The following is a 51,971-nucleotide window of genomic DNA, read 5'->3' on the forward strand; positions in this document are numbered from 1 at the left end:
CTTTTGATGGGTTACTCTCCAGTTCTTAGTAAATGCAGCTCCATATACTACGCCACCATTAGCAATAAACTTGTCAGCAATAGCAAAGAAAGCACCACCGCTCTGGCTCCTCTTAAGTTGTTCATCGTGTGATAATCGGAATTGATATGCCATTGGTGTTTCGTAGTTGTTATAACGTTTATACCCTTCATAAAATTGACATACCTTATCACACAATCCGCAGCCCACACATAATTCAGAATTTACTTGTGGGTATAAGAATCCAAGACTATCAGGATTCATCTTTATAGCCATATGTGAACAGATACTAGCACATGCAGTACATCCACAGCAGTTATATTTGTTATCTATTAAAATCATCTGAATAGCCGTCTTAATTATTTATTTGCGCAATATAAATCGGATTTTCTGAAACACAAATTGTCTTTCGTAAGATTTAAGCCCAAGCATTACTGTAAGAGCACATAGTATAAATTCTGTTGCACACAGATTAAGAAATAGTCGAACAAGTCCCATAGACATCATCTTTGTAACAAAATATGATACAGTGAAGCTAATTAACATGATTGCCAGACATCTAGAAACCGTACTAATGAAGAATTCACGTACAGGGAAATTGGTCATCGGACGAAGCATAAGTACTCTAAAAACTAACGCTACGAGGGCAAACAGAATAATTGTTAATTGAGACATTTCTGGAGTTCCCCCTAAAAGTAGAACTATCCAAGCTACAAAAAAATTAGCGATATAAGTAGAGCCTACAACTATTTGATACTTTTTAATATTTCCTGTAGCTAACATCAAATGTATCAAAGGATGCGAAAATGATTCTACTAATGAAAAAAATAGAATAATACGTACAAAAGATACTGTGTATTCAGGAACACTTTTTAACCATAGTCCGAGTATGTAATCAGCTTCAAAAATTATTGGGGTAACAAGAGCTAACATCAAAATAAACGCGAGTCTGCTACTTTGTAACACCAAAGAATGAGAATCATCAATACGTTTAGCAGCATAAGATTTTATTATTTGAGGCTGAACAGCCATGAAAAAATTCTGTGTAAACTTTCCAACTGCAGATTGTACTTGCGTTGCCAATCCACGAGCCGCATTTACGGTGGGACCGTAACAAACGTTAAAGAGGAGATTAATACCTTGATCACGTAATAAGCCTGATGTAGTGCCAACAAAGTTCCATCCTGCGAATCCAAAAATTTCAACAAACATTTTTTTATCAAAACTCCAGCAAATTTTGCATTCTTCAAAGTTCTTTTTGCAGTAAATTGTATAAACAATAACTATTATAAATGCAGCAACGCACATTAATGAAGAATAAAATATCAAATTATCGATAGGCGATACTTTGATTCCCAAAGCAATCAATAGGTATACAAGTCCCTCAAATATGCCTATATAAGCAAAAGCCGTCATTCTTTCATGCGCTATTATGCATGCGTTATATGGCGTGTTCCATAGATTCAAGATGAATGTAATTAGTGCAAATTGTAACACCCAATTAGATGCCAAAATTCTTCGAGTAGGTATTGTCATATGTGTATTTAAAAACCAGATACCCAAAGACTCAACAAGTATAACTACAATTATTCCTATAGCAAACTGAGTACTCAGTGCAGTACAAAAAACTCTGTTCATTTTTTGCTGATTACCTTCTCCCAGAACAAATGTAATGAATCGACTGATAGCTCCGGAAATCGATGCAGATATCATTGAAAACATAGTAATAAACCCAGCCACAGCATTATATATGCCATAATCTTCAACACCTAAGGCATCTAATATCACCCTCGATGTATATAAACTAACAATCATCAAAAATAGCATTCTACAATACAATAGCATTGTATTCTTTGCAATTCGATTCTTGTTTATTGAATAATCAGACATAAACCACTGCTTAGTAATGAAATAAAAAGGTATGCTTCTCTTCGAATAGAGATTATATTGTGCGGAATAATCAGTAAAAAACGGACTTGTTTTTTTAAGTTTGTAAGCACTCAATTGAGAGCGTCCCTCTTTGAAAGGGCACATAACTATACCCTACCCTAAACCGAGTTTTGTTAATCAATTAGTCTTGAATTTAACATTGGCTGGTAGCCAAAGCGATTTTGTCAGGAACCATGTTAACATAATCCCTGCATCTGTTAAAGATATTTTTGAAAAAAGTTCCGATGAAGTTCCAGATAGAACTGCCATGAAGCTTTACCGTTACAATCACACTATGATATGTTGCAGCCATCTCAGCACCGGCATCACTACCATAATGAAATGAATTGTTGCGCCAGGTAGTCAGCTTTCGAATGGTTCGCTCTGCCAGATTGTTGTCTATCGGTAATTCACCATCATCCAAGTAAACAAAAATCTCTTTCCAGAATCGATGCAGATAATTGAGAGCTTCTCTATAATACTGACTTCTAAATTCTGAATCCTTTGACAGTTCACTGTCCAACAAACTGCGCAATTCTATCAGGAGTTCCTTCGTTTCCAAGCTTTGCCTTTCCCGTAACCTCTCTTCCGGAGTAAGCCCGGCTTCATCATAAACATGTTCTTTCGAAAAGAATCTCTTAAGAAAGTTCGAAAAGCGTACGGCCACCGGTTCACCACCTTGATTACCTGCTTTAACGAACTTGTTGTTTGCATGAGACATACAAACTTGATGTATAGTATCTTTAAACCGGGCTGATTTCAACTCATTGCCGATAAATACATAAGCATTGTATCCGTCGGACATAATACTCTTCAATTCTGCATCACCCAAAAAGTCTGTAAGTACCTCACGGCCGCGAGAACCATTCTCATAGAAGAAAATGGCTGTTTTCTGAGCCTTGTTGACCAGAACCTAAATGTAGCACTTCTTATAGTGATCATATTTACGCACTTTACACCAGGTCTCATCGCAGTTCACAATCGAGTCTTTTTCCAAAGCTATGGACTTCAATACACAAACCAGCTCATCCAGGTATTTCTTGCCTTTCTTAAGCCAGTTGCGCAATGTGTTTTTAGAAACGGTCATGCCCATATCTGTCAGCCATTGGTGAAGAAGACCGAAAGTCACATTCTTCACATAAACTTCATAGGCGATAGCCTGCAGAAATTTAGGAGTAGCTTTAGTACCATCGAATCTAGTCACCACCTCCGGATGCCTTCAGAAGGGAAATAACCCCACCTGGGCTTTTTACCCGGCTCTGCATAATGAACCGTCTCAAAACATTCTTCCGTAAGGAAAGTACGGAAACTGAATACACGTACCATTCTCCTTTCAATGAGGCGACCGGGAACCTTTGTCAAATCAGAAGGATGCCCTATCGCTTCTCCGGCTACTCCCATCCTTTTATAACCGTCAAGACGATTGGACAAATCACGGTCTTTCCCGGAAGGCTCTTTAACCTCTGGCGATTGAACATAATCAACCGAATCCGTGCGAAGCGTATCATCGGTTCCATCATAATCATCTTTCTCCTCGTTCCGATTTGAATCACCCGTTTTAGCTTTAGACTTTATCCTTTGACGTCTATCACCAAAACGTTCCTAATTGGCATAATCAAGTTTTTCTTGAAGTGCCTTAATCTTACGTTCAGCTGATTTGCGAAGCTTATGCTCTTCTGATAACCAAATGATTGGAGAGATTCTCCATGAGGCAAAGCCTCGGTCTGGTATTGAAAGTAAAACTTTTCAAAATCTTCACTGCTATACATAAATCCTAAAATTTTTGTTCGCAGCGAAGATAGAGTTTTCAATCAATAGCCATTTTTTGACTGCTTACATAAAGAATATCAAAAAAGGACTTGAGTTTTAAGTATTATTAGTTTGGATTCCTATCGTTCATAGGAAAGGAAGTTTGCCGAGACATGAGTGCCAAAGAGTTATTCCACAATATACTTCTCCACATTCCGTGTCTCCTTGCTGAAGTTCACCCCCACTTTCACCAGCCGCCTGCCATCCAGCACATAAGGAATCAGATAACCTCTCTCATCAATTTGCTTCAAGGCATCTTCGGCACTGCCGTTCAGCTTGAACTCAAAGACGTAAACGGTATCTTTTGTCCGCACCACGGCATCGGCACGACCACGCGCACTGCGCACTTCCGCCTGTACGAATTGACCCAGCAAAGTGAAGACGACATAAAAGATGGCCTGATAGTGGCGTTCGGTATTGTTGCTCAGTTCGTAGGGAATGCCTGCAAAGAATACTTTCAGGCGTTCCATGAATGCATCTACATCACCGGAACGGAGTTCACGCATAAACTTGGCTATGTGAAAACCGGTTTCATCATCAGTCACTCCTGTATAATAAGGAACCAAGAAATTCAAGAAACCATAGCGTACCTCATCATTGGGAAAGCCCAAAGTGTACAATAAAACATCCCTATCGTAGTCTTTGATGGTCAGATAACCACTCTGATAAATCATGGGAAGCGGATTCTTTACTTCCGCACGATACTCAAAAAAGGCGGAAGCCGTCACTTCAACTCCCTCAATCAGAAGGCGCAAATCATAATCACTCTCTTTCAATAAATTTACCAAATAGGTAGGAGTACCGGTCTGAAACCAGAAATTATCCAAAATCTTCGACTTGCATGCATTCAATACACTGAAAGGATTAAAAACCCCTTCACAATGGGGGTAAAAATGATAACCGTCATACAGCTTGGTCATCTGCTCCAAAGTTGTATCGAAGTCCATCCCATTGGAAACACCCAAACGTTCTATCTCCGGAGTAAACGTTGTGAGCAGTTCTTCCTTAGTAATACCACATAAAGAAGAATAGTCGGGCCATGTACTGATGTCCTGCAACTGATTTAAATCACTGAACACGCTAATCTGCGCAAACTTCGTCACACCCGTCAAAAAAACAAAGCGGAGATAACGGTCGGCACTTTTCAGTACCCCATAAAAGGCTTTCAATATCCGACGATATTCTTCCGTTAGCTTTTCATCCGAAAGAGCTTGAAGCAAAGGCTTATCATATTCATCAATCAACACTACCACTTGCTTACCCGTCTGGGCATACGCCTGCTCTATCACATAGGCAAAGCGCTCTTCGGGACTACGCTCCTGCTTTTCCGCACCATATTTCAATTCCCACTTTTCCAGATATTGATTAAGCATGGCTATCAAATCTCCGGCTATTTCATATTTACGGGCATTCAAGTCCAGATGCAATACAGGATATTCCTCCCACCGGGTTTCCAGTTTTTCGATGGCAAGTCCGTGAAACAAATCTTTACGTCCTTGAAAGTAAGCTTCGAAGGTAGATATAAGCAAACTCTTACCGAAACGGCGAGGACGGCTCAAAAAATAGGGAGTGGAATTGGATGCTATCTTATAGACCATTGCTGTTTTGTCTACATAAAGATAATTTTCTTCACGCAGCTTTTCAAAAGTCTGTATACCAATCGGCAGTTTACGCATCTGTTCCATCTTATTTCTCTTTTTTAGAAGCTATATGCAAATATACGTTTTTTCTTCAAAGAGAAATCCTATTTATACATTTTTATTCCATTTCCTCCCATGGATAAGGATTATCCACCACATTCTGAAACTCATCAACTGCTTCCTGCTGCTCGGCAGTCAGTGATGCAACACTCCAAGAAGCAATGATGGAACGAGCTTCATCCACCAAAGCCTCATCAAACACCTCACCATAGCAAGCAGTAAGCAGACGAAGCTTTAGTAATGAAGCTGGAAGAATATCCAAAATATCCCAACAGCGCTTTAATACCTCCTGCACATGCTGCTGTTTTTCACCATGGTCAATGAACGAGGCACTATACCCTTTCAAGAGAGCGAGGCATACATTTGCCTGCTCCTCCACCGTGGCGCCCCAGGTGCCGGAATTATACAAAGTTGTGGTCAAGCGATAGACCTCGCTGTTACGACGGGACAAGTCATCGCTATAGATAGGACTACCGTCCGTACCCAAATACATCAGATCGTGCGCGACACGCTGAAGAGCAATAGCTTCTTCTAAAAAAGACATATTATTTCAGATTTATGATTTCAAATTCAACACTCAAATACTTCGAAATTCAATGCCATCCCACTATAAAAAGGGACAAGGGCTTCATCTGTTCCCAAACATAATGATATTGTGCAAACCATTATTCAATTACTTCGATGAGGTCCGGATGAATGGTAGCCAGGGCAACGGCGATGATACCTTGTATAGCAATAACTACACGACGGTCACGGACACCTTTTACCTTTAGAAAAACACCTTCTTGACCCTCGAAGTCGCCACCGGTGATACGGACTTTCGTACCTTTGGAGAGATTCAGTTCTTCGGGTTGGAAATAGAGAAGATGGTCATTGTAGGTACCGGCGACGGCTATGAAACGCTGCATATCATGATCGGGAATGATTATTTTCTGACCGCTGCGGGTATCGGTGATATATTGCAAATAAGTAATTTGAGACTTAAATCGCTGCACTTCGGAAGGACGTGCGTGGACAAAAACCAGGTTACGGATGACGGGAACCAAAGCACGGACTTTCCTCCCCCTACGGATACTTATCTTATATTGCATGGGGATGAAACAGCCAAAATTTGCCTTTTCGAGAAGATGCATAGCTTCAAGCTCCCTGCGGTATGTGGCACGCATGGCAAACCAAACTTCGCTCTCTTTATTCATTTCTATTCTTGCTAATTTTACTTAGAAAAAGGTATTCCTTGGGGGCTTTGAACTACCATTACATAACTGTAGTCCAATCACTTGCGGGCATTTTATGGGAAGTTTGACAAGCACTATGCCCCTCTTGTCAACAGATTCTCTGCGGTTGTTCATTACCTTTTGGCAAGAGACTATAAACGAACGCATTAGAAACAAAAAGCGTTTTTTAATCGTACGTTTAAAAAACACCTGTTTTGAACTTATACAAGACATACTCAAAGAGCTAAAAATAAGAAGATTTTAACTGATTACATATATTGCATATACTACTGAAATTCAATGCAATATACTTATCATTATTTATTATTAGGAACATTTTCCTATCAAACATTTTGCCATTACAAAAAACGTCTCTATCTTTGCGTTCATTAAACGTACGTTTTTTAAACAGCATATCATCCTATATATCAACCACTTAAAATTAGCCCCACACATTCTCCTCCAAGTCCTCCTGTTTCTCCCCTACTTTTTATACTTTCGCATTTTTTGACCAGAATAAAAAACAGCTAAACGAACGAAGAATTACACAAATGAAAGAACTCAAAAAAGGAAACATCTCAACAGTAACGAGCAGAGAAGCATGTCGTATCAATATGATACACAAAAACTAAGAACAAAAAAGTAAAAGAACACAGCTCCATAGTGGATGAACGGATATAGCCAAACTGCTCGTAGCTTCCGAAAACTTCACAAAGAGAACCAGAGGAGAGCAAAAGCCTTTGACTTACAGTGAGACAATTATCGAATTGGAGAAGGTATGGGCCATCATAAAACGGGAAGACACCACGCGGATTGCCCCATACGGATATGATGTAAGGATAAATCACTGATAGTTCAGTACCTGGAAAGACAGTAATTTTGCCGCCGTCAGCAACCCGACAGAAGGGCTACACCTTTCTCGTCGGATGGTGTAGCCTCAACAAGGCAAGGGCGTAGCCATCCGTACTGAAAGGAGTAGCCCTTTTTCATTGCTGATTATCATACATTTACTAACCCTAAAAACATGAAAAATGGGAAAAGAGAAAACTGAATTTGAGGAGCAATTTGTATCCAAAACAGAAAAAGCAAAAAAGCTATGGGAAAAACGGATTACGGAAAACACGACATTGAGCATGGAGTCTGTACAATGAAATGAAAGCCCGCATCGTGATGCCCGGAAAGTACATACTGAAATTACTCAGGGGTTAGATTTAATAAAAGAAATATAATACTTATCTTTGTGTCCATAACAAAACACCCTAATCATTATGAATCTGAAAAAACTATTTTTTGCTTCTGCCCTGCTCTTTGCTGCGTGCGGCACTATCCAGGCCCAGGAAGTCATTGCCCACCGTGGTTTCTGGACAATAAGCGGTTCGGCACAGAACTCCCTTGCCGCACTCGTAAAGGCCGATTCCATCCACTGCTACGGCTCCGAGTTCGACGTTTGGCTCACCACAGACAATCAGCTGGTTGTCAATCATGACGCCACCTTTAAAGGCGTGACTATGCAAGATGCCACAGCCAAGGTATGCACCGCCGTACAACTGGACAACGGCGAACAACTCCCTACCCTGCAACAGTATTTGGACAAGGCCAAAAGCCTGAAAACCCGCCTTATCCTCGAACTGAAAGCCCATAAAACTCCCGAACAAGAGACACGTGCCGTAGAGGGCATCGTTAAGATGATTAGGAATATGGGGCTGGAAAGCCGTACCGAATACATCACCTTCTCCAAACATGCCACCAAGGAGTTTATCCGTCTGGCACCCAAAGGCACCCCCGTCTACTACCTGACCGGTGACCTTACCCCCAAGGAATTGAAAGCATGGGGTTGTGCCGGTCCCGACTACCACTTCAGTGTCTTCCAAAAACATCCTGAATGGATAAAGGAATGCCACGAGCTCGGCATGAAAGTAAACGCCTGGACTGTAAACAAAGCCAAAGACATGGAATGGCTCATCAGCCAAGGAGTAGATTTCGCCACAACCAATGAGCCGGTAGCATTGAAAGCAATTTTAAAGAAAAAATAGCCGTTCCTTATACATTTAGAAATAAAAGCCAAGCAAACCGCTTCATCATGTCAACAATGAAGCGGTTTACTGTTTTCAAAAAGGTAGCATTTATTCATATAAGCAATCTTTTTTCTTATTCCGAATCATGCCACGCTTTTATATTGATTACAATTTATACAAAAAACAAAGTTATATGCTTTCAGATTGAAAGCTCCGCTACACATATTATCATTGAATGAAAGTTTAACCGCAAATAAATAGAAAATGGATATACTTTTCATTTAATCATAAAACAAAACGTCGTATATTTGCATCGAAATAAAACAAAAGGACGTATTAATCAACCAACAAAGGACAAAATGACAAGAACAATAAAATTCACCAAGATGCATGGTGCCGGAAACGACTACATTTATGTAGATACAACCCGATTTCCCATCGAACATCCGGAAGAACTTTCAAAGATATGGAGTGCACCACATACGGGAATTGGAAGTGACGGTCTGGTACTTATAGGCACTTCGGACAAAGCCGATTTCAGCATGCGGATATTCAATGCCGACGGCTCGGAAGCCCGGATGTGCGGCAATGCAAGCCGTTGCATCGGAAAATATCTTTTTGACTACGGACTGACCTCTAAAACGAAAATCATGCTCGACACACTGTCAGGTATAAAGGTGCTAAACCTGCACTTGGCAGACGGAAAGGTCAACTCTGTAACCGTAGACATGGGCATACCTGCCGACGAACCGGCAGATTACGACGGCAAAGGTGCCAAACCGATGAAAGAACAACCCATCGAAGTGGACGGAGAACGATATGCAGGTACCACCGTATCCATGGGAAACCCGCACCTGGTCATCTTCGTCAATGACATAGAGGACGTCGACCTTCCGGTAATCGGCCCCAAACTGGAAAACCATCCCCTTTTCCCCGAACGCATCAACGTAGAATTTGCCCAGATATTGGGAGAAGGAAAAATAAGGATGCGTGTCTGGGAACGAGGCTCGGGCATCACCCAAGCCTGCGGAACCGGAGCTTGTGCCACCGCCGTGGCAGCCTTCCTCACCGGACGCGCGGGAAGAGATTCTACCGTCATCATGGACGGAGGCTCACTCAACATCCGATGGGACATCGCTACCAGACATGTCCTGATGACGGGGGAAGCCACCAAAGTATTCGACGGAGAAATTGAATTAATTGACTAACCACCAACTATCAACCAAGAAAAGATTATGGCATTAGTTAACGAACATTTTTTAAAACTACCGGGCAGTTATTTGTTTTCAGACATAGCCAAGAAGGTAAATACTTTCAGGATAACACACCCAAAGCAGGAAGTCATCCGTCTGGGTATCGGAGACGTTACCCGGCCACTGCCGCCGGTCTGCATCGAAGCGATGCACAAGGCGGTGGAAGAGATGGCTGATGCGCAGACATTCCGTGGATACGGTCCCGAACAGGGATACGACTTCCTGATAGAAGCCATCATCAAGCACGATTACCTTCCGCGAGGCATCCATTTCAGTCCTACGGAAATCTTTGTGAACGACGGAGCAAAGAGCGACACGGGAAACATCGGTGACATTCTGCGCCACGACAACAGCGTGGGAGTGACCGACCCGATTTATCCGGTCTATATAGACAGCAACGTGATGTGCGGACGTGCCGGAGTATTGGAGGAAAACGGCCAGTGGAGCAACGTCACCTACATGCCTTGTACCGCCGAAAACAACTTCATCCCGGAGATTCCGGACAAGCGCATCGACATTGTCTACCTCTGCTATCCCAACAACCCGACGGGAACCACCCTGACCAAGTCCGAGCTGAAGAAATGGGTAGATTATGCGCTCGCCAACGACACGCTGATTCTGTTCGATGCCGCCTACGAAGCCTTCATCCGCGAAGACGACGTGCCCCACTCCATCTATGAGATAAAGGGAGCAAAGAAATGCGCCATCGAGTTCCGCAGCTTCTCGAAAACTGCCGGATTCACGGGAGTACGCTGCGGCTACACCGTTGTGCCGAAAGAACTCACTGCCGCCACGCTGGAAGGCGAACGCATCCCGCTGAACAAGCTCTGGAACCGCCGCCAATGCACCAAGTTCAACGGCACCAGCTACATCACCCAACGGGCAGCGGAAGCCATCTATACACCGGAAGGACAGCGGCAGATAAAGGAAACGACAGATTACTATATGAACAACGCCCGCACCATGAAGCAGGGCCTTGAAGCGGCCGGACTGAAGGTCTACGGTGGTGTGAACGCTCCTTACATCTGGCTGAAAACGCCTGACGGAACGGGCTCCTGGCGATTCTTTGAACAAATGCTGTATGAGGCCAATGTAGTGGGCACACCGGGCGTGGGCTTCGGTCCCAGCGGCGAGGGTTATATCCGGCTGACGGCCTTCGGAAAGCATGAAGATTGCGTGGAAGCCATGAAGCGCATCCGGAAGTGGCTGAAATAAGAAAACTAAACTTAAAAGTAAAAAAGGTATGAAAACAAGAAGTATAAAACGGGGGATAATGGCAATGATACTCTTATCAATGGCAATGCCTTTCACGGCAAAGGCTCAGGATAAAGTGGAAGCATCGGTAGGCGTCGACCTCGTAAGCGGCTACGTCTGGCGTGGCCAGGATTTGGGGGGTGTAAGCCTTCAGCCAAGTGCATCCATTGCCTACAAAGGTTTCTCTCTGGGGGCTTGGGGCTCCGTAGGCATCGAGAGTTCGGACACGAAAGAGTTCGACCTCATACTGGGATATTCGACAGGAGGCTTCAGCGTATCGGTGACGGACTACTGGTACAATGTGACCGGAGATGGAGCGACGGCCAAATACTTCCGGTATGGAGCACACAATGCAGCCAACTCACATCTGTTCGAGGCGCAAATCGGTTATGATTTCGGCCCCGTAGCCGTAAACTGGTACACCAACTTTGCAGGCGACGACGGCGTTGACAAAGACGGTGACCGTGCTTATTCATCCTACATCTCCGTAGCAGCCCCCTTCACACTGGGCGGTCTGGACTGGACAGCCGAGATAGGCGCTACCCCTTGGGCCACGGACTTCTATGAAGCCAACGGCTTTGCCGTATGCGACGTCAGCCTGGGAGTATCAAAAGACATCAAAATCACCGATTCCTTCTCCCTCCCGTTGTTTGCCAAAGCAACCTGGAACCCAAGGTCTGAAGGTGCTTATTTCGTAGTTGGACTAAGTTTCTAAGATGAAAAAGCAATGAAAAGAAGTTTTTTTCACTCTAACATAGTTTTATTAAACCAACAATTACAACTCTAAGGTATTATGTCAAAATTGAGATTCAGAGTAGTAGAGACGGCGTTCAAGAAGAAACCCGTTGCAGTGGCAGTCCCGGCGGAACGTCCGTCAGAGTATTTTGCCAAGTATGTATTCAACAAGGAGAAGATGTTCCGCTATCTGCCAAGCAAGGTGTATGCCAAACTGACGGATGTGATTGACAACGGAGCCCCGCTAGACCGCAGCATAGCCGACGAGGTTGCCGCAGGTATGAAGAAATGGGCGGTTGAAATGGGGGCGACCCACTATACTCACTGGTTTCATCCGCTGACCGAAGGTACTGCCGAAAAGCACGATGCCTTTGTGGAACACGACGGCAAAGGCGGCGTAATGGAGGAATTCTCCGGAAAGCTGCTCGTACAGCAGGAACCGGATGCATCCAGTTTCCCGAACGGCGGTATCCGCAATACGTTCGAGGCACGTGGCTACTCGGCATGGGACCCCTCCTCCCCGGCATTCATCGTAGACGACACGCTCTGCATCCCGACTATTTTCATCGCCTATACCGGTGAGTCTCTGGACTACAAGGCACCGTTGCTGAAAGCTCTGCGTGCCGTAGACAAGGCTGCCGTCGACGTATGCCACTATTTCAATCCGGAAGTAAAGAAAGTGGTTGCCTATCTGGGCTGGGAGCAGGAATATTTTCTGGTTGACGAAGGGTTGTACGCCGCCCGTCCCGACCTGCTGATGACCGGACGCACGCTGATGGGCCATGACAGCGCCAAGAACCAGCAGCTGGAAGACCATTACTTCGGGGCCATCCCCAGCCGTGTGGCCGCTTTCATGAAGGAACTGGAAATCGAAGCGCTGAAACTCGGCATCCCCGTCAAGACCCGTCACAACGAAGTGGCTCCCAACCAGTTTGAACTGGCTCCCGTCTTCGAGGAATGCAACCTGGCGGTAGACCACAACATGCTCATCATGGCTTTGATGCGTAAAGTGGCACGTAACCACGGCTTCCGCGTACTGCTGCACGAAAAGCCTTTCAAGGGTGTCAACGGTAGCGGCAAGCATAATAACTGGTCGCTGGGTACGGACACTGGTGTCCTGCTCCACGCACCCGGCAAACTGCCCGAAGAGAACCTGCGTTTCATCACCTTCGTAGTGAATACGCTGATGGCCGTATACCGCCACAACGGATTGCTGAAGGCCTCCATCTCCAGCGCCACGAACGCCCATCGTCTGGGTGCCAACGAAGCTCCTCCAGCCATCATCTCTTCCTTCCTGGGCAAGCAGTTGAGCCAGGTGCTGGAGCATATCGAAGAGAGTACAAAGGACGACCTCGTCAGCCTCAGCGGCAAGCAAGGCATGAAGCTGGACATCCCGCAGATTCCGGAACTGATGATAGACAATACCGACCGCAACCGTACCAGCCCGTTCGCTTTCACCGGCAACCGCTTCGAGTTCCGCGCCGTGGGTTCCGAAGCCAACTGTGCCAGTGCCATGATTGCACTGAACTCTGCCCTTGCCGAGCAGTTGGTGGAATTCAAGAAAGATGTGGACGAACTGATTGAAAAGGGTGAACCGAAAATTTCCGCCATCCTCGAAATCATCCGCCGGTACATCAAAGTCTGCAAGCCTATCCACTTTGACGGCAACGGCTACAGCGACGAATGGAAAGCCGAAGCAGCCCGCCGCGGTCTGGATTGCGAGACAAATGTTCCCATCATCTTCGACAACTACCTGAAACCGGAGAGCATCCGGATGTTCGAATCCATCGGAGTCATGACGAAGAAAGAACTGGAAGCCCGCAATGAAGTGAAATGGGAAATGTATACCAAGAAAATCCAAATCGAAGCCCGCGTGCTCGGAGACTTGGCCATGAACCACATCATCCCCGTAGCTACACAATACCAGACCGATTTGGTGGACAACGTCTACAAGATGAAAGACCTGTTCCCCGCAGAGAAGGCCGCAAAACTATCTGCCAAGAATCTGGAACTCATCGAAGAGATTGCCGACCGTACTGCCTTCATCAAGGAGCATGTGGATGCCATGATCGAGGCGCGCAAAGTGGCCAACAAAATTGACAGTGAACGTGAAAAAGCCATCGCCTACCACGACAACATCGTACCGATGATGGAAGAAATCCGTTACCACATCGACAAGCTGGAACTCATCGTCGACAATCAGATGTGGACGTTGCCCAAATATCGCGAGTTACTGTTTATAAGATAAAGGATAAGGGATGAAAGATTAAGAATTAATAGAATGGACTTACCCTTCATTATTTACCTCTTCATCCTTGGTTCCTTATCGCTTTCTTTTGTTGGTTGTTTTAAGTTTGCAGGGAGAGAGGTGCCGCGAGGCAGTTCTCTCTCTCTTTTTTCGTCTATGCCAACTGTTGGCAGTAAGCAGGAAATAACCTATCTTTGCCCGTCAGATAAAACAATCTTGTCATCATGAAGAATTTACGTAACTGCTATGCAGCGTTCCTGCTGTTTGCCTTGCTGTTTGTTTCGGCTACTGCCTGGGCACAAACCGATTTGCAGCAAAAACTGAGTCAGATTTCCGCCATTACGGAAACCCGTCCGTTGGAGTCCACCCGGTTCTCCGAGAAGTATGTAACCTATTTCAACCAGCCGTTGGACCACGACCATCCCGAAAAGGGCAGCTTCCGCCAGCGTGTGATTGTCTCCCACGTCGGTTTCGACCGTCCTACGGTGATTGTAACCGAAGGCTATGGAGCCGCCTATGCCCTCAATCCCAAGTATCGCGAGGAACTTTCAGAGCTGCTCGATGCCAACATGATTTTTGTGGAATACCGTTATTTTCTGGAATCCACCCCAGAACCAAAAGATTGGCAATACCTCACTGCCGAGAATTCTGCAGACGACCTGCATGCCGTCCGCAACGCCTTTAAAAGCATCTATCCCGGCAAATGGATTGCAACCGGCATCAGCAAGGGCGGGCAGACTACCCTGCTCTACCGCACGTTCTATCCGGACGATGTGGATATTTCCGTGCCATACGTAGCTCCGCTCTGTTATGCGGCGGAAGACGGACGCCACGAACCTTTTCTCAAGAAAGTGTCTACTCCGCAAGACCGCAAACGAATTGAAGACTTCCAGCTGGAAGTGTTGAAACGGAAAGCCACGCTGCTCCCCCGCTTTGAGAAATATTGCGATGAAAAAGGGCTCAAGTTCCGTGCGCCCGTTGAAGAAATATACGACTATTGTGTGCTGGAGTATTCTTTCGCCCTTTGGCAGTGGGGGTCTCCCGTCAACAGCATTCCCGCAACCACGGCTCCGGACGATGAGATATTTGCCCATCTGCTCGACATCAGCAACCCCGACTATTTCATTGCCGACAGCCCGACAGCCTCGTTCTTCGTGCAGGCTGCCCGCGAGCTGGGTTATTACGGCTACGATACGAAGCCTTTCAAGAAATATCTTTCCATCCAATCGAGCAAGGCTTACCTGCACCGCCTCATGCTTCCCGAAGAGCTGAAAGACATGCCCTTCGACAAGACCCTAAGCAAGAAAATCACGGAATTCTTGAAAAAGAATGACCCGAGAATGATATTCATCTACGGACAGAACGACCCATGGACGGCTGCTGGAGTGACCTGGCTGAAAGGGAAAAAGAACATCCATGTATTCGTCGAGCCCGGCGGAAGCCATCGGGCACGCATCAGCACTCTGCCTGAAGCAGAAAAGAAACAAGCGATGGAGCTGATTAATGAATGGTTGAAATAACAAAAAACGGATGGTCTGTGTGGCATGAACAGACCATCCGTTTACTCCTGACAGACCATCTGTTCCACCTCAACAGATGGTCTGTTTTTTTATTCTATAATTTGTGCATCCTCAATATGGTCCACCGCCTTTGCAGAAGCATCCGGTGTCTTTGGGCGGCAGCGCGTAAACTTAAACCAGTTCAGCAGTTCCGAAGCCGCATAGACCAGACTACTAATACCGATAATGATAAATGCCGTGGAACGTACCCCCATAGGATTGAACAACGCAACCAGACCGGCAATCAGAATCAATACAGGCACCGTGTAAAAGCCATACGGCACCGGCATCCAGCGACGGGCGGCGGAGAGCGAGGCAATCTGTTGCACTCCTCCCATCAGCAGAACAAATCCCAATACAAATGTTAGCAAATCGGCAAAGAAACCGGGCATGATAATCAGCCACAAGCCAAACAGCAGGCTGCCCACCCCCTCGACAGGGAAACGACTGCGCATCTCCGTGCTCTGTGCAAAGTAGCCTATGATACTGATAAGCGAAGGCACCAGGAAAACGACACCTATCGTAATCACCAGGTAATCACCGGCCTGGTCGGGAAACATCACCAGCACCAAACCGATAACCAGCGCACATATTGCGCGCAAAAATGAATCACTTAATCCTTTCATGAGTCTATGTTTTTTTGCGAAGATACATCTTTATCCGAATAACTCCGCACGAAAATTCCGAAAAATCAGTTTACATTCAACCAGGCATTCATATCTTCGGCCACAAAAAGCCAGTATACCAACAACAGTACAGCAATAACTACACCTATGGCAACTAAATGTTTTCGATTCATAGTTTGTTCCTTTCTTTTTTTGAATGAATACTCATTTTTACTATACCTATAAAAACAATATTCCAAGAGAAATGTTTTAATCCGAAAAAAAAGTCATATTTATTTTGGCGGTTAAAACAAAGTGCTTATATTTGTCGCGAAAACGAAGACAGGCTGCACCTCAGCATAAAAAATGAACAAGTTCATTTTATTATACATTCGGTTTGCACTATATTTGCCTTCGATAAAATCAAAAAAGTCAATGAAAACAATGTTCGTAAATACATATTGGTGGTGGCATCCGTTACAACTCCGACAGTCGTAAGGGAGCAGTGCTCGTATGTATATATGTAATATATAGTAAAAAACAAAAAGAGCCCTGTCGCACCAAGCGACGGGGCTCTTTTCGTTTAGGCAACAATGTGTTTTTGATAACACTGAAAGCCACGAAACCGATGCCTGAAATAGATTAAATAACAAAAAAGGGAATCAGTTTCAACTCCCGATTCCCCTAAATAGTAAATAGTCAAATAGTAAATAACATGATGGATTTCTTAGTTGACAAAGAAGGTTATTACGGAGAATTCGGTGGGGCATACGTCCCCGAAATCCTCCACAAGTGTGTAGAAGAGTTGCAGAATACTTACCTCAAGATGCTGCAAAGCGAGGACTTCAAGCGTGAATACGAGCAGTTGCTTCGCGACTACGTGGGACGCCCTTCCCCACTCTACCCGGCACACCGCCTGTCCGAGAAGTACGGTTGCCGGATTTACCTCAAGCGTGAAGACCTGAACCACACCGGCGCCCACAAAATCAACAACAGCATCGGGCAGGTCTTGCTGGCACGCCGCACGGGCAAGCGCCGCATCATCGCCGAAACCGGAGCCGGACAACATGGGGTAGCCACAGCCACCGTCTGCGCATTGATGAATATGGAATGTATCGTCTACATGGGCAAGACCGACGTGGAGCGCCAGCGCGTCAATGTGGAGAAGATGAAGATGCTCGGCGCCACCGTCGTACCCGTCACCAGCGGCAACATGACGTTGAAGGACGCCACCAACGAAGCCATCCGCGACTGGTGCTGCCATCCGTCGGACACCTACTACGTGATAGGTTCCACCGTCGGCCCGCACCCATATCCCGACATGGTGGCACGCCTGCAGTCCGTCATCAGCGAAGAAATCAGAAAACAGCTCCTTGAGCATGAAGGACGCAGCTGTCCCGACTACCTCATCGCCTGCGTAGGCGGAGGAAGCAACGCAGCCGGCACCATCTATCACTACGTCAACGACCCGCACGTGCAAATCGTCCTCGCCGAAGCCGGCGGAAAAGGCATTGAAACGGGAAGGACAGCCGCCACCATCGCCCTCGGCAAGATGGGCATCATCCACGGTTCCCGCACCTACGTCATCCAGAACGAGGACGGACAGATAGAAGAGCCCTATTCCATATCTGCCGGACTGGATTATCCGGGCATCGGCCCCATGCACGCCAACCTTGCCAAGCGGAAACGTGCCATCGTCCTCGCCGTCAACGACGATGAAGCCATCCGCGCCGCCTACGAACTGACCCGGCTCGAAGGTATCATCCCCGCATTGGAAAGTGCCCACGCACTGGGCGCGCTGGAGAAGATGAACTTCAAGCCGACGGACGTAGTGGTGCTGACTGTCTCGGGAAGAGGAGACAAGGATATGGATACCTATTTGAGTGATGAGCTATAAGTGATGAATTATTTAAAAATACAAGATACAATGAAACAATATGACTATAAAACAGTCAGCCGTACCATGCTTGGTGACTTGCATACGCCGGTGAGCACCTATCTGAAGGTACGCGACATCTTTCCGCAGAGCGCACTTATGGAGAGTTCCGACTATCATGGCAGCGAGAATAACCGTTCGTTCATCGCTCTGTGTCCGCTGGCAAGTGTCAGCATAGATCATGGTATGGCTATCTTCCGACTGCCGGACGACAGCCGCGAAGAACATCCCATAACCGAAGAGTATCGGGTAGAAAATGCGCTGAACGACTTCCTTGGCCGCTTCCGCGTAGAAGGCGAATACAGCAATTACTGCGGACTCTACGGATACACTTCCTTCAATGCAGTCCGCTACTTCGAGAATATATCCGTGAAGGACAGCCGTGAAGCCACCAACGACGCGCCGGACATGTTGTACATATTATATAAGTACCTCATCGTCTTCAACGATTTCAAGAATGAGATGCTGCTTCTCGAGATGCTGGCTCCCGGTGATACCAACGAGCTGGACAAGGTGCAGAAGGCCATCCATAACCGTAACTACACCGCCTACGACTTCCGCGCCATCGGCTCCACCACCTCCCCACTTACAGACGAGGAGCACAAAGCGAACATCCGCCAAGGCATTGCCCACTGCCTGCGCGGCGACGTCTTCCAGATTGTCCTCTCCCGCCGTTTCGAACAGCGCTTCATGGGCGATGACTTCAAGCTCTACCGTGCCTTGCGTAGTATCAACCCTTCGCCCTATCTGTTCTATTTCGACTTCGGGGGCTTCCGCATCTTCGGCTCCTCTCCCGAAACCCATTGCCGCATCGAAGGGCGCCATGCCTATATCGACCCCATTGCCGGAACCACGAAGCGCACCGGCGATGCGGAACAGGATGCCATCAATGCACGATACCTGCACGATGACCCAAAAGAGAATGCCGAACACGTGATGTTGGTGGACCTTGCACGCAATGACCTCTCCCGCAACTGCCGTGATGTAAAGGTAGACTTCTATAAGGAGACGCAGTATTACAGTCATGTTATCCATCTTGTCAGCCGCGTCAGCGGAACACTCTGCAAAGAGGCCGACCCTGTCAAGACCTTCATCGACACCTTCCCTGCCGGAACCCTGAGCGGCGCCCCCAAAGTACGCGCCATGCAGCTCATCAGCCAGCTGGAACCGCACAACCGCGGAGCCTACGGAGGCTGCATCGGTTTCATCGGGCTGAACGGCTCGCTGAACCAGGCGATTACGATTCGCACTTTTGTCAGCCGCAACGGTGTCCTCTGGTTCCAGGCAGGAGGCGGCATCGTGGCCAAGAGCAACGACAAGTACGAACTGCAAGAGGTGAACAACAAGCTCGGCGCACTAAAAAAGGCAATTGAGATGGCGGAAAAAATGTGAATTCATTTACCATTTGAGAATTCACTATTTACGATTTGCCATGCGGTGCGTACACTGTGCAGCCAAATCATAAATAGTAAATCGCAAAATAGTAAATTAAACGGTTTATAAATACAAAAAATGAAAACAGTTATCATAGACAATTACGACTCATTCACCTACAACCTTGCCCATCTGGTGAAAGAGCTTGGCGCAGAAACGAACGTGCTGCGCAACGATAGATTCCTGCTCGAAGAATTGGAGCGATACGATAAGATTATCCTTTCACCCGGTCCCGGCGTACCCGAGGAAGCCGGACTGCTGTTGGATGTCATCCGCACCTATGCCGGACGAAAACCCCTACTCGGTGTCTGCCTGGGCGAACAAGCCATCGGACAAGTATTCGGCGGAAAGCTGGTCAACCTAGAAGAGGTATTCCATGGAGTACAGACGGAAATAAGGATAAAGGAGAAAGAATCAGGGATTAGGAATGAAGAATTAGGGGGAAAGGATTATGAAGGTATTTCTCTCGAAGAAGACTATATCTTCTGCGGTTTACCCAATAGGGTTTCCGTCGGACGATATCACTCCTGGGTAGTGGATACGAAGGACTTTCCAGACGAACTTGCCATTACTGCCATCAGCCCCGAAGGACAAATCATGGCGCTGAAACATCGGAAATATGACATCCACGGCATCCAGTTTCATCCTGAATCGGTGTTGACACCCGACGGAAAAACAATCGTGAGAAACTGGCTTTCGCAATAAGACACTTCAGTGTCTGAAATGCCACACTTCACCATTGCTAACATGAGGCGTTTCGGACGAAAACATAAGATGTTTCGAGAACCCATAAATACAAAACTTCAAAAAGGAGTAAATTCAACCATCAAATCGTAAATATCAAGATGAAAGCAATACTCACCCGTCTCTTCAATCACGAAGAGCTCACATCGGAGGAAACCAAACAAATCCTCCTCAATATCACCAAGGAAATGTATCCTGAGGCGCAGATAGCGGCCCTGCTCACTGCCTTCCAGATGCGGAGCATCACTGTGGATGAGCTTATCGGCTTCCGCGAAGCACTGATGGAAACACGCCTCCCCATCGACTTCGCCCCCTATCGCCCCATCGACATTGTAGGTACGGGAGGCGATGGAAAAAACACTTTCAACATCTCCACCTGCGCTTGCTTCGTGGTGGCGGGAGCCGGCTACAAGGTTGCCAAACACGGCAACTACGGAGCCACTTCCGTGAGCGGAGCCAGCAATGTCATCGAGCAGCATGGCGTACGCTTCACCAACAACCCCGACACGCTGAAACGCAGCATGGAAGAGTGTAACATCGCTTACCTTCATGCCCAGCTTTTCAATCCGGCGATGAAGTTTGTCGGCCCTGTCCGCAAGACGCTGGGAGTGCGCACCTTGTTCAATCTGCTCGGCCCGTTGGTGAATCCATGCTGTCCGGCATACCAACTACTCGGTGTGGCAGACCTCTCGCAGATGCGCCTATATACCAATGTATTCTATAAGCTCGGCATTGACTTTGCCGTGGTCAACAGCCTTGACTGCTACGACGAAATCTCCCTGACAGACGAGTTCAAGGTGATGACCCGCGACTACGAGCGCATCTACCGTCCGCAAGCTCTCGGCTTCAAGGATGCCCGCCCCGAAGAACTGTTCGGCGGCGCATGCAAGGAAGATGCTGCCCGCATCTTCGACAATATCCTGACGGGGCATGCCACACCTGCGCAAACGCAATGCGTCATTGTCAACGCTGCCTTTGCCATCCAGGTGATGGAACCGCAGAAAGAGATTGAAGAATGCATCGCCATCGCACGCGAATCACTGGATAGCGGACGGGCGCTGGCGACACTGAAAAAAATTATCGAAATCAATAAATGAAGCAATGAAAGATATACTGTCTGAAATCATCGCCCATAAACAAACAGAGATTGAACTACAGAAACAAACCGTCTCTCTGGAACAGTTGCGGGAACAAGCCGGAATCATCATCCGGGAGAATGTGGCACATCGCCGCAGCATGAAGCAGGCCCTTGCCGCTTCTTCTACAGGAATCATCTCCGAATTCAAACGACGTTCACCCTCCAAAGGCTGGATAAACGAGGCTGCCCGGGCAGAGGAGATACCCGCCTCCTACGAAGCCGCCGGCGCCGCTGCCCTCTCCATCCTGACGGATGAGAAGTTCTTTGGCGGTACGCTGCGCGACATCCGCACAGTCCGTCCGCTCGTCCACATCCCCATTCTGCGCAAAGACTTCATCATCGACGAGTACCAGCTTCTGCAAGCCTGCATCGTAGGTGCCGACGCGGTATTGCTCATTGCCGCCTGCCTTAGTCCGGAGCAATGCAGCACTCTCACCACCCAAGCCCACGAACTCGGGCTGGAGGTATTGCTCGAAATCCACAGCCCTTCGGAACTCTCCTATATAAATAAGGAAGCCGACATGGTTGGTGTCAACAACCGCAACCTCGGCTCTTTCGTCACCGATGTGGAGAATTCCTTCCGGATAGCCCGGCAACTGCGCGAAGCCACCCACGGAGCGGTCTCCCCACTCCTTGTTTCCGAAAGCGGCATCTCCGACCCCGAAACCATCTGCCGCCTGCGTGCTGCCGGCTTCCGCGGTTTCCTCATCGGCGAAACCTTCATGAAAACAGGGCACCCCGGCGAAACCCTGAAAGAGTTCATCAGAGACAGTCTTTCAATTGATAATTGAAAGTTGATAATTGCAAATACAGAAGTCTCCCATACAGCGTTACGTTGCGCAGCTAAATTGTAAATTGTAAATAGTAAAATCGTAAATAAGATGTTTCCTCTCATCAAAGTATGCGGAATGACTGAAGCAGAAAACATCCGCAATGTAGAACTGCAAGGTGTAGATATGATCGGCTTCATCTTCTACCCAAAATCTCCCCGTTATCTGTACCAGATGCCCGGGTATCTGCCAGCCTGCGCCAAGCGCGTCGGCGTCTTTGTCAACGAAACCAAGGAAAACATCCTGATGTATACCGACCGTTTTGACCTGGACTACATCCAGCTGCATGGCAATGAAGCTCCCGAGTATTGCCGTTCCCTACGCAATGCAGGTCTGCACCTCATCAAGGCCTTCTCTATCTCGCGACCCAAAGACCTGCTTGCTGTCTCTGCCTACAATGGTCTATGCGACTACTACCTCTTCGACACCAAGACCCCGCAGTACGGCGGTTCCGGCAATCAGTTCGACTGGAACCTCCTGCACCGCTACAACGGTCCCACTCCGTTCCTGCTCAGCGGTGGCATCAACCCCTACAGCGTAAAAGCCCTCCGGGAGTTCTGCCATCCCTATTTTGCGGGTATCGACATCAACAGCCGTTTCGAGACGGCACCGGGAATAAAAGATGTGGAACGCATCTCAAACTTCCTGAAAGAACTCAATGGATTTACGATTTGACAAATATTACCATGTTCAATGTATAATCCGCCATGCGGTATACAATTGCGCGGCTAAATTGTAAACTCAAATCATAAATCGTAAATATAAAAATGTATCAGGCAGCGTATATTTGCGCAGCTAAATTGTAAAATTGTAAATAGTATGATGAACCGAATTAACCAACTTTTCCAGGACAGCCCCAAGAATCTGCTGTCCATTTACTTCTGCGCAGGCTGTCCCACTCTCGACGGTACTGCCGACGTTATCCGTACTCTCGAAAAGAACGGAGTCAGCATGATTGAAATCGGTATCCCGTTCAGTGATCCCATGGCCGACGGCATTGTTATCCAGAATGCCGCCACCCGCGCCCTGCACAACGGCATGTCTCTCCGCCTGCTTTTCGAACAATTGCAAGACATTCGCCGCGATGTCCACATTCCCCTCATCCTCATGGGATACCTTAACCCCATCATGCAGTTCGGCTTCGAGGCATTCTGCCGGAAGTGCGTGGAGTGCGGCATCGACGGCGTCATCATTCCTGACCTCCCCTTCCGCGATTACGAAGAGAGCTACAAAACCATCGCCTCGAAGTATGACATCCGTGTCATCATGCTCATTACCCCCGAAACCAGCGAAGCCCGCGTCCGCGAAATAGACGCCCACACCGACGGCTTCATTTACTTGGTGTCCAGCGCCGCCACTACCGGTGCCCAGAAAGACTTCGACACCCGGAAACAAGCCTACTTCAAGAGGATAGAGGATATGAACCTGCGCAATCCACGCATGGTAGGCTTCGGCATCAGCAACAAGCAGACATTCGATGCCGCCTGCGCCCACTCATCCGGCGCCATCATCGGCAGCCGCTTCGTCACTCTGCTTAACGAAAAGGAGGGAGATGCGGAAAAGGCCATCAGGCAGTTGAAGGAAGAGGTGGGATGAATGATGAGTTATCACTTTTTTTACTATCTTTGTGCCCGAAAAAGAACTCAAATACGAAATCTATGAAAGTCGATTACCCTTCTGTACTATTGATTTACACTGGTGGAACTATCGGAATGATAGAAAATCCCGAGACCGGTGCACTTGAGAACTTCAACTTCGACCAACTGCTGCAGCATGTTCCCGAACTGAAGCGCTTCAACTACCGCATCTCTTCCTATCAGTTCGATCCACCCATCGACTCTTCTGACATGGAACCTTCTTTCTGGGCAAAGATTGTAAAAATCATCAACTACAACTACGACAATTTCGACGGCTTCGTCATCCTGCACGGCACCGACACCATGGCCTATACAGCCTCCGCCCTCAGCTTCATGCTCGAGAACCTTTCCAAGCCGGTCATCCTCACAGGTTCCCAGCTTCCCATCGGCACCCTGCGCACCGATGGGAAAGAGAACCTAATCACCGCTATTGAAATAGCCGCCGCCAAGCATCCGGACGGCACTCCTATCGTCCCTGAAGTGTGCATTTTTTTCGAAAACGAGCTGATGCGGGGCAACCGTACCACCAAAATCAATGCCGAGAATTTCAACGCTTTCCGTTCCTTCAACTATCCCGCACTGGCAAAAGCGGGCATCCATATCCGCTATAACGAGCATCTCATCCGCCGCCCCGACCCGTCGCGCCCCATGAAGCCGCACTACCTTTTCGACACCAATGTCGTAGTTCTCACGCTCTTTCCCGGCATTCAGGAAAGCATTATCAATTCCGTGCTTCATGTTCCCGGTCTGAAAGCCGTAGTCCTCAAGACCTTCGGTTCCGGCAATGCCCCCCAGAAAGAATGGTTCATCCGCCAGCTGAAAGAAGCCAGCGAACGTGGCATTGTCATCGTCAACATCACCCAATGCCAGAGCGGTGCCGTCGAAATGGGACGCTACGAAACCGGACTTCATCTTCTTCAGGCAGGTATCATCAGCGGCTATGACAGTACCCCCGAATGTGCTGTCACTAAGCTCATGTTCCTTCTGGGACACGGACTGAACCAAGCCGAAATCTGCCACCGCATGAATTCCGACCTGGCAGGAGAAATCACCAAACAATAAGTGGTGGTTCGACAGCAAACGTCAAACCACCACTTTATGGTTGTTTTCAATCAGATATATGAAATAACATTAATTTTAACGATGAATAAAGTTACTAAATCGCGTCAACCCGTCTATCAGCGTTGTACGTGGGCAAGCGATGTTCCACCTCATAAAGCCTTCTCCTTCCATTCCATACATAATGCCGGCGTTCAGCCATAAGTCTCCTTGTTCCATCAATTGCCGTTCCAACTCCTCAGACGGAAGGCCCAGTTTGCGGCAATCCATCCAAACAAGATAGGTACCTTCCAATACCGTAACAGGAAATTCCGGCAGATGCTCACGGCAAAACTCCCGCATATAGAGATAATTGGCGTGCAGATATTCGATAAGTTGGTCCAACCATTTTTCTCCTTCATTATAAGCTGCCTGAGTAGCGATTACGCCAAACGGATTGACATCGCATACCTCATTGTCGTTGATAGCCCGGTCTATTTTCGCCCGACGGTTGGCATCGGCGCAGACAATGTTCGCAATCTGCAATCCGGCAATATTGAACGCCTTACTGGGCGACAGGCAAGTAACGGAATGCCGCAGGAAATCTTCCGAAATGGAAGCGAACGGCGTATAACAGTGTCCCGGAAAAACCAACTCGCAGTGAATCTCATCCGAAACAACCGTTACACCGTGACGGATACAGATTGCACCGATGCGCACCAGTTCTTCACGCTTCCACACCCTTCCAGCCGGATTGTGGGGATTGCACAGCAGCATTATCTTCACCTTAGGGTCGGCGGCTTTACACTCCAAATCCGCATAATCAATCGTGTAAGTATTGTCGGCATAGCACAATGGAGACGACACCATTTCGCACCCATTGTTGCGGATGGACGAAAAGAAGCAGTTATAGACGGGAGTCTGCACCAGTACTTTATCACTGGGTACGGTCAATGCCTTGATGATGGCCGATACGGCAGGCACTACCCCCGATGTATAGATTATCCATTCGCGATTGACTGTCCAGTTATGGCGGCGGGAAAACCAATCCGTGACAACCTTGTAATAGCTCTCGGGTACACGAGTGTACCCGAAAATGCCATGCTCTATTCGTTTTTTCAACGCATCAACGATAGCGGGGGCTGTCGGAAAATCCATATCTGCCACCCACATCGGCAATACATGTTCGCTTTCGGCACTGTCCCATTTGTAGGAATCGGTTCCCCGCCGCGAAATCTGTTTATCAAAGTCGTATTTCATATCTTCGCCTTAATCGGTAAAACAGGTACGTTCGTCTCGGAGCCGAATTTCACAATCGGCGGGAGCCTTGATGTTCTCGTCTATGGTGATGGAACCAAACTCGTTGGCCACAATGTGTCCCGACATCGGATTCTTGATATTCGTGATGGCTCCGCGAATATCAGCCTGCAAGGTGCTATACTCGAATGCCCGGTCACAATCCGGTCCGAAAGTACAGTTTTCAAGTATCAGGTCGTGTGCATAGCAGAGCGGTTGTTCGCCAGTAATATGGCAGTTCACCAAACGCAGGTTCTTCGAGTGCCAGCCGAGATACTCGCCGTTGAGTTCCGAATCATAGATGGTCACATTCTCCACCTCCCAGAACGCATCCTTTGTCGTAATTTTGGCGTTATGAATTTCCACATTCTTCACGTACTGGAATACATACTTGCTGTCACTTTCCAGTCCGTCAACATAAATGTTGTTGCTGAACATGAAAGGATAAGTGCCGCCATGCAGTTTGAGGTTCTTAATGCGGATACCGTTGCAACGCCAGAACACCTCATCGGCATCGTTCATCGTCACATTCTCGATGTCTATTTCGTTCATCTCGCGGAACATCTTCGGCGCATCAATAATCGTGTCGGTCATTTTCAGGTGGTCGCAATACCACAGTGCCGAGCGACCTCCGACATCGAAATAACAACGGTCGATTTTGAAGCCGTGCACATGCCAAAAAGGATAATTACCCTCGAAACGGCATTCGAACGCTTCGATGTTACTGCACTCTTTAATGGCCGATTCTCCGGCACGGATAATCACATTCTCCAGACGGAGGTCATGAGATTCGAACAAGGGACGTTCGCCCCCGAACTCAGTATCTTTAATAAGTTTCATTTGAGATATTGTTTTAGTTATTACTGGTTTCAAAAGTTACGGTCACATTGCCTCGCCCGAGAGCCGAAGCCAGCCCTGACGGATTATCGAGCCGCCCTATACGGGTGTAGCTGTAAGACGAAGAGAACGTTTCATAGAAAAGGACGAGACAATTGGAACCGTAGAGCATCAAATCCCCGTTCCGGATTGTTCCCGGCCGGTTACTGTCTGTGGGCAAATTCTCTGACAGGTAATGGTATTTCTCGTTGCCGTTCATCTCGTTCATCGTTACCGTCATCGGCAGCAGAGCGGCAAAGGCACGTGCCGTGGCATTGTCTTCAAGGGTGGCAGCGAAGCTGCGGCCGCCTGCCCGGACTGTAATGTTTCTGTTCATTTCGTTTTCTCCTCCATTATTTTCATTGCCATTCCCGCTATCGTCATTTCCGTTTCCGGAATTGTCGTTGTTTCCCGGTTCTTCGGGATTAGGAACAGGAATCACCGGATTTTCTGTTATAGGTTCATCGTCAGGACTGCAAGCTGTCAGTGCAGATGTGGCTGTCACAAGCAGCAAGACCATGACAATAATACATCTGTTCATATCTTGTTCTATTTTAAGGTTTATAATTCCAATCCCATTTTATAGACTTTTTCAAGATGCTCAGGTGCTATTTGACGGGCTATATTCTCACATCCCGTACAACCGCCCGCCAGATAAGTTCCGACCTCTTTTCCTCCCAACACGCCGCTGATGATATGAAAATAACCCAAAGCCTGGTCGAAAGTATGCTCGTTATTGTCTCCCGCAGTCATAAGCAGCACGGTCTCTTTCTCAGGATACTTATCCTCGACGGAAATGGCATATAGACGTTCGATATAGGCATCGGTCAGATGGTCCGTATCGCCTTGTCGCGTACCGGCACTCATCAGTACAAGGACATTTTTCCCGTTACCTTGGCATATTGTCTCGACTGTCGTGGGACGAAAATCTTCTTCCGGTTTACTCTCTTTCAGAAAACGGAAGATAGCCGACCCTCCAAGCAATACGCCGCCAGCAGTCAGCAAACTATTTCTTAAAAATGTTCTTCTTTCCATCCATATCTGACGATTCTTGTTTCAAGTAATTATTCTTCTGATTTTCATATTGCAAAATTAGGTTGAAACTATGAACTGAACAGTAGATGAATTACAGAGAAGATAACCCCTATTACAGATTATATAAAAAAGAGGCAGTGTCAAGTGTGAAGTGACATTGCCTCTTTATCCGAATTTTGCTTGCTATTGAAATTTTCCCTATTCCTTATTCTTCATGGGTTTGAACCACTTATTTGATGAATAGTGCCGTTCATGTATTTATTACAGGCTTTCATGTAGAACGGAAAGCACATCTTCCCGCACAAGTGTTTTGAACCCTCCGTTCATAATAAATGTAGCATCGGCGATACCTTCCAGCATATCCTCGGTAACACCGAGCGATGTGATTTCTGTTGCTACTCCGATTGTATTCATCCACTCAAGCAAAGCCTCCAATCCTTCATTTGCAAGCTATTCTTCCGTTTTTCCCACTTCTGGTATACAACTCGAAAGTAAAAATCTTCCGCTTGGTCAAACTCTACGCCTGAATATTTAACAAATGCACCGGGATTTCGGATTGGGCCGGGATTCTCCATTTGCTAAAGTTTTCCACTTGTAGCACACTACGTTGATTGCTGCACTCATAAAATTTTCGGTTGACTTCTTAGTTGACTTCAATCGCATAGTTTCATGCAAAACCAGCACCGCCTAAAAACAAAAATCAGATAGGAATCTTTCGATAACTATCTGATTTCCAAAAGAGCGGCAAACGGGGCTCGAACCCGCGACCCTCAGCTTGGGAAGCTGATGCTCTACCAACTGAGCTACTGCCGCATAAACATTCCCAAAATCATGCCTTAAAAACGGTGGCAAAGTTAATAAATTACTTCCTAAAAAACAATAGTTCGGTAAAAATTCGTCAAGCCTAAGCGGCTCTGGCAGTAAATAAGATGAGTTCTTTGAAAAGTTTGTCAATAACTTGCGGGGCTGGGTTAATTCCAAACACGCCAATAAATCGTTCAAGCATATAAGCATTGTGCATGAATGACTTGCAAGAGAATATGAAATAGGTTATTCCGAGCCTCTTACATGCCGCTTTGGCCAAGTTGACAGCTGCGAGCGACGCATTGAAGTGAAAATCCAACTTTCTGAGGTCTGTTGACTGACAGTTGGTGATTCCGGCATGCTGCTTGCCATCTCTAAAACAAGATTTCAGTTGGAACCTGGTTCTGTAATAATCCAGGATTTCGCATCCATCCATCGAATCGTCTGTAGAGAAATAAAATTAGTATTGTATAAGGAGTGTTTCGTAAGCCATAATCAGAAGAGTTGAAGGACTTATAATTTACTAAAGAACAATGAATCATGTAATAACTTTCACCCTTATTGTCAGCAGGTTAGCATCTTTTGGGTACATTTATTCATGCTTAACCATTCGTTCTTGACAACATTTCAATGACCTCTTTCGTGTTTTCGAACCAGCTTTTGCCGATTCTATTGTTTAACTTTTAAATTTTCGGTAAAAATTTACCGAAGTATTGTAAAAAAACAAACGTTTCGTCAAATATTTCTTATTTTTGCTCGGGAAAACAAAGATATTCTTTCAAAATACAGACCAAATACCAATGAAACGAATCATACTCATCACCGGAGGAGCACGTTCCGGCAAAAGCACTTATGCGGAAAAGCTGGCACTCGAGCTCTCTCCCACGCCCGTTTATCTTGCCACGGCACGCATCTGGGACGAAGAATTCCGCCAGAGGGTAATCCGGCACCAAGAATGCCGGGGACCGGAATGGACAAACATCGAAGAGGAAAAAGAACTCAGCCGCCACCGGCTGGAGGGACGGGTTGTCCTGATAGACTGCATCACCCTATGGTGTACCAACTTTTTCTTCGACCTGAATTCAGATACCGACCGGGCACTTGCCGCAGCAAAGGCGGAGTTCGACCGCTTCACGGCACAAGACGCAACCTTCATCTTCGTGACCAATGAAATAGGCATGGGAGGAACTTCCGAGAACGAACTGCAACGAAAGTTCACGGACATGCAAGGCTGGATGAACCAATATGTAGCCGCCCATGCCGACGAAGTGACACTGATGGTAGCCGGCATCCCACTTACCGTAAAAAATACTCATCCATAAAACTACAAACAATCAAAAATCAACAGACTGATGAAAACTTTTCATATCACACGTCCGGACAAGGCAATCCGTCCTGCATTGATTGACAAAATCAACAACCTGACCAAACCCAAAGGTTCGTTGGGCACTTTAGAAGAACTGGCACTCCAAATCGGACTCATGCAACAGACATTATCCCCCGCCTTGAAACATCCGCAAAACATTATCTTCGCCGCCGACCACGGCATTGTAGAAGAAGGTGTCAGCCTCTCTCCAAAGGAAATCACTTGGCAGCAAATCAGTAACTTCCTCCATGGAGGGGCAGGTGTCAATTTCCTCTGCCGGCAGCACGGCTTTACCCTGAAGATAGTAGATGCAGGAGTAGACTACGACCTCCCCTACGAGAAAGGCATCATCAATATGAAAGTGCGCAAAAGCACCAGAAATTATCTGCACGAGGCCGCCATGACGGAAGAGGAAATGGAGATGTGCCTAGAGCGGGGCGCCGAGGTGGTGAGACAATGCCATGAAGAAGGCAGCAATGTCCTCAGCTTCGGTGAAATGGGTATCGGAAACACTTCTTCATCCTCCCTATGGATGGCCTGCTTCACCGGCATTCCTCTGGAACAATGTGTAGGCGCGGGCAGCGGACTCGACAGCACAGGCATCCGCCACAAGTACGAAGTGTTGAAGCACTCCTTGGAGAACTACAAAGGTGACGGCTCTACCCGGGACATCATCCGCTACTTTGGCGGACTGGAGATGGTGATGGCCATAGGCGCCATGCTGCAAGCTGCTGAGCTGAGGATGATTATCCTTGTTGACGGATTCATCATGACCAACTGCTTGCTTGCCGCCGCCAGGCTCTATCCGGAAGTGACGGATTATGCCATCTTCGGGCACTGCGGAGACGAGCATGGCCACCGGCTAGTGCTCGACGCTCTGCATGCCCGCCCACTGCTGAACCTGGGACTGCGTTTGGGAGAAGGAACAGGGGCCATCTGTGCATATCCCATTATCGACTCGGCCGTGCGGATGCTCAACGAAATGGATAACTTTGCACATGCCTCCATCACCAAATACTTCTAACATGAACAATGTATTAGCTGCATTCATAATGCTCACCCGACTGCCCTTCTGGAAAATCAAGGAAGTACCGGCAGAGTGTTTCAAGCATGTGGTTCCCTATTGGCCGCTCGTAGGCTGGCTGACGGGAGGCGTGATGGCGGCAGTACTGTGGCTTGCCGGACAGATTATGCCGATGTCATTGGCATGGATTCTTGCCCTCATCGCACGCCTGCTTGTCACCGGTTGCCTGCACGAAGACGGACTGGCGGACTTCCTCGACGGTTTCGGCGGCGGCACCACCCGCGAACGGACTCTTGCCATCATGAAGGATTCCCACATCGGAAGCTACGGTGTCATCGGATTGACATGTTATTTCCTGCTGTTGCTCCAACTTCATCACCTGCCATTGGAACTTCTCTGCATCCTCGTGCTCTGCGGTGACTGCTGGTCCAAGTTCTGTGCCTCCCAGATAGTCAACTACCTACCCTATGCCCGGAAAGAGGAAGAGAGCAAAAACAAGGCCGTCTACAACCGCATGAACCGGCACGAGTTGCTGGCCGGATTTATCTGCGGTCTGCTTCCCTTCGTACTGCTGCTGCCTATAAAACTGTGGATTGCCACCCTCTTTCCCCTGCTCACCTTCTTCCTGCTGTACCGGCTGATGAAACGGCGCCTGCAAGGATATACGGGTGACTGCTGTGGGGCCACTTTCCTGCTCTGCGAGCTATCCTTCTACTTGGGAAGCCTTATTCTGATTATAAATTAACAACTGAAAATCAAAGATGGAAGTAATACTCATCCGACACACTTCGGTAGATGTTCCTCCGGGCGTATGCTATGGGCAGACCGATGTTCCCCTGAAGCCCACGTTTGAAGCGGAAGCCGCCGTGACGGCAGAAAACCTGAAAACATACCTCCCGTTCGACCACGTCTACACCAGCCCCCTTACCCGTTGCGTACGTCTCGCCGCCTATTGCGGCTATCCCGATGCGGAACGGGAAGAACGAATTATGGAAATCAATTTTGGCGACTGGGAGATGAAGCCGTTCGAGCAGAATGAAGACCCGCGCCTGCAGGAATGGTATGCCGACTACATGAACGTGGCAGCTACCGGCGGAGAATCTTTTACCATGCAATACCGGCGTGTCGGCCAGTTTCTGGACGAGTTGAGAAAGAAGCCCTATGCACGCGTTGCCATCTTCGCACACGGAGGCGTATTAATCTGCGCGCAACTCTATGTCGGCATCCTCAAAGCCGAAGAAGCCTTCGACGCATTGACGCCCTATGGTGGCATCGTCCACATCCATCTCGACAAGGAATAATGAACGAAATAGTAGGGCCTTCCTCCGCTTCGGTTTGTACTTTGTAGATACCTCCCAAATAATGAATAAAATGGGCATTGATTTCATGGCGAATCAAGTTCGTTTTATTCTCAGATAGAAAAGCAGCATCAGCAGCAGACAGACGCCCAGGAGTATAAATCCTATGCGGCAATTCATGTCCTGAATCTTCTGCTTCTCCAACAGCAGCTCGTCAATGTGATAAATCTCCTTCACCTGCTTCAACTGGCTGGCCGAGAAGGCATTGTTCAGCGAATCCTGCTCGCGCATCAGGTAGCACCGGGTCTCGATGGCCCCATGTCAATGTCCCCCTTGTCATATTGCGTACTCGCCTTGTAGTTTATCAAAGTGGCAAAGGTGAAGACGTAATTGTTCAGTACCGTAGGGGGCACCTCGTCTATCAATGCGATGCTTTTGTCATACTCATCGGGCTTGGCACATTGTAGGCGGTCAAGGCTGCCTCATGCTCTCCGGTGGCCATCAGATAACGGGCATCTATAACCAGAAGGTATTGCTGTATCTCCAGAATCAGCTGCATTTCAAGCTGGTCTATCTGTGCCAGACTATGGCTGGCAACTTTTAAGGTCGCTCTGGGCAATGGCCATACGGATTTCTCCACGGAAAAGGTTTTCTTTAGTCCAAGAATCCGCTTTATCTGTTGCCGATGCAATTATTGTGCTCCCAAACCAAATAAAGAAAAGGAATATACAGTTGCTTTATCCTCATTTATAACACTTTACCTGCTTTAAAAGTTACATTTTTAATGCAATGCGGTCTTGTAAAGATATTATATCTTTTTGGAACGGACAAAGAATCAGTTAAAATAACAACATTTTAAAAACAAAAGGAAGCCAAGGTCGATGTCACGATTACGGCAACCACCATCCACCACTCCACACGCCGGTTGATGTGGACAGCCACACGCATATCTTCCGTCTTCAGAGGCCGTTCATTAGAACCGATATAAGGTTTCCATACCTCCTCGCCGAAATAGTTGTGCGGACCTCCGAAACGGCAGTCCAGAATACCGGCAAGAGCGGCTTCTGGATAACCGGAATTGGGACTGGCATGCTGGCTGCCATATCTGCCCACAAAAGCAAACAAGGAAAGACGACCGGAAACCAGCACCATCAGAAAGGCTGTCAGACGGGCGGGAATGTAATTGGCAGCGTCGTCCAGGCGGGCGGCGAAACAGCCGAACCGACAATAGCGCTCGTTCTTGTAGCCGACCATGGAATCCAGCGTGTTCACCATCTTATAGGCAAGCATGCCCGGAACTCCCAACAGCAGATACCAGAACAAGGGAGCAACCACCCCATCACTCAGATTCTCCGCCAATGTCTCCAATGCAGCAGTGCGTACCTCCTGCGCCGAGAGCGCAGATGTATCACGGCCCACGATGCGCGCCACTTGTTTTCGGCCTTCCTCCAAAGAACGGTCTACCGCCTTGAATACCATGCGCACTTCACGGACCAGTGTAGTACCTGCCAGGCAATAGAACATCAGCAGTATCTGCACCGTCAGCAGCATGCCCGGAGAAAAGAGTGCCGCCAAACGGAGCAGCAGAAGCGTGACGAAATACACACCAGCCACGAGGAGCACCGTCATAAGCGCTCCTTTCAGAAAACGCGAATCGCCCCGGTTCAACCGGTGCTCACAGAAAGAGATGGCCTTGCCGAAAGCCACAACCGGATGGGGTAGCCATGACGGGTCGCCCAGCCAGTAATCGAGCAGCCAGGCTGTGAGAAGCGGCAGGTTCAAGTTGAAGGCGACACCCAAAAGTATAAGCACATCTTCTTCCATCGGTTATTCCTCCTCAAGCCATTGTCCTACTGCTTTTACAAGCCTGTCATTCTCCTCCCGGCTCTGGGCGGCTATGCGGAAAAAGTGCTCATTCAGCCCGTCGAAGTTGGAGGCGTCCCGAATCAGGATGCCATGCTCCCCGGCCAGATAGTCTTTCAAGGCGGAAGCCTTGCCCATACGGAGGCACACCAGCATGAAATGGGTTTCGGTAGTCCACACTTCCAGTCCTCCCAATGCCTCGAGCGCACTGCGCAGGCGGGCAGCCTCTTGCAAATAAGACGCCACATCCAGCGGATTGGGAACATCGTGTTCCAGCAGATGGAGCCCTGCCTCAATGGCAAGCTGGTTGACCGACCAGGGCATACGGTTGGTACGCAGGCGATGCAGCAGGTGGGGAGCGCCGGTGACATATCCCAGTCGCAGACCGGGAACGGCATAGCGCTTGGTCATGGAGTGCAGCAGCAAGACGTTGGGAAACTCCGCCGCCTCGGCAGCAGAGAAAAGTGGACGCAAGGTGAAAAACTCGTAGGACTGGTCAATGACGAAACATACCTGCGGATTATGACCGATAAGTGTTGCCAGATATTCCTTCTCCACGACCGTTCCGGTAGGGTTATTGGGATTGCACAGCCACAGCATGCGCACCTCTTCCGGCAAGCGATACCCCTCGCTCTCCATGGGAAGTCGGTAGAGGGAAGTGACCCGATGGCCGTGCATGCGGCAGGCATCGGCATATTCACTGAAAGTGGGTTGCACAATGACGGTGTTTGTCCCGCGGAAAGTCTGTGCTGTGAGATAGATGGCTTCGGTAGCTCCGTTCGTCACGCACACTGCCTCGGCAGGAAGGTGGTGGTGGCGGGCAAGGCAGGCCTCAAGCGTGTAAGGCTCCGGTTCGGGATAGTTGCCGATGCTGTCAATCCGGGCACACAGATGCGCCTTCAAGGCAGAGAGATTCACCCTGCTGTAAACGTTCGAGCTGAAATTGGCCGTAATCGGACGGCTGTATTTATAGGAATCGTCTCCGTGTCCTTCAATCATGGTTCTTTGTCAATATTTGGTAGATAAGCGGCAGGTTGACGTAGCGGCGCACGTGCTCGGCAAGCCTATCGTATTGTTCTTCTTTGAATGTATGATAATCGAAAGTGCCGGCATTCCCGGACAATTTGTCTGCAAAAGGCACAAGCAGGAAATCTATGAATTCCGGATTGTCGAGAATGCCATGAATATAGGTCCCCATGCAGGTGGAGTCCACGTAATAACCATCGGTAGAGCCGTTCTCCAGAAGATTCAGGGGAGAATCGGGAGCACCTTCCACGGGGGTGGTCACTCCCATATGGATTTCATAGCCCTGCATTAATGGAGAATGGAGAGTGGAAGATGGAGAATGGGGATTGCACAGACCGAACTTCACCTGACGGGTCACCTTCTCTCCCGACATGCGGGTACTGATGGGCAACAGCCCCAGCCCGGGCAGGCGTTCGATGTCTCCCTCCACATGCTCAGGGTCGAGCACCTCCTGCCCCATCATCTGATAGCCGCCGCAGATGCCCATCACGGTGGCACCTTCACGGTGGGCACGGATGATGGCAGCTGCCACACCGTTACGGCGCAATTCGTAAAGGTCATCAAGCGTGCTCTTGGAGCCGGGCAGCAGGATGACGTCGGCCTTTGCCAGCTCATCCACATTGTTAGTATAGAAGAGATGTACGCGCGGGTCACGTTCCAGGACATTAAAATCGGTGAAGTTACTGAGGTGGCGCAGCAGAATGACGGCGATGTTCACCTTTCCCTTCTCGGCACGGACAGACTTTGCGGCAAGCGCCACGGAGTCTTCTTCTTCAATGTAGATATCACGGTAGTAAGGCACCACCCCGACAACGGGAATGCCGCAAAGCTCCTCCAGCATCGTAATGCCCGACTCGAAGAGACGTATATCCCCCCGGAACTTGTTGATAAGAATTCCTTTAATTCGCTCCCGCTCATGGGGACGAAGCAACATCAGCGAACCGTAGACGCTGGCAAACACACCGCCACGGTCAATGTCGCCCACAAGAATTACATCGGCTCCGGCATGCAGGGCCATCGGCAGATTGACAAGGTCGGTATCCCGCAGATTGATTTCGGAGATGCTTCCCGCGCCTTCCAGCACAACGGGATTATAGCGGGCGGCAAGGCGGTCGTAGGCAGCACAAACCTCCCGGCGCAGTTCGTCGCGTCCTTCCTTGCGGAAATAATCATAAGCATTGCGGTTGCCGATAGGACGCCCGTTAAGAACAACCTGCGAGGTATGGTCCGACTGTGGTTTCAGCAGCAGCGGATTCATGTCCGTGTGGCAAGGCACTCCGGCGGCTTCTGCTTGCACAGCCTGGGCACGGCCTATCTCCAGCCCTTCGGGAGTGGCAAATGAATTGAGCGCCATATTCTGTGCCTTGAACGGTGCGGGCTGATAGCCGTCCTGCTTGAAGATGCGGCAGAAGGCGGCAGCAATGATGCTCTTTCCCACATCACTACCCGTCCCGGCAAACATAATCGGATGAAGTTTCTCCATAAATTCCATTTTAGCGAATGCAAAGATAGTGCAAATCCGAATATCTCTCCCATTCATAAGCCATATCTTCGGAAACTATTCGTTATATTTGTAACGTTCTATTCAAAAAGATGACTACTGAACAATTCCCACCTCCTCTTGTTTAGAGAAACAAGAACCCCTAAACCGAACGAACTTATGAATAATCTATTATGCCGGAGATTCTTTCCGGCTGCTGCCTGCGTACTGCTTGCCATCGGTGGAGTGGCCGCACAAACCTCCCTTCCCCTTAGCTTCGGTGATGCCCTAAGGCAGATGCAAAACGGCAACCGCAGCCTGAAAATAGCCGACAAGGGAATTGAAGCCGCCCGTGCGGAACGTGACAAACTGAATGCCCTCTGGTACCCCTCCCTGCAAGGTGCCGGTACGTTCGTGCATCTTTCCGAAAAGATAGAAGTAAAACAGCCCCTTTCCCAGTTCACCGACCCGGCAAAGGACTTTGTGCACAACATCGTGCCGGACGACCAATTCATCAGCAGCATACTCGACCAGATAGGCTCCCATACCCTTGCCTTTCCACTGGCTCCACGCAACCTGACTTCCGTCGGCCTGACCGCCGAATGGGTCGTATTCTCCGGCGGCAAGCGCATCCGGGCCTCGAAGATAGGCAACACCATGATAGACATTGCCCGCGAAAACCGGGGACAGACCGATGCCACGCAACGCACCCTGCTGGCAGAAAGCTACTTCGGGCTGAAACTTGCGCAAGAGGTAGTACGCGTGCGGCAGGAGACTTACAACAGCCTACAACGCCATTACCAGAATGCCCTTAAACTGGAAGCTGCCGGCATGATAGACAAGGCAGGCCGGCTCTTTGCCCAAGTGAATATGGATGAAGCTGCCCGTTCACTGGAGGCTGCCCGGAAGGAGGCCTCCGTCGTGCAAAGTGCCCTGCGCACCCTGCTCAACCTGCAAGACACATGCAGCATCCATCCTACTTCGAAGCTTTTCATCAACGACCAACTGCCCGCCAAAGAGGAGTTCCTGCAAGCCATGCGGGTGGAGAACTACACCGTGAACCAACTGCAACTGCAGTCACAGATTGCCCGCCAGCAGCTCCGCATCGACCAGAGCGGCTACCTGCCGGACATCGCCGTATTCGGCAAGCAGACCCTCTATGCCCACGGCATACAAAGCAATCTTGTCCCCCGCACCATCGTAGGTGTGGGCTTCACCTGGAACCTGTTCGACGGACTGGCGCGTGAGAAGCGCATCCGCCAGTCGAAGATAACCCAGCAGACCCTTGCCCTGGGACAAGAAAAAGCCAAAGAAGACCTGAGCGTAGGCATCGACAAGCTCTACACCCAACTGCAAAAGGCACAAGACAACGTACGCGCCTTGAATACCACCATCGAGCTGAGCGAAGAGCTGGTGCGAATCCGCAAGAAATCCTTTGCCGAAGGCATGGCAACCAGTACCGAGGTCGTAGATGCGGAAACGATGCTGGCAACCGTCCGCGTGGCGCGTCTGGCAGCCTACTACGAATATGATGTGGCACTGATGAACCTGCTGGCTATCTGCGGAACGCCGGAACGGTTCGAGAAATATTTCGAGACAACTTATTAAAACCTACCCTTTATGAAAATCAATAATAAAAGCATCAGCATTGCATTCGTCATTATCCTGGCTGCAACGGTCATCATTTCACTTGCCGGCATGTTACTCATGAGCCGGCAGCCCCTGGTCCTGCAAGGACAAGTGGAAGCAACGGAAATACGTATCAGCGGAAAGCTACCCGGACGTGTGGACTCCTTCCTCGTACAAGAGGGCGACTGGGTGAAGGCAGGCGATACGCTTGTCGTCATCAACAGCCCCACCATCGAAGCCAAATACCGCCAGGTGAATGCCCAGGAGCAGGTGGCCCAGGAGCAGAACAAGAAGATAGACGCCGGTACCCGCCGCCAGATTGTGGCCACCGCCCGGCAACTCTGGAACAAGACGCAGAGCGACCTTGCCCTCGCCAAGACCACTTACCAACGCATTGTAACGCTTTATAAGGACAGTGTCGTCACCTCCCAGCGGCGTGACGAGGTGGAAGCCATGTACAAAGCCGCCCAAGCCGCCGAACGTGCCGCCTACGAGCAATACCAGATGGCCGTGGACGGAGCGCAGAGCGAGGACCGCGCCTCGGCTCGCAGCCTGGTGGAAGCGGCGCGAAGCACCGTCGATGAAGTCTCCTCCCTCCTCGTCGACTCCCGTCTCACCGCTCCCGAAGACGGCCAGATAGCCACCATCTTCCCCAAACGCGGAGAACTGGTGGCTCCCGGAACTCCCATCATGAGCCTCGTCGTGATGGACGATGCACACGTGGTACTGAACATACGCGAGGACCTGATGCCGCAATTCAAGATAGGAGGCACTTTCCGTGCCGATGTCCCCGCCATCAACGGCAAGGACATTGAATTCCGCATCTACTACATCAGTCCGCTGGGCAGCTTCGCCACCTGGAAATCCACCAAACAGACGGGCAGCTATGACATGCAGACGTTCGAAATACACGCACGTCCCACACAGCAGGTAGAGGGATTGAGACCGGGGATGTCCGTACTCTTAAAAATGAAGAATAAAAAATGAAAGATAAAGAATTTGGCTACGCAATGAAAGCGCTCCGCATGGTTATCCGTCGCGAATGGCACCGCATGACCTCCCGCCGTCTATACCTCGGCGTCTGCGTCGTGCTACCCTTGCTCTGTTTGTTCTTCATGGCCACCATCTTTGGAAACGGACAGATGGAGAACATTCCCGTGGGTATCGTCGACCTGGACAACACTGCCACTTCGCGCAATATCTCCCAGCGCATCTCTGCCGCCCCCACCTTCCGTGTGACAAAGCACTTCACCGACGAAGCCAACGCACGCCGGGCATTGCAACGGAAGGACATATACGGCTACCTCGTCATCCCGCTCCGCTTCGAACAGAAGGCGGTGACGGGAACTGGCGCAACGCTCACCTATTATTACCACTATGCCCTTCTTTCGGTAGGCAGCGAGCTGATGGCGGCGTTCGAGAATACGCTTGCCCCCGTGGCGCTCTCGCCCATCGTGATGCAGGCCGAAGCTCTGGGAGTTAGCGGAGAACAGATACAAACCTTCCTGCTCCCCGTAGAAGCCAGTACCCATCCCCTCTACAACCCGGACATGGACTACTCCATCTACCTGAGCCAGCCTTTCTTTTTCGTACTGTTCCAGATACTCATCCTGCTCACCACCGTCTACTCCATAGGCAGCGAACTGAAATTCGGCAGCGCCGGCGAATGGCTGGAGATGGCACGAGGCAATATCCTCACTGCCGTAGCAGGGAAACTGCTGCCCTATACCCTCATCTTCTCGTCCATCGGTATCCTGGCAAACTATGTTATGTACTGTTCGGCCCGCTACATATCCCCTTCGCTGGCAGTCTGTGGCTGATGAATGCAGTGACCGTGCTCTTCATCATCGCTACCCAGGCATTGGCGGTCTTTATCTATTCTGTCTTTCCCAAGATTGCCTATATCATCAGTGTAGTATCCATGGTGGGGTCGTTGGGGGCTACGCTGTCCGGAGTCACGTTTCCCGTTACAGCCATGTATGCGCCCGTGCATGAGGCCTCCTACCTCTTCCCCGTGCGGCACTTCACGGAGGCAGCACAAGCCATGATTTACTTCGATGCAGGGTTTGCCTACTTCTGGCAGTCGGTAGCTACACTCTTCATCTTCCTATTGGCAGCACTGCTGATACTGCCATTGCTGAAATGGTGGATAAAAAAAGAGATAAGGGAGGAAGCAATCTCTGCCTCCCCATCACCTTGCCCACCTACCGCATTGTCAACAGCTTCCGTCATCCGCCACGAGTGGCATGCCATCGCCACCAATCCCGCCATCCTGCTCGTGCTGGCAGGCGGTATCTTCCTCTACGGACTGCTCTACAACTACATGTACGCCCCCAACCTGGTGCGCAAGGCTCCCGTCGCAGTGGTAGACCTCTCCCACTCCGCCCTCAGCCGCGAATACATCCGACTGCTCGACGCCACTCCCCAGACCGCCGTCTACGGCCAGACACCCAACATCCTCGAAGCCCGCCAATGGATGAAGCAGGGCGACGTAGCAGGCATCCTTTACCTGCCTGCCGACTTCGAGACACGTGTAGCACGGGGCGAGACTTCGGTCTTCGTACTCTATGCCGCCACGGACGCTTTCCTCAACTTCAAAGGACTGCAAGAATCCAGTGCGCGCGTCATGCTTGCCGTGAACGATGCCCACCGCATGGAGGGCACCGTATTCCTACCTCCGCAAGGACTGCTGGCAGTGGCTTCGTCCGCTCCCGTCAGCGTGTCCGGCACGGCGCTCTACAACTATACAGAGGGCTACGGTTCCTATCTGATTCCCGCTGTCCTAATTGTCATCATCTTCCAGACGATGCTGATGGTGATTGCCATGCTGACGGGCGAGGAAGCGGAAGCCCGAAGAAAAGGAATACGGCTGATGCGTGCCGACTCATTGAAGGATACATTACGGATTGTCGGAGGCAGGACCTTCGTATACTTCATGCTCTACGTGGTGTTTTCCCTATTCCTGCTGGGACTGTTGCCGCACCTGTTCAGCATCCCACACATCGGCAGCGGAGGAGACATCGTCACAATGATGATACCCTTCCTGTTGGGCACGAGTTTCCTTGCCCTGGCCGTCTCCCGCTGGTTTACAGACTCCGAAGCGCCGTTGCTGATGATAGCCTTCTTCTCTGTGGGCTATATCTTCCTTTCGGGCGTGTCCTATCCGCTGGAGCTGATGCCGTGGTATTGGCAGACAGCCCACTATCTGTTTCCGGCAGGTCCTGCCGTACTTGCTTTTGTAAAACTGAATTCAATGGGTGGAACGCTGGCCGACGTATGGCCGCAGATGTTGACGATGTGGATACAAGTATTGGTCTATGGAACTTTGGCGCTCTGCACTACACGCCACCTCTACGGAAAAGGAAAAGTGAAGGCATAAAAAAAGGCTATCTATCCCAGACAGCCAATCTTTTGTTAACCTTAAATCTAATACTATGAAAAACACATTGCAAATATACGGACTCCTCCGAATTCTCCAAAATTTCAGCTCATAACGATCTTATTTATAACATGGTTTAATAGGAATATGCCGTTGTTAACAGATAGAGGCTGGTCAAATAAGAAATTTTCACTATCTTCATCCCCAAAATCGAACATCATAACTAAAGAATATTTTGCCATGATTCATACCATACTCGATACAGACCTTTACAAATTCACCACCTCGTATGCCTACATCAAATTGTTTCCCTATGCCATGGGCACTTTCAGCTTCAAGGACAGAGACGACACCGCCTATACGGACACGTTTCTGAAGGAACTGCAAGAGGCGGTGGACAGCCTGGCACAGACCGTACTTACTGCCGAAGAGCTGGAATACATGACCCGCCACTGCCGTTTCCTGCCGAGGGTCTATTGGGAGTGGCTCTCCTCCTTCCGCTTCCAGCCGGAGAAGGTAAGCATCCATCTGGACGAGGACCGGCACCTGAACATTGAAATCACGGACTATCTGTACAAGGCCACCCTTTACGAAGTCCCCCTGCTTTCCATCGTATCCGAAATAAAGAACCGTTCTTTGGGAAACGTGGCCGACATGGACGGCATACTCTGCAAACTGTCCGAAAAGGTGGCACTCTCCAACCGACACCAGCTGTATTTTTCAGAGTTCGGCACCCGGAGACGCTTCTCGTTCGAGGTACAGGACAAAGTCATAGACCGTCTGAAGGAAGCCGCCGAATACTGTACCGGGACTTCCAACTGCCACTTCGCCATGAAATACGGCATGAAGCCTATGGGGACGCATCCGCATGAATGGTTCATGTTCCACGGCGCACAGTTCGGCTACAAACACGCCAACTACATGGCCTTGGAAAACTGGGTGAACGTGTACGACGGTGACTTGGGCATCGCACTGTCCGATACCTATACCTCCGGCATTTTCTTAAGTAACCTGAGCCGCAAGCAGGCCAAACTATTCGACGGTGTACGCTGCGACTCCGGCGATGAATTCGATTTCACCGACAAGCTCGTTGCCCGCTACCGCGAACTGGGCATCGACCCTACCACTAAAACCATCGTCTTCAGCAATGCGCTCGACTTTGGCAAGGCACTCGACATCCAGGAGCATTGCAGGAGCAAAATCCGCTGCTCCTTCGGCATCGGCACCAATCTGACGAATGATACCGGATTCAAGCCCTCCAACATTGTAATGAAACTGACGCAATGCAAGATGAACGTCAACCAGGAATGGCGCGAATGCGTGAAGCTGTCCGACGATGCAGGAAAGCATATCGGCAGCGAAGCGGAAGTACGGGCATGTCTGTATGATTTAAGGCTCGGACAGCAAATAGAACCCCTATGCTGAAAACAGCTTCCCGGCGGTTAGCGATAAGTGCTTACTGTCTTTTCCTTTTGTAGGCAAACTCTTGCCATTTCTCCTCCGGCCAGTCCTGCCGCTGCATCTCCATGCGGACCATGACGAAGAACAAGTCCGAAAGGCGGTTGATGAAGCGCAGAATATCCTCGTTCACGGGGTCTTGGCGATGGAGTGTCCACAAACGACGTTCGGCACGGCGGGCCACGGTACGGGCAAACTGCAGTTGGGCTGATATGGGAGTGCCACCGGGCAAAAGGAAGTAGCCGTTGTCCGTTAGCAGGACGGTCATGGCATCCATCTCCTGCTCACAACGTAGCGTGAGCTCTGCGGCAGAAAGCGGATTAGGATTTACCACTCCCGAGGGAGTGGCCACATGGCTCATTACCACCATCAGTTCCCGCTGGACAGCATGCAGCAACTCCTGCCAACCATCTTCTGCCGCCAGCATGGAGCGCACGATACCAATTACGGCATTCAATTCATCAAGGCATCCGTTTGCCTCGATACGGATGTCATCTTTCGGCACACGCGCGCCACCATGAATACCCGTTGTTCCTTTGTCTCCAGTTTTGGTATAGACTCTTTTCATACTCTATTTGATAAATCAGTAGGGTCTTCCAAAGAAGACAAGCGATAAGTATTCAGTTTCATAATCATAATATATTTAAATGAAAACAAAGATACTCCACTATTTCAAGAACACAAACGAAATTACATAAAATATCAATGCGCTATTTTAGAGTTCACCGAACAAAGCCATCACATCCACCTCGCCCCAATACAGATGCATATAACTGGCTATCAGATTCTTATAGCGAAAGACGGGAGTGATTACCTTCCCTCCTTTGGCATTGTAGACCTGCGCTATCGAGGGAGGAAGACTGCACGCACCACCTTCTTTTCCATCAGTTTCGGGCACGGCAAACTGCGTATAATGGAATTCGTGTCCTTTAAGCCGCCATCCGTTATAGTCGAACCGGCGGTATCCCAATGTCAGTTTCCTGCGTTTACGCTCGTTTGTAACGCTGAAAGGCAATACTCCTACCATCTCATTTCTGATATTGCCTACACTGCTCCCGGCGTTTCTTCCATCGCTTCCGCTGCTTCTCCCGCCATCTCCGGCGATTCTTCCATCGGTATCAATACTTCCCCCGTCCGTATCCCCATCAGAAAGAACGGACTGCGAAAGATATATCATCCCCCCGCATTCTGCCAGCGTCCTGCCACCGGCCTCTATATAGCTGCGGATAGACTCCCTGGCAAGCCTTGCCCCGGCAAGTTCCTCCAGACGGTTCTCGGGATAGCCGCCGGGCAGATAGAGCAAATCCGTCTCTTGCGGAATAGCCCGGTCTTGCTCCGGATTGAAGAAAGTGACCGTGCCCATACGGCGCAGAATATCCAGATGCTCCGCATAGAGGAAGGAAAAGGACTCTTCGTTGCGCGCTACCGAGATATGCAGCTTCCCCGGCTCTGATAGTACCGACTTCTCCTCCACTGCCGCCGCAGGCAATGGAAGCCCGATTGTCGAGAGCAGCAGTTCCCAGTCCACATGTTCCTCCAGCAAGCCTGCCAGCATGTCCAGCCCCTCCGTCTCCTTAGAACGGCTGAAATCCAGCCCCAGATGGCGTGACTCCTGCTCCAGTTCCTTCCGTTTGGGCAGATAGCCCAGACAAGTCACGTTCAAGTCTTCACAGACCTCCTGCAGCATCCGGTAGTGGTGGGGTGAGCCGACACGATTGAAGATAACTCCCGCAATACGTATATCCGGACGGAAATTGATGAACCCCGACAACAAAGGAGCCATGGAATAGGCAGCCGACTTGGCATCGACCACCAGCACCACAGGAATACCCAAGAGCCGTGCCACTTCTGCCGACGAGCCCCGGTCGCGGTCGTACCCGTCGTACATCCCCATCATCCCCTCGACCACGGCAACATCAGCATCTGCCGAATAGCGTGCATACAGACTGCTTACGTGCTCCTGAGATGCCATGAAAATATCCAGATTGATGGAAGGACGGCCACATACCGCCTCGTGATACTTAGTATCTATATAATCGGGACCGCACTTGAAAGGCTGCACCTTCAGACCTTTCTTCACAAACAATGCCATCAGTCCACGACTGACGGTGGTCTTTCCACTGCCCGATGTAGGGGCGGCTATGAGAAACTGAGGAATGGAACGCATAATTAATGTGCTAATGATTTAATGTGCCAATGTGCTAATCGGCTGCGCTATACTTGCGCTACTTCCCCATGCCGCAGGTCATTGGCACATTGGCATATTGGCACATTAGCACATTTTCCTCCTGCAAAGGTAAACATATCTCCGACAAAAGTTTTATCTTAGCTGCGAAAATAAAACATATCACCATGATAACCGAAGAACTTAAGAAACTCTACATCGCACATACCGGACACGAACCGGAACAGATTGACGAACTCCCCTCCTCCGGCTCCAACCGGCGCTACTTCCGCCTCAGCGGAAACCCTACACTTATCGGTGTCAGCGGAGAGTCCGTGGAGGAGAACCGCGCCTTCCTCTACATGGCAGAACATTTCCGCCAGAAAGGACTGCCCGTGCCGCAAGTGTTCATCCGCTCCGAAGATGACATCTACTACCTGCAAGAAGACCTGGGCGACTCGCTTCTGTTCAATGCCATAGAGAAGGGACGCAAGACCAGCGTATTCGGCGAGGATGAGAAGCAGTTGCTGCGCAAGACCCTCCGCCTGCTGCCCGCCGTGCAGTTTGCCGGGGCCGACGGCATGGACTTCTCCTACTGCTACCCGCAGGCGGAGTTCAACAGTCGCAGCATACTGTGGGACCTGAACTACTTTAAGTACTGCTTCCTCAAGGCAACAGGGATGGACTTTCAGGAAGACCGCCTGGAGGACGACTTCCAGAAGATGGCGGACGTGTTGCTCCGCAGCAGCTCCGCCACCTTCATGTACCGCGACTTCCAGAGCCGCAACGTCATGATAAAGGACGGCGAGCCCTGGCTCATCGACTTTCAGGGCGGTCGCAAAGGTCCGGTCTACTATGACGTAGCCTCCTTTCTGTGGCAGGCCAAAGCCAACTATCCCGACAGCCTGCGCCAAGAGCTGCTGAAGGAATACATCGACGCCCTGCGCAAGTACCAGCCCGTAGACGAGGCATATTTCCATGCCCAGCTCCGCCACTTCGTGTTATTCCGCACCATGCAGGTGCTGGGCGCCTACGGCTTCCGCGGCTACTTCGAGAAGAAGCCCCACTTCATACAAAGTGTCCCCTTCGCCATCGAGAACCTGCGCCAGCTGCTCCAAGAGCCTTATCCCGAATATCCCTACCTCTGCCGGATTCTGCGCGAACTTACCGAGCTGAAACAGTTTACAGACGACCTGCAAAAGCGCCGCCTCGTGGTGAAAGTCACCAGCTTTGCCTACAAAAAAGGTATCCCCGAAGATTCCACGGGCAACGGAGGAGGTTTCGTCTTTGACTGCCGCGCTGTGAACAACCCCGGCAAGTACGAGCGTTACAAGCCCTTCACGGGACTGGACGAACCCGTTATCCGCTTTCTGGAAGATGACGGCGAGATAGCCGTATTCCTGGAGCATGCCTACGCCCTTGTCGACGCTTCCGTGAAGCGCTACATGGAACGTGGCTTTACCAACCTGTCTGTCTGCTTCGGCTGCACCGGCGGGCAGCACCGCTCCGTCTACTCGGCACAACACCTGGCGGAACATCTACACAAGAAGTTCGGCGTGCAAGTGAACCTGATACATAGAGAACAGAATATTGAACAGACGTTTAAGGCCAAAGTTTAATGTGCTAATGTGAGAATATGCCAATATGAAAGCTATGATTTTCGCCGCCGGCCTGGGCACCCGGTTGCGCCCCTTGACGGACCACATGCCCAAGGCCCTCGTTCCCGTAGCAGGAAAGCCCATGCTGGAACGGGTGATACTGCGGTTGAAGGAAGCAGGATTCAACGAGATAACGGTCAATATCCACCACTTCGGGGAGCAGATTATCGACTTCCTCCGTACCCACGACAACTTCGGCACGGAGATTCACATCAGCGACGAACGCGGCATGCTGCTCGACACCGGAGGAGGCATCAAAAAGGCACGCCCCTTTCTGGACGGACAAGAACCTTTTCTGGTGCACAACGCGGATATTCTGACGGATATTGACCTTGCAGGTCTCTATCGCCACCATCTGGAGAGCGATGCGGAGTCTACCCTGCTTGTGAGCGAGCGCAAGACTTCCCGCTATCTCCTTTTCGACGACAACTACCACCTGCACGGCTGGATAAACAAGTCTACCGGAGAGGTGAAACCGGCAGGCTTCGACTACCGGGAAACGAAGTACCGGGAACTCGCCTTCGGAGGAATCCACATCATCTCCCCCTCCCTCTTCCACCTGATGGACGATGGGCAGTGGAACGGCAAGTTCTCCATCATTCCTTTCTACTTGTCCGCCTGCACAAAGGTGCACATACAAGGCTATCCGCTACAAGGATTCCGCTGGTTCGACATCGGCAAACCGGAGACACTGGCACAAGCGGAGGAATACTACAAACAAAAATAACAAGTAATGTAAAGCTGCCTGACATTACTTGTTAGCTCTCTTTACATTACTTGTTATCAAATCAATCCGTGTGACACAGATTATCCGTGATGAACCCCTACGCCAGCGCCAGTATCAGCAACTGAGCCGTCAGCACCCGCAGGAACATAGCCAACGGATAGACCGTGGCGTATCCCACCGCAGGGGCATCGCAGGATGTCAAGTCCGAGGAATAGGCCAATGCAGGCGGATTGGTGTTAGCTCCGGACAGCACACCTATCAGCGTATAGTAGTTCAGCTTCCAGAAATAGCGCCCCATGAATCCTGTCACCAGCAACGGAACGACCGTGATGATGGCACCGTATCCAATCCACACATAGCCGCCTTCGTAGATAATGGTATCGATGAATCCCTTTCCTGCACCCAACCCCACGCAGGCCAGGAACAAGGCGATACCGATTTCGCGTATCATCAGATTGGCACTCATCGTCGTGTAGGTTATCAGCTTATATTGAGGCCCGAAACGGCTGATGAGGATGGAAACCACCAACGGTCCGCCGGCCAGTCCCAGTTTCACGGGTTGGGGAATGCCGGGGAACATGAACGGCAGACTGCCCAAGATACATCCTAGGGCAATACCCAGGAAGATAGGAATCAAGTTTGGATGGTTGAGACGCTTCAGCGAGTTACCCAGCACCTTCTCCGCATGACTCACGGCAAGCTCACTGCCTACAATCGTCACACGGTCTCCCATCTGCAACTGCAAGTGGGGAGTTGCCACCAGATCCACGCCCGAACGGTTGATACGGGTGATGCAGGCACCGAAGTTGTTACGTATCTTGAGCTGAGACAGAGACTTGCCGTTCAGTTCCGGCTTAGTGATGAGGATGCGGCGTGAAATCAGGTTCTTGTCCTCCCGTTCCCACTCCACCGAAATTTTTCTTCCGAAGAAGGCAACAATGGCCTCCACATCTTTCGGGTTGGCAATGAACAGAATTTCATCCTGCATGTGCAGCACCGTATCGGCATTCGCCAGTTCTGTTTCCTGACTGCCGGTGTGCCGGATGCGGGAGATGACAAACGCACGGTTCAACAATGGTTTCACATCTCTGATCCGCTTGCCGTCTATTGCCTCATTGCGTATCTCTACCGATATGGGACGCACGGTCAGCTCCTGCAGATGGCCCAGCCCGTGCTCGGCATCCTCCTCTTCTTTTTTGGTGTTAATCCGCATGAAGAACTTCAAGGCAAGCAGCGCCAGGATGCAGCCCACCACACCCAGCGGATAGGCAACGGCATATCCGAGTGCGATTTCCGGAGCATCCACCCCGTTGAGGTCACTGTTTGCCTGCTGGGCAGCACCCAGACCGGGGGTATTGGTCACGGCTCCGGACAAGATACCCACCATCGTAGTAATGGGAATTCCGGTGGCAAAGTGCAACACAATGGTGATAACCACGCTGAGGAAGACGGAAAGCATTGCTACCATGTTCAGCGTAAGTCCGCCCTTCTTGAAAGCGGAGAAGAATCCCGGTCCCACTTGCAGACCGATGGAATAGACAAACAGTATCAAGCCGAACTCCTTCAGGAAGTGCAGCAGATGTTCGTCGAGGTTCATGTCGAAATGTCCGAAGACAATGCCCACAAACAAAATCCAGGTGACACCCAGCGAGATACCCGCCACCTTCAACTTGCCCAGCATGATACCGAAGGTGATGACCAGGGACAGAATCAGGACAGAGTGTGCCACTCCTCCGCCCCAAAGATTGGGATAACCCTCAAAGAGACTTGTCTTCATACTCCTTGATAATCTCCTGCTTCTCTTCGGCAGAGGACTTGCGGTAGAGGATGTTCACTGCACCCTCGGCACCCATCACGGCGATTTCCGCCTGCGGATAAGCCAGGTTCACGTCGGCACCCGTCGGCTTGCTGGACATCACGATGTAGGCGCCGCCGTATGCCTTGCGGGTAATCAGCGTTATCTTGGGCACGGTAGCCTCAGCGTAGGCATAGACAATCTTGGCGCCGTGGCGGATGATGCCGTTGTGCTCCTGCATCGTTCCGGGCAAGAAGCCGGGAACATCTTCGAAGGTTATCAGCGGGATGTTGAAGCAGTCGCAGAAACGAATGAAACGTGCCGCCTTGTCGCTGGCATCAATATCGAGCACACCCGCCAAATAGGCAGGTTGGTTTGCCACGATACCTACCGAACGCCCGTTCAGACGACCGAAACCGATAACGACGTTCTTGGCAAAGTGAGGCATCACTTCGAAGAAGTACTGGTTGTCCAGCACCGGTTCTATAATATCCTTGATGTCATAGGGCATGTTCGGGTCTTCGGGGATGACGGTCTGAAGCGTCTCTACCCGGCGATGGATATCGTCGGAACAGGGAGTGAAGGGAGCATCCTCCATATTGTTGGACGGCAGGAAACTCAGCAGCTCGCGGATGCTCATCAGTGTCTCCTCCTCCGTATTGCACATGAAGTGGGTAACGCCGCTCTTGCTGCTATGCGTATAGGCACCGCCCAGTTCCTCCTTGTCCACCTCCTCGTGGGTCACGGTCTTTACCACGTCCGGACCGGTGATGAACATGTGGCTCTGCTCCTTTACCATGAAGATAAAGTCGGTAAGCGCCGGAGAGTAGCATGCCCCACCGGCACACGGCCCCAGAATAGCAGATATCTGCGGGATGACACCCGACGCAATGGTGTTCTGATAGAAGATGGAGGCATAGCCTGCCAAGCTGTTCACACCTTCCTGAATGCGCGCGCCGCCCGAATCGTTGAGGGCAATGACGGGAGCGCCGTTCTTCAGGGCAAGCTGCTGCACCTTCACAATCTTTGCGGCATTCGTCTCGCTGAGCGAACCGCCGTGCGCCGTGAAGTCGTAGGCATAGACAAATACAAGGCGGCCGTCTATCTTTCCGTAACCGGACACCATGCCGTCTCCGGCAATCTGCTTCTTCTCCATGCCGAAGTTGGTGCAGCGATGGTTCACGAACTTGTCCAACTCATTGAACGAGCCTTTGTCCAGCAGCATGTCAATACGTTCGCGGGCAGTCATGCAGCCGGAGGCGTGTTGTTTCTCTATCTTGTCTACGCCCCCACCCAGCGAGGCACGTTTGTCCAGTTCCTCAAACTGGCGATATATTTCTTCTCTGTTCATATTTGCATTTACAATTTAGTGATTTATAATATACGGACTGAATGCGACTCGGGATTATTCCTCCTTTATCAACTCCAATTCAATCAATACTTGATTGGCATTTACCGGTTCGCCCTCGCTCACGAGAATGTTGCGGACGATGCAGTCGGCATTCACCTTATAGTTACTCTGTATCTTCATGGCTTCCAGCACCACGGCAATGTCTCCGGCAGCCAGTCGGTCGCCCACCTTGACGGGGATGCTCACTACCTTGCCCGGCATCGGTGCCAGAATCTTGTCGCCCTGCTTCTCGTCGGTTCCTTTCTTCATGTGCAGATACTTGGCTTGCGTGTCTACAATGTCCACATGAAAGGAACGCTGGAGCATGCTGATGTCATAACTCTTGCCGCCCTCGCCGCGCACAAGGCCTGCGTTGAACGAGTTTCCGTTGTGCAGGATGGAGCAACTTCCGTTCTCTGCCATCACAATGTCCACTTCGTAGGGCTTTCCGTCAATGGTAAGTTGTACCTTATTCCCTTCCTTACCCACCAGGGTAATGTCTGCGATACGGTCTCCTATATGTATTTCCATTATTAATTCTCCATTATTAATTACTACTGGTGCGATAAAAATCGCGTTCGTTTAGAAATCATCAAATAAAGAGAGT

At 49.7% G+C, this 51,971-nt stretch carries 42 protein-coding genes, 1 tRNA gene and 5 pseudogenes (1 of these 48 only partly in view); 24 read left to right on the forward strand and 24 right to left on the reverse strand.

The features are described 5' to 3' along the window. From E5355_RS06230 to E5355_RS06265, 6 genes and pseudogenes are all read right to left on the reverse strand, one after another. Positions 1–360, reverse strand: partial view of a Coenzyme F420 hydrogenase/dehydrogenase, beta subunit C-terminal domain gene (locus tag E5355_RS06230; protein WP_005837285.1) — the beginning only. Its footprint begins 786 nt before the window's first position; 360 of the gene's 1,146 nt are visible here — the first part of the coding sequence; it begins with the start codon at positions 358–360; its stop codon lies off the left edge, out of view. 21 nt (positions 361–381) lie between these two features. Continuing rightward, the gene (locus E5355_RS06235) at positions 382–1,908 is read right to left on the reverse strand and encodes a lipopolysaccharide biosynthesis protein (RefSeq protein WP_005837286.1); all 1,527 of its coding nucleotides are present in this window, start codon (positions 1,906–1,908) and stop codon (positions 382–384) included. A gap of 193 nt (positions 1,909–2,101) precedes the next feature. Continuing rightward, positions 2,102–3,630, reverse strand: a pseudogene (tnpC, locus tag E5355_RS20215) (IS66 family transposase); the annotation flags it as partial. 254 nt (positions 3,631–3,884) lie between these two features. After that, on the reverse strand, positions 3,885–5,441 hold the full coding sequence (locus E5355_RS06255) for an ATP-binding protein (protein ID WP_136009617.1): 1,557 nt from the start codon (positions 5,439–5,441) through the stop codon (positions 3,885–3,887). Between the two features lie 73 nt (positions 5,442–5,514). Next, positions 5,515–6,000: a UpxZ family transcription anti-terminator antagonist gene (locus E5355_RS06260; protein ID WP_136009618.1), complete on the reverse strand. Its 486-nt coding sequence runs from the start codon at positions 5,998–6,000 to the stop codon at positions 5,515–5,517. Between the two features lie 121 nt (positions 6,001–6,121). Continuing rightward, positions 6,122–6,652 (reverse strand): UpxY family transcription antiterminator, encoded by a 531-nt coding sequence (locus E5355_RS06265; RefSeq protein WP_370282252.1) that lies wholly within the window; start codon positions 6,650–6,652, stop codon positions 6,122–6,124. A 1,286-nt stretch (positions 6,653–7,938) separates the two neighbouring features. On the opposite strand from E5355_RS06265, the gene E5355_RS06275 reads away from it, so the two are divergent. From E5355_RS06275 to E5355_RS06300, 6 genes are all read left to right on the forward strand, one after another. Beyond that, on the forward strand, positions 7,939–8,703 hold the full coding sequence (locus E5355_RS06275) for a glycerophosphodiester phosphodiesterase family protein (RefSeq protein ID WP_136009620.1): 765 nt from the start codon (positions 7,939–7,941) through the stop codon (positions 8,701–8,703). Positions 8,704–9,044: 341 nt separating this feature from the next. Beyond that, positions 9,045–9,893: a diaminopimelate epimerase gene (gene dapF, locus E5355_RS06280; RefSeq protein WP_136009621.1), complete on the forward strand. Its 849-nt coding sequence runs from the start codon at positions 9,045–9,047 to the stop codon at positions 9,891–9,893. A gap of 27 nt (positions 9,894–9,920) precedes the next feature. Continuing rightward, complete coding sequence (locus E5355_RS06285; RefSeq protein ID WP_136009622.1) at positions 9,921–11,153, forward strand: LL-diaminopimelate aminotransferase; 1,233 nt, start codon at positions 9,921–9,923, stop codon at positions 11,151–11,153. A 28-nt stretch (positions 11,154–11,181) separates the two neighbouring features. Continuing rightward, entirely contained in the window at positions 11,182–11,907 is a 726-nt protein-coding gene (locus E5355_RS06290; protein WP_136009623.1) for a hypothetical protein, read from the forward strand. A 78-nt stretch (positions 11,908–11,985) separates the two neighbouring features. Further along, positions 11,986–14,175 carry a glutamine synthetase III gene (locus E5355_RS06295; RefSeq protein WP_136009624.1) on the forward strand — a complete coding sequence of 730 codons (2,190 nt, stop codon included), beginning with the start codon at positions 11,986–11,988 and terminating at the stop codon, positions 14,173–14,175. A gap of 224 nt (positions 14,176–14,399) precedes the next feature. Beyond that, positions 14,400–15,695 (forward strand): S28 family serine protease, encoded by a 1,296-nt coding sequence (locus tag E5355_RS06300; protein WP_136009625.1) that lies wholly within the window; start codon positions 14,400–14,402, stop codon positions 15,693–15,695. An 89-nt stretch (positions 15,696–15,784) separates the two neighbouring features. Here the strand turns inward: E5355_RS06300 and E5355_RS06305 are convergent, their stop codons facing one another. Continuing rightward, positions 15,785–16,360 (reverse strand): HdeD family acid-resistance protein, encoded by a 576-nt coding sequence (locus E5355_RS06305; protein ID WP_136009626.1) that lies wholly within the window; start codon positions 16,358–16,360, stop codon positions 15,785–15,787. Positions 16,361–17,057: 697 nt separating this feature from the next. On the opposite strand from E5355_RS06305, the gene trpB reads away from it, so the two are divergent. From trpB to E5355_RS06350, 8 genes are all read left to right on the forward strand, one after another. Then, the gene (gene trpB / locus E5355_RS06315; protein WP_210434517.1) at positions 17,058–18,236 is read left to right on the forward strand and encodes a tryptophan synthase subunit beta; all 1,179 of its coding nucleotides are present in this window, start codon (positions 17,058–17,060) and stop codon (positions 18,234–18,236) included. Between the two features lie 30 nt (positions 18,237–18,266). Beyond that, entirely contained in the window at positions 18,267–19,667 is a 1,401-nt protein-coding gene (locus E5355_RS06320; protein ID WP_136009629.1) for an anthranilate synthase component I family protein, read from the forward strand. Between the two features lie 120 nt (positions 19,668–19,787). After that, entirely contained in the window at positions 19,788–20,414 is a 627-nt protein-coding gene (locus E5355_RS06325) for an anthranilate synthase component II (RefSeq protein WP_136009630.1), read from the forward strand. A 140-nt stretch (positions 20,415–20,554) separates the two neighbouring features. Continuing rightward, on the forward strand, positions 20,555–21,550 hold the full coding sequence (gene trpD, locus E5355_RS06330; protein ID WP_136009631.1) for an anthranilate phosphoribosyltransferase: 996 nt from the start codon (positions 20,555–20,557) through the stop codon (positions 21,548–21,550). Positions 21,551–21,554: 4 nt separating this feature from the next. Continuing rightward, positions 21,555–22,382, forward strand: a complete 828-nt coding sequence (trpC, locus tag E5355_RS06335) for an indole-3-glycerol phosphate synthase TrpC (protein ID WP_136009632.1) — start codon at positions 21,555–21,557, stop codon at positions 22,380–22,382. Between the two features lie 90 nt (positions 22,383–22,472). Then, on the forward strand, positions 22,473–23,096 hold the full coding sequence (locus E5355_RS06340) for a phosphoribosylanthranilate isomerase (RefSeq protein WP_136009633.1): 624 nt from the start codon (positions 22,473–22,475) through the stop codon (positions 23,094–23,096). 147 nt (positions 23,097–23,243) lie between these two features. After that, positions 23,244–24,017 carry a tryptophan synthase subunit alpha gene (trpA, locus tag E5355_RS06345; protein WP_210434518.1) on the forward strand — a complete coding sequence of 258 codons (774 nt, stop codon included), beginning with the start codon at positions 23,244–23,246 and terminating at the stop codon, positions 24,015–24,017. Positions 24,018–24,079: 62 nt separating this feature from the next. Then, positions 24,080–25,120: an asparaginase gene (locus E5355_RS06350; protein WP_136009635.1), complete on the forward strand. Its 1,041-nt coding sequence runs from the start codon at positions 24,080–24,082 to the stop codon at positions 25,118–25,120. 75 nt (positions 25,121–25,195) lie between these two features. On the opposite strand, the gene E5355_RS06355 is transcribed toward E5355_RS06350, so the two are convergent. From E5355_RS06355 to E5355_RS19805, 7 genes and pseudogenes are all read right to left on the reverse strand, one after another. Then, on the reverse strand, positions 25,196–26,356 hold the full coding sequence (locus E5355_RS06355; RefSeq protein ID WP_136009636.1) for a MalY/PatB family protein: 1,161 nt from the start codon (positions 26,354–26,356) through the stop codon (positions 25,196–25,198). Positions 26,357–26,365: 9 nt separating this feature from the next. After that, positions 26,366–27,232 carry a DUF3737 family protein gene (locus E5355_RS06360; RefSeq protein WP_136009637.1) on the reverse strand — a complete coding sequence of 289 codons (867 nt, stop codon included), beginning with the start codon at positions 27,230–27,232 and terminating at the stop codon, positions 26,366–26,368. 13 nt (positions 27,233–27,245) lie between these two features. Continuing rightward, positions 27,246–27,809 carry a cyclophilin-like fold protein gene (locus tag E5355_RS06365; RefSeq protein WP_136009638.1) on the reverse strand — a complete coding sequence of 188 codons (564 nt, stop codon included), beginning with the start codon at positions 27,807–27,809 and terminating at the stop codon, positions 27,246–27,248. Between the two features lie 20 nt (positions 27,810–27,829). Beyond that, on the reverse strand, positions 27,830–28,303 hold the full coding sequence (locus tag E5355_RS06370; protein ID WP_136009639.1) for a hypothetical protein: 474 nt from the start codon (positions 28,301–28,303) through the stop codon (positions 27,830–27,832). A gap of 261 nt (positions 28,304–28,564) precedes the next feature. After that, entirely contained in the window at positions 28,565–28,717 is a 153-nt protein-coding gene (locus E5355_RS06375) for an iron-containing alcohol dehydrogenase (RefSeq protein WP_136009640.1), read from the reverse strand. A gap of 326 nt (positions 28,718–29,043) precedes the next feature. Continuing rightward, positions 29,044–29,116, reverse strand: a tRNA-Gly gene (locus E5355_RS06380). Between the two features lie 91 nt (positions 29,117–29,207). Next, positions 29,208–29,564: pseudogene (locus E5355_RS19805) on the reverse strand (transposase); the annotation flags it as partial. Between the two features lie 343 nt (positions 29,565–29,907). Here E5355_RS19805 and cobU point away from each other — a divergent pair. The 4 genes from cobU to cobC are packed head-to-tail and all read left to right on the forward strand — an operon-like array spanning position 29,908 to position 32,798. Then, complete coding sequence (gene cobU / locus E5355_RS06390) at positions 29,908–30,429, forward strand: bifunctional adenosylcobinamide kinase/adenosylcobinamide-phosphate guanylyltransferase (RefSeq protein ID WP_136009641.1); 522 nt, start codon at positions 29,908–29,910, stop codon at positions 30,427–30,429. Between the two features lie 30 nt (positions 30,430–30,459). After that, on the forward strand, positions 30,460–31,497 hold the full coding sequence (gene cobT, locus E5355_RS06395) for a nicotinate-nucleotide--dimethylbenzimidazole phosphoribosyltransferase (protein ID WP_136009642.1): 1,038 nt from the start codon (positions 30,460–30,462) through the stop codon (positions 31,495–31,497). Between the two features lies 1 nt (position 31,498). Next, complete coding sequence (cobS, locus tag E5355_RS06400; RefSeq protein ID WP_136009643.1) at positions 31,499–32,242, forward strand: adenosylcobinamide-GDP ribazoletransferase; 744 nt, start codon at positions 31,499–31,501, stop codon at positions 32,240–32,242. Between the two features lie 16 nt (positions 32,243–32,258). Further along, positions 32,259–32,798, forward strand: a complete 540-nt coding sequence (gene cobC / locus E5355_RS06405; RefSeq protein WP_136009644.1) for an alpha-ribazole phosphatase — start codon at positions 32,259–32,261, stop codon at positions 32,796–32,798. 111 nt (positions 32,799–32,909) lie between these two features. Here cobC and E5355_RS20305 read toward each other — a convergent pair. The 5 genes and pseudogenes from E5355_RS20305 to E5355_RS06430 all read right to left on the reverse strand — a co-directional run. Next, positions 32,910–33,253 (reverse strand): annotated as a pseudogene (locus E5355_RS20305) (sensor histidine kinase); the annotation flags it as partial. Further along, positions 33,217–33,435 (reverse strand): hypothetical protein, encoded by a 219-nt coding sequence (locus tag E5355_RS19810; RefSeq protein WP_246866895.1) that lies wholly within the window; start codon positions 33,433–33,435, stop codon positions 33,217–33,219. The pseudogene E5355_RS20305 and the gene E5355_RS19810, both read right to left, overlap by 37 nt. Positions 33,436–33,650: 215 nt before the next feature. Beyond that, positions 33,651–34,619: an adenosylcobinamide-phosphate synthase CbiB gene (gene cbiB, locus E5355_RS06420; protein ID WP_136009645.1), complete on the reverse strand. Its 969-nt coding sequence runs from the start codon at positions 34,617–34,619 to the stop codon at positions 33,651–33,653. 3 nt (positions 34,620–34,622) lie between these two features. Continuing rightward, the gene (locus tag E5355_RS06425) at positions 34,623–35,657 is read right to left on the reverse strand and encodes a threonine-phosphate decarboxylase (RefSeq protein ID WP_136009646.1); all 1,035 of its coding nucleotides are present in this window, start codon (positions 35,655–35,657) and stop codon (positions 34,623–34,625) included. Continuing rightward, positions 35,650–37,167: a cobyric acid synthase gene (locus E5355_RS06430; RefSeq protein ID WP_210434516.1), complete on the reverse strand. Its 1,518-nt coding sequence runs from the start codon at positions 37,165–37,167 to the stop codon at positions 35,650–35,652. The genes E5355_RS06425 and E5355_RS06430 overlap by 8 nt, the downstream gene beginning before the upstream one ends. Positions 37,168–37,344: 177 nt before the next feature. On the opposite strand from E5355_RS06430, the gene E5355_RS06435 reads away from it, so the two are divergent. The 4 genes and pseudogenes from E5355_RS06435 (at position 37,345) to pncB (ending at position 43,597) form a co-directional block, all read left to right on the forward strand. Next, positions 37,345–38,772: a TolC family protein gene (locus E5355_RS06435; protein WP_136009648.1), complete on the forward strand. Its 1,428-nt coding sequence runs from the start codon at positions 37,345–37,347 to the stop codon at positions 38,770–38,772. 12 nt (positions 38,773–38,784) lie between these two features. Next, positions 38,785–39,780 (forward strand): HlyD family secretion protein, encoded by a 996-nt coding sequence (locus tag E5355_RS06440; protein WP_136009649.1) that lies wholly within the window; start codon positions 38,785–38,787, stop codon positions 39,778–39,780. Beyond that, a pseudogene (locus E5355_RS06445) lies at positions 39,777–42,172 on the forward strand (ABC transporter permease). Before E5355_RS06440 ends, E5355_RS06445 begins: the two are co-directional and overlap by 4 nt. 240 nt (positions 42,173–42,412) lie before the next feature. Beyond that, positions 42,413–43,597, forward strand: coding sequence for a nicotinate phosphoribosyltransferase (gene pncB / locus E5355_RS06450; RefSeq protein WP_136009650.1), 1,185 nt, complete (start codon positions 42,413–42,415; stop codon positions 43,595–43,597). A gap of 31 nt (positions 43,598–43,628) precedes the next feature. Here pncB and E5355_RS06455 read toward each other — a convergent pair whose 3' ends face one another. Both E5355_RS06455 and E5355_RS06460 read right to left on the reverse strand, forming a co-directional pair. Then, positions 43,629–44,198 (reverse strand): cob(I)yrinic acid a,c-diamide adenosyltransferase, encoded by a 570-nt coding sequence (locus E5355_RS06455; protein ID WP_136009651.1) that lies wholly within the window; start codon positions 44,196–44,198, stop codon positions 43,629–43,631. Between the two features lie 147 nt (positions 44,199–44,345). After that, the gene (locus E5355_RS06460; RefSeq protein ID WP_136009652.1) at positions 44,346–45,797 is read right to left on the reverse strand and encodes a cobyrinate a,c-diamide synthase; all 1,452 of its coding nucleotides are present in this window, start codon (positions 45,795–45,797) and stop codon (positions 44,346–44,348) included. A 185-nt stretch (positions 45,798–45,982) separates the two neighbouring features. Between E5355_RS06460 and E5355_RS06465 the strand changes: the two genes are divergently transcribed. Together E5355_RS06465 and E5355_RS06470 are read left to right on the forward strand one after the other, a co-directional pair. Then, on the forward strand, positions 45,983–47,413 hold the full coding sequence (locus E5355_RS06465; protein WP_136009653.1) for a phosphotransferase: 1,431 nt from the start codon (positions 45,983–45,985) through the stop codon (positions 47,411–47,413). Between the two features lie 25 nt (positions 47,414–47,438). Beyond that, positions 47,439–48,179, forward strand: coding sequence for a nucleotidyltransferase family protein (locus tag E5355_RS06470; RefSeq protein ID WP_136009654.1), 741 nt, complete (start codon positions 47,439–47,441; stop codon positions 48,177–48,179). 97 nt (positions 48,180–48,276) lie between these two features. Here the strand turns inward: E5355_RS06470 and E5355_RS06475 are convergent, their stop codons facing one another. The 3 genes and pseudogenes from E5355_RS06475 to E5355_RS06485 form a co-directional block, all read right to left on the reverse strand. Then, the gene (locus tag E5355_RS06475) at positions 48,277–49,956 is read right to left on the reverse strand and encodes a putative transporter (RefSeq protein ID WP_136009655.1); all 1,680 of its coding nucleotides are present in this window, start codon (positions 49,954–49,956) and stop codon (positions 48,277–48,279) included. After that, positions 49,946–51,325: pseudogene (locus tag E5355_RS06480) on the reverse strand (acyl-CoA carboxylase subunit beta); the annotation flags it as partial. The pseudogene E5355_RS06480 and the gene E5355_RS06475, both read right to left, overlap by 11 nt. A 54-nt stretch (positions 51,326–51,379) precedes the next feature. Then, complete coding sequence (locus E5355_RS06485; protein WP_136009656.1) at positions 51,380–51,895, reverse strand: acetyl-CoA carboxylase biotin carboxyl carrier protein subunit; 516 nt, start codon at positions 51,893–51,895, stop codon at positions 51,380–51,382. Positions 51,896–51,971 lie beyond the last annotated feature (76 nt).

It is taken from the genome of Bacteroides muris (ex Afrizal et al. 2022), assembly GCF_004793475.1.
GTDB lineage: Bacteria > Bacteroidota > Bacteroidia > Bacteroidales > Bacteroidaceae > Bacteroides > Bacteroides muris.

Coding starts and splice junctions, on each gene's coding strand:
- E5355_RS06235 (WP_005837286.1), bottom strand. CDS start 1,908: ATGTCTGATTATTCAATAAACAAGAATCGAATTGCAAAGAATACAATG.
- E5355_RS06255 (WP_136009617.1), bottom strand. CDS start 5,441: ATGGAACAGATGCGTAAACTGCCGATTGGTATACAGACTTTTGAAAAG.
- E5355_RS06260 (WP_136009618.1), bottom strand. CDS start 6,000: ATGTCTTTTTTAGAAGAAGCTATTGCTCTTCAGCGTGTCGCGCACGAT.
- E5355_RS06265 (WP_370282252.1), bottom strand. CDS start 6,652: ATGAATAAAGAGAGCGAAGTTTGGTTTGCCATGCGTGCCACATACCGC.
- E5355_RS06275 (WP_136009620.1), top strand. CDS start 7,939: ATGAATCTGAAAAAACTATTTTTTGCTTCTGCCCTGCTCTTTGCTGCG.
- dapF (WP_136009621.1), top strand. CDS start 9,045: ATGACAAGAACAATAAAATTCACCAAGATGCATGGTGCCGGAAACGAC.
- E5355_RS06285 (WP_136009622.1), top strand. CDS start 9,921: ATGGCATTAGTTAACGAACATTTTTTAAAACTACCGGGCAGTTATTTG.
- E5355_RS06290 (WP_136009623.1), top strand. CDS start 11,182: ATGAAAACAAGAAGTATAAAACGGGGGATAATGGCAATGATACTCTTA.
- E5355_RS06295 (WP_136009624.1), top strand. CDS start 11,986: ATGTCAAAATTGAGATTCAGAGTAGTAGAGACGGCGTTCAAGAAGAAA.
- E5355_RS06300 (WP_136009625.1), top strand. CDS start 14,400: ATGAAGAATTTACGTAACTGCTATGCAGCGTTCCTGCTGTTTGCCTTG.
- E5355_RS06305 (WP_136009626.1), bottom strand. CDS start 16,360: ATGAAAGGATTAAGTGATTCATTTTTGCGCGCAATATGTGCGCTGGTT.
- trpB (WP_210434517.1), top strand. CDS start 17,058: ATGGATTTCTTAGTTGACAAAGAAGGTTATTACGGAGAATTCGGTGGG.
- E5355_RS06320 (WP_136009629.1), top strand. CDS start 18,267: ATGAAACAATATGACTATAAAACAGTCAGCCGTACCATGCTTGGTGAC.
- E5355_RS06325 (WP_136009630.1), top strand. CDS start 19,788: ATGAAAACAGTTATCATAGACAATTACGACTCATTCACCTACAACCTT.
- trpD (WP_136009631.1), top strand. CDS start 20,555: ATGAAAGCAATACTCACCCGTCTCTTCAATCACGAAGAGCTCACATCG.
- trpC (WP_136009632.1), top strand. CDS start 21,555: ATGAAAGATATACTGTCTGAAATCATCGCCCATAAACAAACAGAGATT.
- E5355_RS06340 (WP_136009633.1), top strand. CDS start 22,473: ATGTTTCCTCTCATCAAAGTATGCGGAATGACTGAAGCAGAAAACATC.
- trpA (WP_210434518.1), top strand. CDS start 23,244: ATGAACCGAATTAACCAACTTTTCCAGGACAGCCCCAAGAATCTGCTG.
- E5355_RS06350 (WP_136009635.1), top strand. CDS start 24,080: ATGAAAGTCGATTACCCTTCTGTACTATTGATTTACACTGGTGGAACT.
- E5355_RS06355 (WP_136009636.1), bottom strand. CDS start 26,356: ATGAAATACGACTTTGATAAACAGATTTCGCGGCGGGGAACCGATTCC.
- E5355_RS06360 (WP_136009637.1), bottom strand. CDS start 27,232: ATGAAACTTATTAAAGATACTGAGTTCGGGGGCGAACGTCCCTTGTTC.
- E5355_RS06365 (WP_136009638.1), bottom strand. CDS start 27,809: ATGAACAGATGTATTATTGTCATGGTCTTGCTGCTTGTGACAGCCACA.
- E5355_RS06370 (WP_136009639.1), bottom strand. CDS start 28,303: ATGGAAAGAAGAACATTTTTAAGAAATAGTTTGCTGACTGCTGGCGGC.
- E5355_RS06375 (WP_136009640.1), bottom strand. CDS start 28,717: ATGAATACAATCGGAGTAGCAACAGAAATCACATCGCTCGGTGTTACC.
- cobU (WP_136009641.1), top strand. CDS start 29,908: ATGAAACGAATCATACTCATCACCGGAGGAGCACGTTCCGGCAAAAGC.
- cobT (WP_136009642.1), top strand. CDS start 30,460: ATGAAAACTTTTCATATCACACGTCCGGACAAGGCAATCCGTCCTGCA.
- cobS (WP_136009643.1), top strand. CDS start 31,499: ATGAACAATGTATTAGCTGCATTCATAATGCTCACCCGACTGCCCTTC.
- cobC (WP_136009644.1), top strand. CDS start 32,259: ATGGAAGTAATACTCATCCGACACACTTCGGTAGATGTTCCTCCGGGC.
- cbiB (WP_136009645.1), bottom strand. CDS start 34,619: ATGGAAGAAGATGTGCTTATACTTTTGGGTGTCGCCTTCAACTTGAAC.
- E5355_RS06425 (WP_136009646.1), bottom strand. CDS start 35,657: ATGATTGAAGGACACGGAGACGATTCCTATAAATACAGCCGTCCGATT.
- E5355_RS06430 (WP_210434516.1), bottom strand. CDS start 37,167: ATGGAGAAACTTCATCCGATTATGTTTGCCGGGACGGGTAGTGATGTG.
- E5355_RS06435 (WP_136009648.1), top strand. CDS start 37,345: ATGAATAATCTATTATGCCGGAGATTCTTTCCGGCTGCTGCCTGCGTA.
- E5355_RS06440 (WP_136009649.1), top strand. CDS start 38,785: ATGAAAATCAATAATAAAAGCATCAGCATTGCATTCGTCATTATCCTG.
- pncB (WP_136009650.1), top strand. CDS start 42,413: ATGATTCATACCATACTCGATACAGACCTTTACAAATTCACCACCTCG.
- E5355_RS06455 (WP_136009651.1), bottom strand. CDS start 44,198: ATGAAAAGAGTCTATACCAAAACTGGAGACAAAGGAACAACGGGTATT.
- E5355_RS06460 (WP_136009652.1), bottom strand. CDS start 45,797: ATGCGTTCCATTCCTCAGTTTCTCATAGCCGCCCCTACATCGGGCAGT.
- E5355_RS06465 (WP_136009653.1), top strand. CDS start 45,983: ATGATAACCGAAGAACTTAAGAAACTCTACATCGCACATACCGGACAC.
- E5355_RS06470 (WP_136009654.1), top strand. CDS start 47,439: ATGAAAGCTATGATTTTCGCCGCCGGCCTGGGCACCCGGTTGCGCCCC.
- E5355_RS06475 (WP_136009655.1), bottom strand. CDS start 49,956: ATGAAGACAAGTCTCTTTGAGGGTTATCCCAATCTTTGGGGCGGAGGA.
- E5355_RS06485 (WP_136009656.1), bottom strand. CDS start 51,895: ATGGAAATACATATAGGAGACCGTATCGCAGACATTACCCTGGTGGGT.